The organism is Arenibacter nanhaiticus (genome assembly GCF_900141935.1).
Lineage (GTDB): Bacteria > Bacteroidota > Bacteroidia > Flavobacteriales > Flavobacteriaceae > Arenibacter > Arenibacter nanhaiticus.
The window spans coordinates 1-47248 of record NZ_FQYX01000030.1; the positions used below are offsets into that span (position 1 = coordinate 1).

Sequence of the window (47248 nt, forward strand, 5' to 3'; positions counted from 1 at the left end):
CAAATACTCCTATGCCATAAAGAGCTGGAGGGACAACTGGGAAGAGCTCACGGTATTCTTTGAGTTCCCGATAGAGATCAGGAAAATAATCTATACTACGAACCTTATCGAGAACCTGAACGGGAAAATTAGAAAGTATACCAAGAACAAACTTTCCTTCCCTACGGATGATGCGGTGATGAAATCCGTATATTTGGCTGTGAGGGAAGCGACCAAAAAGTGGTCCATGCCAGTAAGGAACTGGGGAATCATCCTAAATCAGTTCCTGACGATCTATGAAAAAAGGGTCAGACTTTAGATAAAAGTCCAACCCCTGTTATTTTAAACTTACACAGTTTACGGGATAGTGTCATTTGAATTGTTAGTCTCATCCTTTACTTTACTTCTGTGCGTTAATTCCTTTATTGATTAATTCTTTCACAACACCAAACATCATTGCTGAAAAGTTCTCTTTGAATTCCTTGTTATCAGAATAAAGCTTGTATAGGTCAAAGTTGGTAGTGATGTGTTTAAGCAGTTCTTCACCAACAATTTTATCGTTGGTAATTTGTAATATCTAAGACTTCATGTTTTGGCCGTACCGACCACACGAAGTTCTTAGTTATTGTATGCTGGCTTATTTCCATATTTCGTTAAAAGCGTTCATTACTTTTTCTTTCAACTTACTTGGAATGTCTTTGCCTTGGTCAAAGTCTAGTTTCACTTCTCCTTTTTGATTATGAGTTTGCATTGTAAAGTAACCACTTGTATCAAATTCTCCATCATATTCAGTGTGAATTTGGTCAATCGCTTTATTAAACTTGTCAAGTTTATCCGAATAGTCTTTTCCGTATAAAAACTCGCTTATGCTATCCATTTAACCGTTTTATAAATTAAAATACTTATTAAAATCAGAAATATAATTCCGGAAGTTATGCCCTTGTCTTTCCTTGAACAAAACCGAACCCTTACAAATTCAACGGTTAGTAAGAAATAGCACATTTTGCTCCGATAACATTGCTACAAATCGAACCGATAATTTTCATCCTTCCCCAAAAACAACTCTTTGCTTTTTTGACCTTTCTCACGAGGGCTTAGGGGTTTACTTGGTCTTTTTAAATGACATGTTTTCTTTACAAGAAAGATGACTGTTTTTTAATCACCACGTTTGTGTTTATGGGTTTTTAAACCTGGATGTTTCGGTTTAGTTTCTGGTGTTACACGTCTTCTTTTATCATTAGTTCCATCCTCTTTTTTAGGTTTTGGACCTGGTTTAATCGCTTGAATCGTATTCATGTTTTTATATTAAAAGATTTTATTTAGTATTTTCTTTTGAACATATTATTTTTCAAGTCATAAATGGTTATGAATTCTTCGTTTTTACCAAAACACAACAAATTTCATTAATGTCTTCTCCTACAAATATATAAAGATAACTATGTATTATGTCTTTTAAAATCCGATAGTTACAAACATTATTTGTTGATAAACGCGGTTTTTTATTACAAGAAAAATCATTAGGCCTATTTATAAGTTATTTGTTTAATAGGATCACTATAAGTGCTGATTGGTAGTATCTTATTCTTATGAAGCACCTTGAGGGATCTTAAATGTTTGTAGTATTATAGATGTATATTTTACCTTCTGTATTTATAATTATAGTTTAGATTTCATCTTTATTTCTATTTAAAGACCTTATTTGACCTTTCTCACACCTCTAGGCCCTATGCTTAACAAATTCAGCGTTAAGCTATGGAATGGCACAATTTACTCCTTTAACATTGCCAAAAAACGAACCGATATTTTTCATTTCCCCTATAAATACTTTTTTGCTTTTTTGACCTTTCTCACCAAACCATGCTAGGCACACAGCCCCTTACCTTACAGAAGTAAATTCCGACACATAAAGCAGGACAAACAACAAAAAAAACCTACTTTAGTAAGTTAAAAAATATAGGGGTTCCCGAACCCCATAAAAAAACTTGTTCCCTAAAAACAACCCTCAGTGGCCAAAAACAAACACCAACACATCCGTTACAACACCTTGGACAAATGCTTTTCCAATTTCTTTATCGCCTATTCCTTTGAGGACCTGCTCCATGAGGTCAATAAAGCCATCGCCGAGTTCGATCCTACCTCCGGGGGCATCAACCAACGGCAATTGCGCAAGGACATCGCCTGGTTTAAACATGCCGATGGGTATAATGCCCCGTTAAAGGCCTATAGGGGCCCCAACGGCTATTACTACCGATATGAAGATAAGGGCTTTTCCATTAACAAAAGTCCGTTGAGCGAAACCGAAATGGTACAGTTGAACAATGCCCTTTCCATTTTAAAACGCTTCGAGGGCAGTCCCGAATTCGAATGGATCAATGAAACCACCACCATCCTAAACGATAAACTGGGACTTCAGGACCCCGACCAGAAGGTATTGGTATTAGAGGCCAATGTAGATTATACCGGCTATGAGCATATGGCGCCCATTTTTAATGCCATCATTCACAAAAAAGTGCTACGCATTAGCTACAGCCCCTTTGATGAGCAGAAACCCATCAACACCTTTAATTTCCACCCTTACCTCTTAAAACAGTACAACAACCGTTGGTTTGCCTTTGGCAAGAATGAAGCCGCCGACCACATGCAGTGGAATGTACCCCTGGACCGTATTGCGGCCCTGGAGATCCAAAAAGAAGTGCCCTACTCCAAGGACACTACCGATTGGAAAGCTTTTTTTAAAGATTTTGTAGGGGTCACCAAGGAAGAAGGACCCGTAGAAAAGATAAAGCTGCGCTTTAAGCAGCACCGCCTACAGTACTTCACCACCAAGCCTATACATACCGAATGGGACGAGGTCACCGAGGACGGCACCACCTATATAACCCTGGACGTGCTCATCAATAAAGAGCTGATTCAGCAATTGCTGTCCTATGGCCAAGACGTAGCCGTTATAGAACCCGCATCCTTAAAACAACAAATGAAAAAACACGCAGAAGCCATGGCCGACTATTACAAAAACTAAGAGTGCACTAACAGTGCACCCTTCGCTTTTACTTTTATAGCGTAATTATAAAACGGATAAAGAAATGCGACTAGTGCCCATTGCAGACGAGGTGAATTTTACCCCTGAGGAAGTACTCGATTTTTTGGTAGATACCATTAAATTGCCCATGAATGAAAACGATACCCTGGCCCTAATAAAAATCAGTGGGCTTAGCTTTTTTGATCTGTATAGGCTAGCTTTGGCGGTGAATGAACAGTTCTCTTTTTTAAAGGCCAGTTTCCCTAAAGACACGCTGACCATAGACTTTGCCCTGATTTTTATGGGGACTATTTTAATGCTGGAGGAAGAAGACTGGGAATTTAATGAAAACGATCGGGCCATTGCCAAAGCACTAAAGACAAAATTGGGCATGGCAAAAGCCATTGGCACCTATAAGAACGATTTAGAAACACAATAGATAATATGATTACCGGAGAATTAAAATCACAAATAGACCAGATCTGGAATACCTTCTGGACAGGTGGTATCAGCAATACCATTACCATTGTAGAGCAGCTTACCTACCTTATTTTTATCAAGGATTTGGACGAGACCGAAACCCGTAACGAGCGCAAGGCCCAACGTGGTTTCGCCCATACCCCCATTTTTGGGGAAGACCAGCAGGATTTTAGGTGGAAAAACCTAAAGGAAATGGACGTAAACGCCCGCCACAATATTTTTAGCAATACCGTAGACGGAGTTTTTCCCTTCATACGCTCCCTGGGGAGCGAAAAAAGCTTGTTCAGCACCTATATGAAAGGGGCCACCTTTGGGATTTCCAAACCGGCGGTATTGGACCAGGTGATGGAAAAACTGGAGCGCATCGATATGAGCAACCAGGATACCAAGGGAGATATCTATGAGTATTTGCTGTCCAAACTCGAAGGCGGTGGCACCGCGGGGCAGTTCAGGACCCCGCGCCATATCATCAAGCTGATGGTAGAGCTGATGCAACCTAGCTTGGAAGATACTATTTGCGACCCTTCTGTGGGGACGGCCGGTTTCTTGGTCGCCGCCAAGGAGTATATCGACAAACACAATGGGGTGACCGAACTGGACAAACACAGCGGTCACATTAACAAAACCATGTTCAACGGGACCGAGTTTGATGCTACCATGTTGCGTATTGCTTCTATGAACCTGTACCTGCACGGAGTGGAAGAACCCAATATCATGGATGTAGATGCCGTGAGCAAGGACAATACCGTTTCGGATGCCTATTCCTTGGTATTGGCCAACCCGCCATTTAAAGGGACCATTGACAAGGACAGTATTGCCCCCGGACTAAAGAATGTGACCGATACCTCTAAAACAGAGCTGTTGTTTTTGGCCCTGATGCTGCGCCAGCTAAAGACCGGTGGCCGTGCTGCGGTCATTGTACCGGACGGGGTGTTGTTCGGTAGCGGCAAGGCCCATAAGAGCATCCGCCAGGAGATCGTGGCCAATAACAAGCTGGAGGCGGTGATCTCCATGCCCTCGGGGGTGTTCAAGCCTTATGCCGGGGTAAGTACCGCCATTATTATTTTTACCAAAACAGGTTCCGGAGGAACGGATAAGGTGTGGTTCTACGATATGTTGGCCGATGGAAAAAGTTTGGACGACAAGAGAAACCTGTTGGTAGACCAAGAGCTTTTTGAGGCCTTTAGTTTTGGCGAAGGTGCCGATGCCCTTACCGAAGCGGAGCAGAAAGCCTTGCACGACAATTTCAACCTTCCCGATATTATAAAACGCTACCCTAACCGTGCCCAGGACCAAGGTGCCCGTACCGAGCAAAGCTTTTTGGTGCCGTTTGAGGAAATTAAGGAAAACGACTGGGACCTGAGCATTAACCGCTATAAGGAAATAGTATACGAGGAAGTGGAATACGATGCACCCAATATTATAGTTGAAAGAATTAATAAACTTTCTGAAGAAAGAATGAATTTATTGTCTCAAATCAAAAATTAAAGCAATGAATTTATTTGTGCCAATAACTGAAGTGTGTGATTTCCAGGGAGGAACGCAACCCCCAAAGAGTGAATGGAGATCTAAACCATTAGATGGATACATAAGAATGTTACAGATTAGGGATTTTACTCAACCTGAAAAAAATAATGTGGAATACATTCAACATAAAAAAAACACTAAAACGTGCAATAAAGAAGATGTTTTAATAGGCAGATACGGAGCCTCGATTGGAAAAATATGTACAGGATTAGAAGGGGCATATAATGTTGCCCTCGTCAAGACAATACCAAATTTAGATAAACTAAATAGGAAATTTTTAATGCACATTTTGAAAAGTGATAATTTTCAACATTTTGTTTTGAATATTGGTTCAAGGGCAGCCCAAGCAGGGTTTAATAAAGATGATTTAACAAATTTCAAAATCCCCCTCCCCCCCCTTGCCACCCAACAAAAGATCGCTCAAATTTTGGATGATGCGGCGGCCCTGCGCGATAAAACCGCCCAACTCCTCAAAGAATACGACGCCCTGGCACAAAGTATCTTCTTGGAGATGTTTGGGGATCCGGTGACCAATCCGAAAGAATGGGTTGTGAAGAAGCTTGACAAATTAACCAATTTAATTACAGATGGTAAACACGGGAATTGTAGCGATGAAGAAAATTCTGGCTACTTTTTTATAAGTGCCAAGGATGTTAGAAATAATAAAATTAATTACACTAATACAAGACAGATTCCCAAAATTGAATTCGAAGAAGTGGATAGAAGAACTAATTTGCAAGCGGGCGATTTAGTAATGATTAATACAGGAGCTACAATTGGTAGAATGGCTATAGCTCAAGATATTCCTGAAACAAGAATGACAACATTCCAAAAAAGTGTTGCTGTAATAAAGACGAAAAAGGAGATCTTAATGCCTCTTTTTCTACAATACGTTTTTGAATTAAGATTGGAAAGTTTTGTAAACAAAGGCTCTGGCTCTGCTATTAAGAATCTACTTCTTTCTGAAATGAGAAGATTTAAAATTATTGTACCCCCAATCGAACTCCAAAACCAATTCGCCGAAAAAATAGCCTTGATAGAACAGCAAAAGGTATTGGCCAAACAGGAATTGAAAGAAAGCGAGGATCTCTTTAATTGTCTGTTGCAAAAGGCTTTTAAGGGGGAAATACAATAAACAGTTAGCAATGATCAATGAGTGAACTTCCCTGATTTTCGTTGACCGGTTTTAGAAATTGAGTTCATTCAGTGGCGCCCTTCTTGTTCCTTGTTAAAAAAAGGGACAGGACAAGTATTAATCGGATAAAAAATAAATTTAATATAAAGAATACTAAAATAGGGTCAAGATGGCCGAGAAGAACGTTTAGCACGATTACTATCATTTGGGACATACGCCAGATGAGATGCTTATACCAAAGTCTAAAGATGACACATTTATTTGTGCAACTAAGGACACTATGGCAAGCAGCAAGCTTGTTATATGGTTAAGTAAGATGTTGTTCATTATTTGAGCTGTTATGTTTATGACAGTTAATACAAAGATAGCAATATTTATACCTGAAAAGAGTAGCGACATCGTAACCAGAAGTGGTAAAAATGTCGATAGAGCACTGTTCAATCATAAGCCTGCTACTGACGAATCTTGGCCCTTATTTTAAAACTTATATGGAAGATCATCCTTGGATTAAACTGAAAAAATATCCTCATATAGGTTTCCCTTTAGAACCTAAGGATATTTCGTATTTGGAGAACTATATAACAAACCCTGATGTAATTGCAAAACATAGTTTTCTTCCTTTTTTACACCGTACCATTTTTCAAAGAAAATTTAGAGCAAACACAGAGGGTGTACTCAATAAAAGCAAAAAACGAACGCGTGTTAAAGCAATAAGACCAAAAGCAAGAGAAATATATTTTGCTAGTCATTTCGATGCTCAGATTTATTCCTATTACAGTTATTTGCTTTCAGAAAAATATACACAGTTACTCAAAACTAAAAGTTTCGATAAATCTATAGTAGCCTATCGAAAACTTGGAATTGAAGGCAAGAACAAGTGCAATATAGATTTTGCTTTAGAAGCCTTTAAGTTTATAAAGAGAAATCAAGACAAAGAGCTTACTGTTATAGTCGCAGATGTCACCAATTTTTTTGATAGTTTAGATCACAAAATTCTTAAACAAAAATGGGCATCAGTTTGGGATGGTTCAATAACGTTACCTAAAGATCATTACAGAGTGTACAAGTCTCTAATCAATATGAGATATGTAAATGAGGACTTACTATTTAGAAATTATAAGGACAGGATATGGGTTAAAACATTCATAGAGAACGATCCAAAACAATCCCAAAAGCGACAAAAAAGTATTAAGCACAAACGATATTTAAAAGATAATAACGCCATTGCCTATTGCGATAAAACTGATTTTTTCAAAAACAGTTTAAACTTAATTACAAAATCCACAAGGACAGAAGGAATTCCGCAAGGAACTGCGCTTAGTGCAACATTAGCCAATATCTATATGATAGATTTTGACCAAGAAGTTCAAGATTTTATAGATAGTGATAATATAAAAGGATTTTATCAGAGGTATAGTGACGATTTAATTATAATCATCCCGAGGGAATTTCAAGAAGAAGCCATAAAACGGCTACGTTCATTGGTATACAATAAAGTAAAACTAGAAATACAATCTAAAAAAACAAAAGTCTACCAGTTTCAGGAAGTCAACGGTACATTTAAAGGTTTTGAAGTTGATGAATTAACAGGAGAAAAAACTAACAAAACCTTGGAATACTTAGGTTTTGAATATAATGGACAAAGAGCAATTTTAAAAACGTCTGGCTATTCAAAATTTTATAGAGCAATGAAACGATCCTTCAAACGATCGACATCCCTAGCCATTAACGCCAAAAGCACTGATGATAAAATCCATAAAAGCGCGTTATATAAAAGGTTTACTTATAAAGGAGCAAAACGACGAAAGTTATATACATCAGATCCTCAGAATCCTAATAAGTTCAAAGAAAGATTTCGCTATGATTGGGGTAACTATCTAAGCTATGTAAGCAAGGCCAATGATGCTTTCAGGCAATTCAATCAAGGAGATCAAATCAAAAGACAGTCCAGAAACGCTTGGTCAAATTTTCATGTTTTAATGGTTAAATCTCTTAATAAAATTGAATTAAAAAAGAAGTTATTTTCTTCGTTCAAGAAGATAAGCTAAAATAAACTTTAGGATCTATCGATCATGACAAAGACAAAATGGGTACAATTCTTTGTTTTAAAGACTAGTGTTTTATCCTGAGTAGGCGACGATGGGGCAAGTACAACTCTTGTTATCTGGGAGCAGCATCTTTAAAAACGGTTCCTTCTCTGCGTTGCTATGGTCATGGGACTACAGCCTACGGCCATAATAGTAGGAAATAATCTACTTATACTTTTAAAATTACTGTATATTTAACCATTCATTTAACCTTCTAGTATGAGCACTAACTTTCAGTTTATTAAGGCGGAGTGGCCTATTTTTTTCGATAGGGCCCAAAAAGCGGAACAATTGGTCATTACCGATCCAAGGGCCTCTCTTTTTTATGCCCGTATGGCGCTGGAAGTGGCCGTGAACTGGATGTATACCAATGATGAAGAATTAGAATTGCCCTACGATACCGGCTTGCACAACCTTTTGTTACAGCAGGAGTTCAAGCAGCAGTTTAAGAACGCTGCCCTATATGACGACCTGCACCTTATTAAAAGAAGAGGGAATTTAGCGGCACATAATAGGACGGTTACCGATGTAGATGCCCATATTACCATTGAACAGCTCTATTATTTTGCCAAATGGTTTGGAAGAACCTATTCTCAAGAAGCCCTAACAATCCCTGGGATCTTTGATTTTGAAGTAATTCCCAAAAAAGGGGACAATGCCCTTTCGAAAAAGAAAATACAAGATTTAGAAAATAAACTGAATACGGACTTGTCCAAATTTCAGGAGGAGCTACAAAGGAAAGAGAAGGAAAGATTGGCCTTGGCGGCCGAAAACGAACTGCAGAGAAAACAGCTGGAAATCCAGCAGGCCCAAATTGAGGCCAATAAGATTGTCGCCAATACCCAGGACCAGGTACAGCACCCCAGGAATGAGGCGGAGACCCGAAAACAGTTTATAGATCTGGCCCTGCGCGAGGCCGGGTGGGATTTAACAGGGGTAAACGTCAAGGAGTTTAAGGTGCAGCATATGCCCGTGTCTACCAATCCCTCGGGCATTGGTTATGTGGACTATGTGCTGTGGGACGATGACGGACTGCCCTTGGCCCTGGTAGAGGCCAAAAGGTCTATGGAAAACGCTACCAAGGGCGAGAACCAGGCCCAGTTGTATGCCGATAGCTTGGAAAAAATGTACGGGCGGCGTCCGGTGATGTACTACACCAATGGCTTTGAGACCTTCCTTTGGGACGATCGCTTCTATAAGCAGGCAAGGCCGGTACACGGCTTTTATACCAAGGCCGAGTTACAGACTGTGATGTTCCGCCGTCAGCACAGAAAGGATATCCGTACCGCCCCCATAGATACCGATATTGCGGGGCGTACCTACCAGATGCGGGCCATAAAAAGTATAGCCGAACATTTTTCGGGCACCGATAAACAAACCGGGAACTTAATAGGCACCCATAGGGGCGCCTTATTGGTTTTGGCCACGGGGACCGGAAAAACCAGGACCAGTATCGCCCTGGCAAAAATGATGCTGGAATGCAATTGGGTAAAAAGGGTGCTGTTTTTGGCAGACCGCAAAAGTTTGGTGAGCCAGGCGAAATCTAATTTCGTAAAATTCTTGCCGGAGCACTCCAGTGTAAACCTGATCAAGGAAAAGGACAATCCCGATGCCCGTTTTGCCTTTTCCACCTATCAGACCATGATGGGCCTTATCGATAATTCTAGGGACGAGGAACACCGTTTTTATGGGGTAGGCCATTTTGATTTGATCATCATTGACGAGGCCCACCGTTCCATCTATAAAAAATACCAGGCCATTTTCGATTATTTCGATGCCCTTTACCTTGGGCTAACGGCTACCCCAAAACATAGTATCGATAAAAATACCTATGCCATTTTTGGCCTGGCCGATAAATCGCCCACGGACGCCTATACCTTTGAGGAAGCTGTATTCAACGGCCATTTATCGCCCTACCGTTCTTTGGAAGTACCTACCAAATTCATGAGGGACGGCATCAAGTACGATGAACTGAGCGAAGAGGAAAAAGAAGCCTTTGAGGAGGAGATCCTCGACGGGGAGGAAGCTTCGGGAAATGAATGGATTGAATCCGCCGAACTAAACCAATGGTTGTTCAATAAGGACACCGCCATCAAGACCCTCCGCTTTGTCCTGGAACACGGCATAAAAAAACGCGGTGGGGATGAATTGGGAAAAACCATCGTTTTTGCCCGCAATAAAAAACACGCCCAGTTCCTAAAGGATATGTTCTTGGAACTGGACAAAGAACAGTTTGGCAACGATTATGTAAAGGTAATAACCCATGGGGAACCCAAGGCCGAGGAAATGATCAATAGGTTCTGTGACGAGGAAAAAGAGCGCTTGCCACAGATTGCCATTTCCGTGGATATGATGGATACCGGAATAGATGCCCCTAGCTGCGTAAACCTCGTATTTTACAAACCCGTTAAATCCTACGCCAAATTCTGGCAGATGATAGGCCGTGGTTCTCGTTTGCGCCCCAATTTATTTGGGGAAGGAAAGGACAAGGAGCGTTTTTTGATCTTTGATCTCTGTCAGAATTTCGAGTTCTTTAAGGAGAATCCCGAAGGGATGGAAACCAGTGCCCAAAAAGGGCTCACAGAGCTTGTTTTTGGACTAAAATTGCAACTGGCGGAATACCTGAAATCCGAGCAGTTCACGGAAGATACCGATTTGCAGGACTACCGCACCGCTTTGTTGAACGATTTGCACGAAACCATAGCAACCATGGATACCGATCGTTTTGATGTAAAAATGCAGCTGAAAACGGTTTTGGACTATGGCAATGGGAACAGGGAACTATGGAACCATCTTACCAAAAAGGACGTCAAGACCATCACCGAGGTATTGGCCCCTTTGGTAAAACCGCCCAAGGGCGATAACGATTTGGCGCGCTTTTACGACAAGTTGTTGTACTCCCTAATGGTCAAAAGGCTGGAAACCCCCAATACCCCCGAATTCATTTCCAAACTGAACGTCCCGATAACCAAGGTAGCGACCACTTCCAATAAGCTGTTGAAAAAAACCACTGTTCCCGAGGTAAAAACACAAGAAGCCTTGATAAAACTGCCCTTGGATGAAAAATTCTGGGAGAAGGACGGGATCCGACATTTGGAGAAAATACGGGCCGGCATCCGGGAATTGGTAAAATATATAGATCCGGTAGATCAGAAATATGTCACCACCGATTATACCGATAATTTGCAGCAAGACCAGGTAGTAATAACAGACTATGTTCGGGAGAATCCAGAAACCTACCAGACTCCCTTTGCATCTACCCTGCACCGCTTGGAGAAATTGATCCGCGAGAATAATAACAACCTGACCATCTCCAGGATCCATAAGGGAGAAACTATCACAGAGGAAGAACTAAAGCTCTTGGAAGGGATCCTATTTTCTGACGGGATCCAAAAAGAACAGGTAGAAAAGGAACTGGGCGAACGTTTGAATTTGGTACAGTTTATAGTCTCCCTTATAGGCCTCTCCGCCGAAACGGTGGACAGGGCATTTGCGAATTTTATCAACGAACACCAGTTAAGTGCGGTACAGATCCAGTTTTTGGATACCATCAAGTTGTTCCTGACCAAGAACGGAAGAATAGACCCTACCAAATTATACGATTCCCCCTTTAAAAACTACCATAGCATGGGCATAGACGGCGTATTTAACGCCGAACAGGCCGATACCATCTTTAGCATCATCCAAGACTTCAACAAAACCGAAGTAGGCGCTTAGGTACCACCACTTTTATTGGAACAATAGTAAAAAACCCCACTATGCAGCTAAACTGCATAGTGGGGTTTCATATTTGCAGTGTTCATCTATAATACTGTTCCTATGAAACCATTTTTAAACCCCCGGTCTTTCCATCGTGGAAACGTGCCAAAACCCATCAGGGGCTACCCACAAGCCCATTCAACATCAATTTCTATCCCTTAAAAAGAGGGAAATCGGTACCATTCCCATCCTTTTCTAGGGAACATAAAATATTAAAAAACATTATTAACACTATCAGAATCAGACACCAAATGAAAAAACTATTGCTAGCCATCATTTCTTTAACCGCTACCACAGCTATTGCCCAAAAACAACTCGATGAACTAAGCTTCGAGGACAGCCAGAACGCTTCGGTATTCCAACAGATTAAAAACAACACCAAGATCCTTAAATATACCGCCGCGGACGGCTCCGTACTGGCCGTGGGCGATACTTTGGTGATAGGCTATCCATCGGGCAGCACCACGTCCACTACCGCCGTCGGCGGCGGCTATAGAGTGGGCGCTGCCAAGGCCAGGTCCAAGACCAAAAGCAGTTTCCAGACCATCATCATGGGGAAACCGGCAGGATTTGGCAATGTTATGGCCGCTATGGGCGGGGAGGAACCCAACACTGCGGGGGCCGAAATGCAGGGGGAAATAGTGGTGATCTCCGAAATGTCCGTATTTCATAAAGGCAGCAGGAAGAAACCCTTGAAACTGACCGTTCTTTTGGGAGATCCCAACGGCAGGGCCTTTGGGATCAACAAATACATGTCCGTAACGGACTATGAAAAATCCGTCCTGAGCGGCGAAATAAAGAGCATCAATGCTCCCATGACCCGGGAAGAAGCCATTGCCAAACTAAAGGAATCCAAGGATTTGTTGGACCTGGGCATTATGGCAGAGGACGAATACCAAGCCTTAAAAGAAGAGCTCACCCCTATCATCAAATCAGAATAAGCGCTATAAAAAGACAAAAAAATGAAAAGAATATTGGTATTGATGGTATTGGCCCTGGTAAGCACTACTGCCTTGGCGCAAGATAACTATCGTGACATCGTGTACTTAAAAAACGGCAGTGTGGTCCGTGGGATCATTATAGAGCAGTATCCGAACGTTTCCATAAAAATAGAAACAGCGGACCAGAGCATCTTTGTATTCCGCATGGAAGAGATCGAAAAGCTCGGCAAGGAATTACACCGTCAAAAAGACAGGCGCTTAGGCCCGGCCACGGGGCTGGGATCCGGGCATATCAGAACGGTGGACATAGGCTACCAGAAAAGAATAGGGGATTATGGTATGGACCGTTGGAAATTGAATATCGTAAACAGCTATGCCTTTAACCCTATTGTATCCTTAGGGATAGGCACAGGGCTACGGTATTATAAAGAGTCGGAGGCCGCCCTGATCCCTCTTTTTGCCAATGCCAGAATAAACTTTTTGGATGCCCCTTCCACCCCTTTTATCGCCTTTGATATCGGCTACAGTTTTGATGCCACCTATAGGCTAGAAGGCGTGGGAATGCTACTGAGTCCCACCATAGGGGCCCGTTTTGGCACCTCGCAGGGAACCACTTTCACTATAGGAGTGGGGTATGAGATGCAGAAAATGGATTTTTTCTACCTCTATGATAATGGGGGGTACTACGACCTAGTGACCACCTCCGAAAATTCGGGGGCCGTAAGCATCAGTATAGGGTTATTCTTCTAAATGCGGATATTCTTGCGTCCTTTTAAAAAATAAATAAAGATAAAAACAACCGGATAAAAATTAGAAAAAATGAATATGAGAAAAAGAAAAACCACAGGGATATTGGCCAAGCGAGTTATGGTATTATTTTTTGGCGTTACCGTTACAACAATGGGCCTAACATCTTGTGAATCCCATAAAGCCCCTACCCAGCAAGACATAGTAAGGAAAAACATAGAAGAGCATATAAAACCAAAAATGAATGATCCTGAAAGCTATGAATTTGCGGAGCTCATATTGGCAGACTCAGTACTCTACAAGGACAATATAGAGTATCGCAAGGAATATTTTGAAAGGAACCTGGGGTACGACCAGGAAAATCTTGAACGGCAAGAAAAATATAAAAAGGAGATCCCTAGTATATTTAATCCCGAAGAAGTCGAAGAGCTCAATTCCAAAATAGAAACAAACAAGAAAATACTATCAGAAATCGACAGGTTAGAATCCGAACTGGGAGAATCGGTACATGAGGTAGCCTCATACACCTACATTTTTAGGTTCCGGGCGGTAAATGGATTAGGGGCCAAGATGTTAAATGAATATTTAGTACAAACCAATCCAGCACCGGATCTGGGAATCATAAATATTGCAGAGGACAGGAATGAACTACTACTAAACCCGAATGATTTTCCCGGTTATAAAGCGATGATCCTCGCTACCGATAAATAATGGTTAAAGGCATGCCTATTGAAAAGGGAAACCAGCAATGGGATTGAAATAGAACTGTTGTATAAGGCCCTAGCATGGGAATTAATAGAACCCATGCTAGAGCAATACAAAGACCTAAGAAATAGTATTAATTAAGAATAAGCTTGATAATTCAAGCGCTAAAAGAACAAAAAAATTTAAACCATTTAAAATGAAAAAATATGTAATTCTACTAAGCATTTTACTTTCTTCATGTTACACCTATGAGAGAGTTCCTATAACGATGGAACCTATAGATAGGACCATTATGGTAGAAGGAACAAAAAGCGATTTATTCGTAAAGGCAAATAACTGGATGGTTGAAATTTTCACTAGCCCAAAATCCGTCATTCAATTTTCGGACAAAGAGGCTGGCGTCGTTACGGGCCGTTATCTTTTTAAGGATTTTGGATCCACGGTAGTAATGGGCGAAGTGGTCGATTTCGGACAGATTTATGCTATCATCAAATTAAATGTCAAGGATGGGGCCTCAAAAATCACGATAGACGCAGAAAATTTCATCGAATTACACAGCAAAACAAATGAGAGCTACCGATATACCAAAGAAAAGGCAGTTCAAGAGATACAAGTTCTAATGGATAACTACGAACAATATCTAAAAACTACTGATATTTCTTTTTAAAAAGAAATTATAAAAACGGAGAGCTATATCAAATGTCAGAATAGAGGATTACTATCAAAAATATTATAAATAGCTGTAAAACAGTGTAGTAATATATTATATATATGGGTCATATTTAATACATATAAGATATTATATATACCTATTCCTGGCACAAATCGAACCGAGATATGGAAGAACAATTATTTGCTTTTTTGACCTTTCTCACGGGTGCTTAGGGTTAAACTCTCCTATAAAAATATCAAAAATCGTAATAGTCTTTATAACGATAATGGTATTTGTGCAATATATTTTTAATTGAAAGTAGCGTCTGACAGTCTAGGAATTACTCATAAACAATCAAGGGGTTGTTTATGAGTAATTCGGTGTTTTTTGTACGCATAAACACCTTAGATTTGTAGTATATAAGTGCCTTTTTTGATATATTACTTATATTAACAAGTTACCACACATTTTTAAACAACCAATCGAATGACAAAAAATATTACAAACGGATTTTTAATTTTATTAATTGCTTTAACTTTAAACTCTTGTGGTTCAGCAAAAGTTTACGTAAAACCAAATACCAATTTCAATCGAGATATGTCTTTAACAGTTAGAGGTACAGATAACGATGCCGCTGGGTTAATTGGCGAATTACAATTTGCATTGACATCAAATGGTTTTAATGTAGTGTCTGAAAGTGTAGCTCGTAATGGAATTAACTTATCTCAAAAAGGCGAAATTGAAAATAGTAATTTTGATATTAAATCTCAATTGTATAAAAGTATTGAGCTAAAATCAGTTTATGTATTGATACCAAGGTACAATTGGCATATTTATGCTTTTTCATACCGAATAACTAATTTTCAAGCTGAATTAGTTGATTTATTCTCAGGAGAGGTAGTAATGAATATAAGCTTTCAAGGAGATAGGACGCCAACTGGTGTAACAAACAGAGTTATAGAAGAGTTAAACAAACAACTAAAATAGTTATGGAAAAGGATTTTTTCAAAAGACCAGAATTTCAAAATAGATTAGATAAAGCGAATGAAAAAATATCCTCTTATTTAACTGAAAAAGGATATATATTAAAAGATTTGAAAGCAGAAGAACTTATTCAATGGCACGATATAACACCAGAAGAAAGAAATGTTTATCCAAATGAAAAGTGTCCTACCGAAATAAAAAATATTGTTGCGGAAATTATTCAAGACGAATTCAATATCGGGGAATAAAACGTATGATAACGGTGGTGCTACGCAGCGTATTTTTGTGTTGCACCTGCGCCAAAGCTATGATGTAAGGGACTATCTCATAAAGTGTGTAAATAGAAAAATAACGGGGGCCGGCCCCCGTTATTTTTTTTGTTTAATTTTAATTTTTTGCACTTTATGAAAAAAGAAGATTTATTTGACGATGATTTCCTAAAACAGTTCAAGACCGCGAAACAGTTTTCCTCTTGGCCCAGGCTCGCCACCGAACAACAAGGTATCAGAGGGAAAGCTACTCACTAACCGCCTGCCAAAGGGAAGCAACCTACTGAAAATCGTCCTGCGGCAAGCAGCGAATGCCATAGGCAACCTAAAGGATACCCACCTCTCCTATTTTTCCGAAGGGTCGCCTATAGAAAGGGTAGACATTCCGCGGTCAGTGCCACGGAACGGAAATTAGCGGTAATTATTTGGAATATGGTTACCAAAAAAATAAAGTATCAACCACCTAGACAATATTTGTTCCTTGATCAAAAAAGAAAACTTGGACTGGTGAACCGAATTAAAAAACAAATAGATAAATTTGAATTAAAACCTGAAGATCTAGGATTTACAAATACCTTAGATATCAGCAACTTAATTTGACGTTAGTTGGAATTTTAATCATGGATATATTTAACAAAACTAAAATAAATGAATTATCTTCTTTAATAAACGAGAAAGAAGATGAAATAATTAACTTAAAAAAGGCTGTTGCTGAACTTCAAAAGGAACTCAATATAGAAGAAAAAAAAGTTCTTTCGTTATTGAAAAAGAAAGATGACTTATCTAAAGAATATCAAATCATACAGAGTATTAATTTAGAATTGTCATCAGATTTGCATGCTTTAAAAAAAGATATTGAGATCAGTATTGAAAAGCAAAAGGAAGATATTGATATTTTGACAAGGTCTTATGAAGAGAAATTAATAAATCAAAACGATGATTTTAAGTTAAATCTTCACACAGCAAAACTTACAAAATGTAAAGAGTTGCCTTTGAGAATTGAGGAAGATCTTCAAAAAATTATTTCAGAAAAAGAAATAGGTTTTCCATGGCTTGCAACTGCTATTTCAGAATATTATAAAAATTTAGATAACATATATGCTAGTTATTTAGAAAGAAAGAAAAGGCCTGCATTCAAAGAAGCGGCTAAAATCAAAGAAGTAGCAAAGGAGAAAGCTCTATTCAAAAAAGAATATTTCATAATGAAATATACCATAAAATATTATGAGTCATTGTTTCCTTGGCTTTCTGAATATGTTGGAATTAACTCTGATGAATTAATTGAGGTACTACACTCTGAAAAAACATCAGAAAAAAATGAAGATCCTGTTCTAAATTATATACAAAGAGGTGAATATGCTAAATTGAACGCTACCGAAAGAAATCAAAAAGCATTAGATAGGTATTGGTCGAGCACTAAAACACCATGGCAGATAGGGCGTGATTATGAGAGATATATTGGATATTTATATGAAAAGGAAGGTTATCGAGTTCAATATTTTGGAATAGAAAAAGGGTTAGAAGATCTGGGTAGAGATTTAGTCTGTACCAAAGATAATATAACCGAAGTCATTCAATGTAAATACTGGTCAAAAAACAAAAATATACCTATTAGAGAAAATCACATTAATCAATTATTCGGCACAACTGTCAAACATTACATGGATTTTTCAGTAAATAAGCAGAATAATCTACATTATTTTTTAGAAGATTACTATAAAGGTAAAATTGTCGGAACAATGGTAACATCAACAATATTGTCTGATACCGCTATAGAATTCAGTAAAACTTTAAATATTAAAGTAAAACAGGAAATAGAACTAGATTTTGAATACCCCTGCATAAAATGCAATATAAATCCTACCACTAAAGAAAGGATTTATCATTTACCATTTGATCAACAATACGATAAAACAAAAATAGATTTTAATTCCGGTGAATTTTATGCTAAAACTGTAAGAGAAGCTGAACAAAAAGGATTTAGAAGAGCATATAGATGGATGGGCGAATAAAAACTACCGCCAACAACTAAGAAGTATTCGGCCCTGGCCTATCGGCGGGCCGAATACTTAATTTGTAATTATTACCAGCAGTTTTTAAGCTATTATTATTCCACATCGACTTTTTTCTACGTGCTTATATTCTTGCTCAAAATATTTAAATCGCTTATACCATCTTTTAATATAGTCTTTATGGAAACCTATTTTTTTTAGATGTTCAATGTCATACTCATAAGCTGACCTAGGAGGGGTGGATTTATTAATCTCACTTGTTTTATAACTAATCTTTGTTGTTGCTAATAAACCTAAATAATCGATATTGTTAAAAAACTCAATGAAATTAGTTTTAGAATACTCTGGTTTTGAATAAATAAAATATGCGTTGTCTTTGGTTAATTCATATGTTCGATAGTAAATTCTGTATTTGTCAATCAAATCAGATTCTAAGGCTACTATCGGTTCTTTATCTTTAAACATCTTGGTTATAACAGGCAGGCAACCAACACCAGATCCATAAATAATGGAATCCATTGTTGTCATGTGAAATAGAAAATCTGAGATTAATGGAAATCTTTCAGACATTGTTTTTGTATCGTATTTGGAAGATGATATATAGATTTCAGTAGTATTATATTTTGAGTCCAGATTTATGTTGTTGTGATAACGTTTTTTCTTGTAGACTATCTCAGACTCTTGATTTACTGTCACTCTGCAAATTGGTATAGGCACAATTAAGTTTCTCAGTTCTAAATCTATGATCTCTTGAGAAATTGGAACTCGTTCATTGTCGTTCTTATATTTGGGTAAAATGCAAGGTTTTATATGTCTCTCATTTGAATTATGATATGTAACCTCATGTGTTGCAAGTCCAAAGTCGGAGTAATTAAAAAGATTCTCAGTGTTTTTTTTATTTGCTTCAAAGCGTCTTATTATAAATGATTTATCTAAGAAAGAAAACTTAAGCTCAGCTTTGTCTCCTGTTGATCCAAAAGGTATTATTCGAATACAATCCTTCCCGTTTTTACTTATTGCGATACTTTTATGATCATTTTGCATGTAGCCGAAATTTAAATTGCCTTAAGTTTGATTTTTACCTCAGTTCTTTGTTGTTGTACGTAGTTTTTTAAAAGTTCATTGAAATTCCCAATCCATTTCCATCAGATATAACTTTAAATTCAGGCTTAAACTCATAAAATGAAGTTGAATTCAGCGATGAATTATACAATTCTACTGCTTGTTTTGCTTTTTTATTCGCACTTGATGAAATCGGGATTCCAATTGCAACTAATCCAGCACCAATTCCAGCTAAAGTCCAGTTTGCATCACCGCCTCCAATAGCAGTTCCAATTGGCCAGCCTATAAGTCCGCCACCAGCAAATCCAATAATTGAAGCGAGAGTATTGTTCGATTGTGCTTTTTTTATTAAATCAAATGCTTGTTGATTAGATGTCATTGTTTTGACCAAATCCTTCATAGTCATTTGATTTTCGTTTTGGGAATATTTGTATCCGCCAAATACTTTTTCTATTTCAATTTTTTGAGCATTACAGAAAGTAATTGTCACTAAAGCAAAAATTAGAGTTAAAATTGTTTTTTTCATTTTTTATAGTTGATGTTCGGTTAAATTACGTACAACTCCTTATATCAGTTTAACATATAAACTGTTTATTGGTTTATTACTTTGGATAACAGCAATAATAAGGTAAGTTTATCCATTTATAAACGGCAGTACCAATATTATTATTTAGGTAGGGGAATAACAAATAAAATTTTAAGAAAATACAACAGTTTAGTTATGTGTTGCGTGTGGTGTAGTGTGACTCCAACCTTTGGCACAAAACGAACCGAAATTTTTCTTCTTCCCTGTAAATACTTTTTGCTTTTTTGACCTTTCTTCATTTTACAACTATGTCATATACAGTATATGGCCCCTGTTGACAGCTACCCTTCGATGGGTCTAAATTGAAACCCCTAAAAACATGTTGGACTTCTGAAACCAATACAAAACCACGGCAAGTCTGCCGAAATACGACTTTTGCTCCAGTTGGGCGAACCGTCCTGTCTCTTTTTGGTTTAACATTTACCTTTAGGCACATAGCGTTCGCCCTCCCGGTTTACAAATAATAATATTTAGTATAGGAATTTTCTAATAGTACGTGAATTAATTGTGTAAAAAACACTTAGGACACTTATGTCCATACTTGGCTCAAAGGAGCTCAAAAACAGGTTAAAATGGGTAGAAAACGGCAAGAATGCAGGACGCTGTTATAGGTAATGTGATAAAATCTATTGTCTATCACTTTTTACTATATTTCTACGTCAAACTACTTTGATGTAAATTCGTATTCCTCAAATACATTTGATTATCACTTTATCGAAAATATGATTATCAAATAACTTTGACACTAATAGATACATGTCAAGTGTCTTTGTCTATCAAAAAACAAATATTATTAACGACCTCTCTGCAATTTAATCAAACTATAGTGAGAAATATTCTCACTATATTTCTATATTTGCAAAGAATGAGATATTTTCTCACTAATAATTAGAAATAATGATTATTGAATTTACAGTAGGAAACTTTTTATCCTTTAGGGAGAATAAGACTTTATCCTTAGAAGCTACAAATATTACGGAATACAAAGAATCAACATTCAAATCAGGAAAATTTAAGCTTTTGAAAAGTGCGGTTCTTTATGGCGCAAATTCAAGTGGAAAATCAAATTTCATCAAAGCAATGTCAACAATGAAAAGAATTGTAATGACATCTGTTGAAAAAACATCTGCATCCAAATTTGAAATTATTCCTTTTTTGCTGAATACTAGCACTGAAAATAAACCAACCTTTTTTGAATTAGTATTCTTAATTGATAAAACAAGATATAGATATGGTTTTGAAATAGATAATAGTTCAATCCATGGAGAGTGGTTGTTTAAATTAGAAGATGATAATGAGATTCCTTTATTTATTAGAGAGGTAAACGGAATTGGAGTAACAGATGACTTCAAGGAAGGTCATGGTCTTGAATCAAAAACTCGGGAAAATGCCTTATTCCTTTCCGTTGTTGACCAATTTAATGGAGAAATTGCAGCTAAAATAATTAGTTGGTTTAATGATTTAGGAACTATTTCTGGATTGAGTCATGATAATTACAGAGGGGTTACTTTTTCATTATTAGATAAAAAGGAATCGAAAGAAAGACTTTTGGATTTCTTTAAGGACTTAGATTTAGGATTTGAACAACTAAAATTCAGGAAAGAAAAATTTCAAGAAAGCTTTTTACCTAGTGATTTGCCCACAGAACTTTTGAATGATATTATCAATGATTTGCAAGGGAAAACTATTGCAAGGATAAATACAGTTCACAATAAATATGACGAAAAAGGTAAAAAGGTTGGGTTTAGAGATTTTGATTTACGTGAACAAGAATCATCAGGAACAAATAAAGTATTTGATATTTCAGGACCAATTTTTGATACTTTAATCCGTGGTGGAGTATTGGTTATTGATGAACTAGATGCAAAACTTCACCCATTAATGACTGCTGCAATTACTAATTTGTTTAATTCTCCTGAGTATAATACAAATAATGCACAATTAATTTTTGCAACTCATGATACGAATTTATTATCGTACGGCAGATTTAGGAGAGACCAAATTTATTTTCTGGAGAAAGATAAATTTGAAGCAAGTGATTTGTATTCATTGATTGAATATAAAGAAGAAGGCTCTGATAAAAAAATTAGAAAAGATAGGTCTTTTGAAAAAGACTACATTAATGGAAGATATGGAGCAATTCCATTTATTGGTAACTTTGAAGAACTTTTAAGTAATGGCTAATATTATTAAAATAGACAATGCCGTTCTTAAAAGACGAGCAAGAGAAGAAAAGAAACGTAAAACTGAATTTAAATCGAAACGAAAGTTTTATTTAATTGTTTGCGAAGGTGAAAAGACTGAACCAAATTACTTTGAATCTCTAAAATCTTCATTGCCTAAAGGAGTCTTAGAATTAACTAACATTGACATTGATGGCACTGGAAAAAATACTTTATCAATAGTTGACGAAGCGAAAAAACTAAGAAATAAGTATGAGGAGAAGTATTTGCGAAAAATTGATAAGGTCTGGGCTGTATTTGACAAGGATAGCTTTCCAACAGAAAACTTTAACAATGCAATAAACAAAGGAGAAAACTCAAAACCGAAAATTAATTGTGCTTGGACTAACGAAGCATTTGAACTTTGGTATCTATTGCATTTTAACTTTTATAACACGGGTATTTCACGAGTACAATATCAGAAACTGATTGAAAAAGAAGTTAATAAAGCAGCAAATCGGACTGACTTTAAATATCAGAAAAACTCAAGGGAGATGTTTGTTATTTTAAACAAATTTGGGAATCAAGAGAATGCAATAAAGAACGCAGAAAAACTTGAAAATCTTTATTTTGACCGAAGTTTCTCAAATCATAATCCTTGCACTAAGGTTCATAAATTGATTATTGAGTTGATTGAATTGACAGAAAAGTACGCTGCCCAACAACAGGTATAAGTAATGTCAGGCAAAGTGTCAAATATCAAGGCTTGTAGCCCGCTCAAACTTCTCAGCAGTCTGACAGGAATGTACCACGCAATCTGCCACTACTCATAGTGTGCCGAGACCGTCAGACTGTCTCAAAACTTAACAACTCTGTTAATAACCACTAAAAGCGCCACCAAAACCAAACTTCTTTGCTTATTTGACCTTTCTCAGGCGGGTTTGTATTCTATTTTTTATAAAGTGGTTTAAGGCGGTTTCTCTTACTTATATATTGTCCCATAAAACGTCCGTTTTAAGGGACAATGGGCCAAGGGATAAAATATGCCTGTTAACTGTCCTTTTTACCGTCTTTTTTAGTAGTTTCGTAAAATAACTTTTTATAGGACTAAAATGATTGTTGGATACGCCAGGGTTTCTACCAAGGACCAGAAATTAAAAGTACAGGTCGATTTATTAAAGGAAGCGGGTTGTGAAAGGATCTACTCCGATGTAGCGAGTGGGGTGAGACAGGACCGGTCTGGACTGAACGAAATGATCGGACAGCTTCGCAAAGGCGATACCGTGATCACCTACAAGAACGACCGTATATTCAGGTCTTTAAAGAATATGATCGATTTGATAGACCTTTTCAATGAAAAGGGAGTACATTTTAAAAGCCTTAGCGAACCGGAATTTGACACCACATCTGCCAACGGCAAGTTCTTATTGCAGATTTTTGCGGCCGTGGCCGAATTTGAACGGAACCTTATTCGGGAGAGGACCAAGACGGGACTGGATAGTGCCAGAAAGCGCAACAAACTATTGGGCAGGCCCAAGGGCGCCTCAGAGGCCACCAAGGAAAAGTACCAATTTGCCAAACACCTGTACGAGAACAAAAGCATTCCTATTCAAGAAGCCTGTAAAAAAGCAGGGATAAGCAAAAGCACTTTTTACAGGGTAGAACAGTCTTTAAAAACGCTTGGATAGCGACTTCCGGATAAAGGAGGCATGGTCATACATGCATGTTTTTATAAAGAGTAAGGTGGAACTTCATTTTAATACTAATGAAGTACTAAATTATAAACATATAAGGGCGTATTTATTTCAGGTATTCCCTATGTTTAAATATCCAAAGGAAGTATTAAGGACTACTTTGTAGGAATTCAAAAAATGACAACTACCAAAAATAAAAAGGAGCGGTTATTAGAAAAGAACTATGAGCATTGGAAGAAGATAGATCCAGTAAGGGGATAAAAACCAATCAAATGAAAATCACCATCAGCCATGAGTAAAGAAGATATCAGATGGGAGCAGCGCTTTTCCAATTATATAAAAGCATTTAATAAGTTAGACCAGGCAGTAACTAAAATCAAAGAAGATTTTGAAATTGGCAAGGATGGTAATATTAATGATGATGAATTTTTAGATGAAATCATTAAAGAAGGGTTGATACATCGTTTTGGGTACACGCATGAACTTGCGTGGAACGTAAAGAAAGATTATGCAGCATATCAAGGGAACCCAAATGTTGGAGGTTCCAGAGATGCTGTCAGGGAAGCATTTCAGTTACAATTAATTACCGAGGGAAAGACATGGATGGAAATGATAAAAAGCCGGAACAAGACCTCCCATACTTATAATGAAGAAACAGCTGACGAAATATTTAGAGATATAATTTACGTGTACCATGCAGCGTTCAAGACATTTTATAATACCATGGAAGCAAAGCGAAGTGGAGAGCAAGAAAAACTTTTTGAAGAGGAATAATGTACGGATTGGAACAAGAGGACATAGATAACATGAATTCGGTTTTTGTCAAATGTCCGGAAGTTGAAAAAGCTATACTATATGGCTCAAGGGCTAAAGGCAATTATAAGCCATACTCGGATATAGACATCACTTTAGTCGGCCCGTCTTTAACCTTATCACTGCTATTTGAAATAGAAACAGCTTTGGACGATTTACTGTTGCCTTATAAGATGGATGTTTCCATTTTCCATAAAATAGAAAATAAAGATTTGATCGATCATATTAATAGGATTGGTATTACCCTTTATGATAATAAGGCTGATTTATAAAAATCGCAAGACGAATTAGTAGGATCGCTAGCGCTGAATTTAGAGGAGTTTGCCCGTCCCGAAGCTATGGCTATAAAACAGCCATGTTCTTGCGGGTGGTATCCAGGGTTTCATGATGTTTCGACTTGTTACCACCCTAAGAACCGCACGGCAACCGCTTTCTTGTTTCCGCCCGCTCCAACAACCAAGCCCTTGTCTTTGACATTTTTGGGGATTCTTCGTAAGAGGTACGATCGGTTAATTGTAGTTTTGCGAATTAAGTAATACTTTTTTTGCTTTACCCTATAGTTTTTCTTAGAAAATCAATAACACTTATAAATTGTATAACAATTCTAACAATTTTCCTGAATTTTTAGTATGTATTCGCTAGGACTAAGGTTCTTTAAATTCTTAAAAGCCTTGCTAAACGAACTTCTATTGGCAAAGCCACACTCCTCGGCCAGGGCCTCCATGGTGTTATTTTCTAAAAAACCGTTATCGATTAAATATTTGGCATGCTCCATCCGTAAATTATTCTTATAAGTAGTAAAACTTATACCGTAATATTGGTGTATGAAATACGATAAATGATGGGCTGGCATTTCTAGTTCCCTAGCAAATTTAGTTACAGTGAAATCCTGCTTCAGGTATAATTTCCTTTGGGCAAGGAGCTCCAATTTCTCTTTTATCTCGGTTTCATCCAAGCCAAATTTTAAATCGGCACCTACATCCGTAGTTTCATCTTTAATAAGTGGTATTTTTCTTGATCGGGGATACCCATAAAGGATCATGGGGAAATATATGGGAACCACTCCAATAGCAAAGAGAATTAAATACAGTAAAACCGTAACAATAACGCTTCCGTTTTCCAAGCCAAAAAAGTGGTTAAATATACTGAAATCGATCCATTTTTCAACAGCATGCGCAATCGCCATCAAAGACATCACCATTAGCATCAGCCAAAAAAACATTAACCATTTGTTCAATGTCATCTTCAACTGATCCGTAGCGCCTTCATTTAAGAAAGCCCATAACTTAGGTAATATAACCAACAAGAAAACACATTGCCAAATATGACGGAGCAGATAATGTTGGTACAAAGTCAATAACCAATAATGGGCTTTAAACCTATTTTCAGTATCTGTAATTGCTCCCTGCAAAATGTCCTCGTAAACCTTACTCGGGGCTGCGTAAACAGCCCCCACATCTACTACCCCCAATAAAAAAGGCACAAACAAAAGCAAGTATTCTTTTTTCCATAAAAATTTATCCTCTATAAGGGCTTCGAAATAAAAATAAATCGGAACGATTATGAGATTATATAGAATAAGGGGCCATAAAAAAAACCAAGAGAATTGATTAAGGTGTCCTGCTTCTACAACATAGGTCTGCAAGGTATAAATGGAGATAATAAAGTAAAAACAGCCTAAAAATAAAGTGGCTTTGGTATTCGTAAATTTTTTAAAGAAAAACAAGGAGGTCAAAACAATACCAAAGAGGGAGGTTATTAATAAAATACTATTCAAATTACAATTATTTAAAAAAATTAAAACCCTAGTGTTATTTAAATAATAGGCAATATACTTGAGCTATTTTATGAGCAAAAGAGATATTTAGCCATACATGGAAAAAAACAACTTTGGACTTTTCAGTTCAAATAAGTCCATTAGTGCTTTACTTATTTTTTAGTGCCACAAGAGCGTTTATACATAAAGAAGTTAAAATTCCTACATTATTAGACGAAACTAAATTTTTATTCGGTTAAAAGGAATAAATCTTGATTTATATCAAGTTATTACAACAATTCAAAACGGATAATAGTATTTTACAATTAAAAATTGACAGACATTTTATGAAAGGATGATAGACTCAGTAGGATAATGAGGGGGCTAACTGCTCAAGAAAAAGGCCGATTCTGGGACCAAGCAAACAATTATCGCCACTACCCTCAGAACCGCTCGGCAACCGCTCGGCAACCGCTTTCTTGTTTCCGCCCGCTCCAACAACCAAGCCCTTGTCTTTTGCATTTTTGGAGATCCTTAGTACGAGAACAAAAGCATTCCTATTGAAAAAGCCTGTAAAAAAGCAGGGATTAGCAAAAGCACTTTTTACAGGGTAGAACAGTCTTTAGGAATGTTTGGATAACGACTTACTTGTAATATGTTTTTCGCAATGATATCGTAAAGCAATATGAGTTCAGAAGGATGTGCCGAAAGTACTGAAAATTCTAGATTAGAGTCTAATTCATGCTTCAGGGAATCTCTATGTGATCGCCAACTGTATTTTTCTTTGAGTGCGATTAAGGTATTTTCATTTGGCGGTCGGAATCGAAATGCATATGGTATTCCATTTTTACGGCCATTTCATGGTCTTGATTAAAACTACTATACATAGTCTAAAACTATAAATGTTGTATATTATCCACAAATATGATATGTTTGTTTTTAATATGCAACAAAATAAATCCAAAGAGATCAATCATACTACCAAAGTATCAGAAGGTTTTTGAGCAGTTAGGTGAAAACATAAAGCTTGCGCGAAAACGAAGAAAGCTAACGACTGAGCAAGTTTCTGAACGGGCTGGTATTAATCGCACTACACTTTACAGAATTGAAAAAGGTGCCTCAGCTGTTGCCATAGGTTCTTATTTTAATGTGATAAGGGTGCTTAATTTAGAGGATGATTTTAAAAAGCTTGCCATGGATGATGAATTCGGCAGAAAATTACAAGATCTTGATTTACTATAATAAAAATGGCTGGAGGAAAATTTAAAAGCAATTTATTCAATATTATTTTTTTAGGTTCATCTACTTCAGCTTACGAACAATGGAACACACATGAAAAGTAGTGTGTAAACAAACACGTACTTTTATTTCAGATGTAGCGTTCATAGATATAACATTTATCATTACTTTGGTATTGAACCAGCTATTTTTAAATACTTAGTTATTGGCAAACATTGGTTTATTCATTTAATTTGGTAATTTTATCTAAATTATAGTTATCAAGGAGCTATTGTTTTTAATAAATAGGATCATTACTTTTGCACAAGTTTTCGAATAGTGTAATTTTAGTAATTGGACTTTAATTGAAAGCGCACTTTTATGTTAGAGAAATCAGAAAATAACTTAAATCTATTGGACTTTGGTATTGTTGGAGAGCAACTTACCATTAGTGAACTTTTACATTCTTCTTATGTTAGGGGGCGTGAAGATTTTCAAAAAGAAGTTGAAGTTGATTTCAAGAAGAATATTCAATCAGCGGCTCATTCATCTTCCTTATTAAAATCTAAATTATCAGAAATTGGCGTAGATGTAAAAGGTATGTTCTTGAAAGTTATCAATTTCAATACTTTTAAGTGTCTAGTTATTGTTGATGAAGAAGATTTTTATTCTCGAAACAAGCGCTGGAATTCATATAAAATATCTGAGGATATTAATAGTACGAATAGTAGAATTGATTTGACATTTTCATTTATGTCCAATTCTGAAGAACTAATGGTTGATAATGTTATTTCTGATGGTTTTATTTTTAAATATGGCACAGAAAAAATATAATGCATTTGACCACGCATCTCACAACTTAAAAGCTCACAATTATATAAAGGAATCTGGTGATTTTCCTGATTGGGAAATCACGACAGCTTTTTATTGTTCACTCAAATTTTTTGAGGGAAGTCTTTTTCCTGATACATATTTTCATCCGGGAAAAGAGGATGAAGGAAAAAAAAGAGATTTTCGTTCATATAATGAGTATAAGCAGGTTTTTTCAAGATTTTGTCAAGGCACTCCGCATGACATAATGAAGAAGTTTGTAAAGCATAACACTACTATCGAAATTTGGAATAGTTATAATGACCTGTATGACCTTTGCCATAATTCAAGATATAAAAATTATCAAATTGATCCACGAGATTTAATAATAGCAAGAGAATCTTTAGAGTCCATTAGAACGTATTGCACAGATAATTTAAAGTAATTTCAACGGCTCTGCTCGTATGGTGTTGGAATGGATTTGTATGGACCTTGCAACGGTATTGAACGACTTAAAATTTGAGTTTCCTACTACGTTATACCACTGTGCCAATTTTAGTCTTGCTACATAATCGCTTAATTATAGTTTTACGAATTATGCAATACTTTTTTTGCTTATCCTACAATTTTTCTTGCATTAACAATAATACTTATTAATTGTGTAAGAATTTTAACGGATATTTAAATGCTTTTATAGGTTTAATTGCTTCTTTTGTAGAAAATGAACTTACTTAAGCAGTACTAAAATCATTCAGTTATGAAACTAAATTATTCCATATTGGAATTTCTTTACAGAAACCGAAAAAGGGGATTTTCTAGGATAACGCATATTTGTTTAGATCCCAATAGAGCCACGCAAATAGCAAGAAAAATGAAGGAGGAGGGACTGATAGATTTTAAACAGCGTAGGTTTATGGGAAGCAACGGGGAACTTTCTTTCATTGCACCACCGGCATTGATGATCACACCATTGGGAATAGAGATGATCGAGTCCCAGGATATGGAGTAAAATCACTCCGTAGGAAGCTCGATCGGTAAGTTTACAAAACATGTTATTTTAAACTTACACAGTTAACGGGATAGTGTCGTTGTATGTGAATCCCAACTCTTGGTACAAAACCAACCGAAGGATGAAGGAACAACTTCATGCTTTTTTGCCCCTTTTTCATTTTATAACTATAACATATACAGTATATGGCTTCTGGTGGCTGCTACCCTTCCACTAGGCCTATTTCAAATTCTTACTTAATTTGTACTTGAGTTCTTAGCGTACGTTTTCGCGCCGATGGGCTTCATACCCCTTTTTCTTTCTAATAATTTTTACAATTCGGTTAATTATAATTTCCGATAAATTCCATTCATAACCTTCAAAATCTGTTGTATTAATAAATTGAACGACTACTGCATCAATATCTTTATGGTATTCCGCAAGGCTTTGATAACCAACTACCAAACCTCCATGATTATATTCATAAGGATAGATTTCTTGTTCTTCTTCGTCAAATACCGAACCATCGTTCAGTGCTCGAAGGAATATACCCACATCTTCTGCTGTGGTCAACATTCCGTATTCACGAGCTTTAAAATCTTCCTCATAACCCACATAATATCCACTCATAACATCATCTAAATCGACTTCGGTAATCGAAAAAAAGGTGTTTTTCAGCTCTAAGGGAATCAATATTTTCTCTTTGATATACTTATTGTGGCTATAACCTAAGACATCATCCATAATCCTACGCAGCAGTAAATAATTTGTGTTTGAATATTCATATCCTTTATCAGGTTTAAAACTGGCTGGTAGGTCGAGGGCAAAATCTAAGGCATTTTTGCCATTTTGCTGTTCATTTTCCCAATAAGATGGATTATCAGTGAAATTTGGAATACCAGAACGGTGTTGAATCATCATCTTCAATGTGATTTTTTCAGCATTTTCAATTCTACCTTTGAGCTCTGGGAGGTAGTCAGTGAGCGTTTTATCAAAAGACAAACGCTTTTCCTTTACCAATTTAGTAGCTACTACTGCCGTATAAAGTTTGCTAATGCTGGCAATCTTGAAGAGAGATTTTGGGTCGGCTGGTATTTTTTTTTCTCTGTCTTTCCAACCGCCTGTATAATATGCTGGTGGTTTCCCTGCTTGGTCTACGTAAACAATCATTCCATCAAATCCATATCCGATGGCTTCATCTACTTGTTCTTGAATAGTATCAGGAAGAGGTAAAATCCAAGCTTTTACCAAAATCCACGGAACGAAGTATAATGATATTGCTGTTCCAATAAACAATAAAATGCGTACAATCCACTTTGCTTTTTTATTTTTTATCATATTATTTAGTCTGCGGTTGTCCGATCTATTTCTTCAATTATAAGATGCCCTAGTTCTGTTAATTCTTGATATTGTTCAATCATAGTATCGAATTGCCACGCTGCCAAACTAATAACATTTCGGTAGGCTGGTTTTGCGGTGTACTCAATGAATGCTTGATCATATTCGGACTGGGGTGTAGCTTTGTTTGCTAATGAATCTAATGGCATAAATGCAGAAGCTAAAATAACTGACCTGTCGAATTGAGTATCGAGGTAATTTTCTTGATGAACGGTATACTGATTATAACTCTTTTCGTTTTCTGCAATAATGTCCACTAATCCGTGGTATTTAGCTAAAAGCGAATCGAGTTTTGTATTGTTTATTTTACCATAATAGGCAGAGTTTTTCAATGATTCATAACCACCTGAATTGGGTTTGAAATAGAAATCGGCAAAGGCAGTACCAGCTATCATGAATAAAAAAAGATTTTCATTTTCAGTCTTTTGCAAAATGCTATTTCGCGCTTTTTTACAGAGGTCTGCAATCTGTTTTCTTCCTTTTGATAGTTGTTCTAATTGTTCTATATCTTCTGCTGTATGTGTTTTAATTTTAGTTAAATATTCATTTAACGAATCATTATCCTTAATCGACTGGTTCCAATTATTTATCTGTATCGCAATCAAAATTCCAATGACAACCAGAACGATTTCTCCTAAAGCATACTTCAGGTACTGAGTTTTTTTATTGTCTATAATCAACTTATTTCGAATTTTTCTAAATAATTTCATGGTTGATTCAAATTAGCCACAACGTTCTTGTGTATGATTTCGGTCTGGGAAATCCTTAAGGATTTTTCGGGAAAGGAATCGTTCCGGATTAAAAGTAATGAATTTTCTCTTTTGCAGGAAGTAAGACTGAATTATAGCCACTATTGTAAGCAGTTTATTCTAAGAGCTATTGAATAGGCACGAATTTATAATTTAGATTTAAATGTCTCTTGGCAATAAGAATTCGCTTTTCAAGAGTCTATAAAACAGAAGGGAATTGTCATTTTTCCTTGTAAAATCAACCATTTATGGAACTTAGAATTAATCAAGTTCATGAGTGGTTATATGAAGTTAAATTTTAGGTTTTCATCTCATATTTTCAATAATTAACGGTATAGAAAAAGCCAGTCGTTGTAGTCGTATGGGAATCTAGACCGGAATGATTTGAATCATTCCATAAACCTTATTAACCTTGATAATCCCTATCTACATAACATTTAAAGCCATTTTCACAACGTATAATGGGATGAAACATGTTATTTACCTACTTTAACGATGATATAAACTGCAAATCATCCCTTATGAAATTAAGAAGTGTAATTGTGGACGATTCATCTTTACAGCGGATTGCCGTGGCAAAGTTAATAAATGATCATCCAAACTTATTACTGGTAGCGGAGTACAGCAATGCTCTTGAAGCAAGGAAAGGCATCGAAAGCAATGAGATAGATCTTATTTTCCTAGATATTGAAATGCCGATCATTAATGGTTTCGATCTTTTGGAGTCTATGAGTAGCCGTCCACAGGTAGTCTTGATAACCGGTAAGGCCGATTATGCCCTTAAGGCATTTGATTACGATGTAACGGATTATCTTCACAAACCCCTCTCTTCAGCTCGTTTTAATATCTCGGTTAAGAGAGCAGTAGGTAAATATGAACAGCTAAATAAAGTAAACGAAAATGAGGAGCATATCGTTGTGAAAAGCAACCTGAAAAATCGAAAAGTTTTCCTTGACGACATAAAATGGATCGAAGCCCTTGGCGACTATATTAAATTGGTTACGGATGATGCTAATATCGTTATACTATCTACCATGAAATCCTTTAAACAAAAGTTGCCGGAGGATAAATTCCTTAGAATACATAAATCTTATATCATAAACCTGGATAAGATCGAAAAGTACACTAGTAAGAATGTTGAAGTTTCCGGAAAACAAATACCGTTAAGCCGAAATAAAAAAACAGAATTGATGGAGGCGCTGAATACGCCCTCTTAGAAAATTAAGGAGCATTGCTTCTATTTCTTCAACTCCATATGTAAAATGGGATAAGGTTTTCGGGAAGAATCCAATTCAGAGCGACCTATTATTTCAAATCCGCAATGTTTGTAAAAGCCAACCGCTTGTTCATTCTGTTCATTTACGTCAACTTTAGTAACATTTAGATTGTCAATAGAATAATCCAATAATGATTTACCTATCCTTTTCCCTCTATAATCAGGGTGAATGAATAGCATTTCTAAGTTCTGTTCAGCGGCACCAAGAAAACCGACTATATGGTTCTTATTGTTCCTTATACACCGTAATTCAACTGCATCCAAATATGTGTTTAAGATTAGAGGTTTAAAATATTCAATATCTTCTTCTCTTATAAAATGATGTGTTGCTCTTACCGAAGACTCCCATACATTTACTACTTCTTGGTATTCAGTTTTATTTATTATATCTATTTTCTGCCCCATTTCCTTTATTCCTGCCAACTCCTAACATCAGTTTAATACATACTGTTTACCGGTGTTTTGGATAACCAATATTATTACAATTATAAGGAAAAAAATACGACTTTAGGAAAACAGAACAATCGATAAGTGCTTTAAAAGTAACCTTCCATTACTAAAAGATATTTCCATAGATCCTAAACTTCTACTCCTTCCTTGGCCTTTTCGGTAAGGTCATTTTAATACAGTACGGCTGTATTTCATGAACAGAATTAATTGTAAAATATTATATAAGAGTGTCATAATATGTTATATATGTACATTATATTAAACATATAGGATACATGAAATATATAAAGTATAAAATGGGGTGTTCCCTATGTTGGGTCTATTTCGGCGCCATTCATTTCAAAAGGGTATCGAACCCTTTTGAAATGATCAGGGAGTTGTTGGTCTATTAAGGTCCGCGCTGGCCCAAAGATTCATTTTTCATAGGTATGCTGCAAGGTAATCAAGCCGCCTTTGCCCTGTCCATGTAGTATTTGAAAAAATGGGGTATCCCTCCTTTCGGGGGAACCCACCGCAATTTTTTAAAATCTCCACATGGACTTATCCCCACCGCTGCGCTGCTGTTGATTGTTTTCCGCTGCATAACCTTAAAAATATACTATCATGGAAGACATTAGAATCGCAACCTTCAAAGATTTCGTCGGTGAGTTAACCGCCATTTACCGAAGAACAGCACTGCCCACTATTAAAATAGACACATCCCGTTCGGTCAGGGAGTTCATTTATCCCTTCTTTGAGCAGATTATGGACGATCACGAAGAAGTAAAGATCATACATCTGAACCGAAAAAATCAGGTCGTGAACGTACATCATCTATCCTCGGGAACCGACAGTGGGTGCTTGATCTCGATAAAGGACATTCTGAGACAAGCCATTCTTATCAAGACAAGCTGCCTAGTGCTAGTCCACAATCATCCCTCTGGGAATCTCACCCCCTCGGAAGCCGATAAACATATTTCGAACAAATTGAGCGAAGCCTCCAAATTGTTGGACATTGCCACCCTTGACAGCATTATAATCACCAGGGAGGGATACTTCTCCTTTGCGGACGAAGGGCTTTTATAGCCCTTTTTTTTGCTCGATTATTTTTTTAAATGTACGCTTTTGCGTACATTTGTAATAGCTCAAAGAATCTATGATATTATGGATTACAAATATATACCCCTACGGGATTGGCTTTTGGAACGGGATGCCCTTTCCATCAGAAAGTTGGAGGACAACTGTGGGATACCTAAGGATACCCTACGGCACTTTCTAAACGAGCGCAGGAACTTTCCAGAAAAACATTACCGATCCTTGTTAAAAGAGTTGGTAAAGTATGGCTTCGATCAGGATTGAAACTTTTATTTTAGAATTTTAAAAACGACTATGAGTAAAGATTTCACATTACCGGAATTTATTTTCGGAGAATTCCCGATCAAGGACGACAGCTTTAACGACCAGCGCCAATTTATTGTCCATAGGGGAATATCCCTTATCGAGGTGATAGCGCACGATGAATTTGAAGATGTTGTTTTTGATGGTAAAACGAGAAAGAAATATTCTTATTTTGGGGAGGATTTTACCTTTGCCTACCACACCAATAATACCGAACATTCTAACCATGGTGAACTGGAGGTTCTGGACAGCGCCTGGGAGTGGTACCGGGAATATTTGATATGGGAAGACACTCAAGAATAATAATTAAACAAACTAAAAATTATGGACAAGGTGTATACGGTAGAACTGGAAACGGAGCAAATGGACATTGAATCATTTTGGATGTACCAGGGTTTTGGAAATGATCTGGCCGAAGCGGAAAAATGTGCTGAAATGTTGAGCAGGTTTTTTCCTTATGATGAATATCCTACCAAGGTTTTTCTATATGTGGAAGATGAAATGGAAGATGGCCGTCTTATCAATAAACGAGTTCTAAAGGAATATGAACTGAAAAATGAAGAAGGTACCATTGTAAGGGCTAAATAGGCCGTTAAAGGGGAAAGTGTAATTTAAGGAGGCATCAAAATTCCGGGGACTTCAAAGTGAAAGAAGAAACCTCCGTATCGGTACCTTTTAAAATGCATCCATTCTATTTTGATCCCTATAGCGGCTTGCCCAAGGAAAATAAACACAATCGATCATAAAACACCCATAAATTATGGCACATATCCGTTATAGAGCAATCATCAAAGTCCTTTGTGGAGAATGCCAGGCAAAGGTCAACGAGAATAAAAGGATCGACGTCAAATGCCCGAACTGTTCTTTCAAGAAGTATCAGAACGTCAACAACCTTTTGAGCTTTAACAGTTTTATCACCAAGGCATTTCCCAACTGGATATGGTTCAACATCTATGAGTATAAAAAAGGGGAATTGGGGGCACTTTTGAAAAGCTTTCAAAGGGGAAAGAACGAACCTACGGCAAAGACCCTATAAAAATAAAAAAAACGGAACTACCATTACAGTAATTCCGCTTTTCGATTCAAACTTGCGTTTGCTTCTTTCAAGGTAAAAATACGGATTTTCTTTTAATTTTGTTGCTTTTTTGACTCTTTTTCTAGCGGTAAATATGTAAGTCAAGCTTTTGGTCACGGGTGGAAAAACGAGTATTCCCGATCAGGCCATTTATGATGGCTTGCCTTCCTCTGCCCCTACCCCTATATCCGGAAATATTTTATAAATCCCTATATGTTTTTGTGTAAAAAACATATATAAAGTAGATGTTAATACATTTGAATACAGCGAAGTAATATATTATGTATGTACACTATATTTAACATATTGCATTATGGCCTTATTCTTGGCACAAATCAAGCTAAAGTGTAGATTAAACTTCTTGCTTTTTTGACCTTTCTTCATTTTATAACTATATCATATTTAGTACATGTCCTCTGTTGATAGTTATCAATCCACTGGGCCTATTTCAAATTCTTACTTAATTTAAACATGAGTTCTTAGCGTACGTTTTCGCACCGATGGGCTTCATACCCTTAAAACGGTTAAAGAGGAAAGGTTATGTTAGTCTATGGGAATACTACAAACGTTAAGTTTCATTATCGAACCGCCCAGTACGATACCCGTACGCTGGGAGGTGTGAGAGGCGCAGTCCGTTTCTATTTAGGGGCGGCTCCGTCTAGTTAATTGTGCCCAGTTATTTTAATCGGTAGATGGTTTTATTCTTTTCTCCAATTTTCTCAAATAAGTTTAATCCAACTCCTTTTTTTAAATCTCTACTTGCTGTTGCTGAAGAAATATCTTTAAAAACATCCATATAATCTTTTCTAGTGAATTCAGTTTTATTTAATGTAATGAAATAGTCAAGCCTATCTTTTTCGTTTAATGTCCTGTTATTAAATTTTAGAAGTTCGCTAATCGATAGGTCAATGACACTTAACATGTATTCAATAAAATTTGTTGATTGCCCAGCTTTATCAGATTCTGCTAAAGCTTTATAGTATTTTTCTTGATCGTTACTAATAAGTGTTTCAAAAGGCAAAAACTCAAACACCGGATATTTTTCCATTAGAATTAAGGTTTGCCATAGTCTTCCCATTCTGCCATTTCCATCTAAAAAAGGATGAATAAATTCCATTTCGTAATGAAACACACAGCTTTTAATAAGTTCAATTTCGTCTTCATTTTTTAAGTAGTCAAAAAGCTCTTTCATTAAAAACGGAACATTCTCAAAAGGTGGAGCTAAATGTTCTACTTTCTCCCCTTTTACAATCCCAACACTTTGATTTCTGTATTTTCCAGCATCATTAATGAGATCCTTCATTAAGTGTTTATGTGCCTCTAGAAAAGACTTTTCTTTTTTGGGATCGTATTTTTCTAAATTTTCATAAATCTCAATTGCGTTTAAAACTTCGATAACGTCTTTTTTAGGCCCAATCACCCTTTTGTGTTCTACAAGTGCCGTAATCTGTTCTTCAGTTAAAGTGTTTCCTTCAATTTTTAATGAAGAATGAATTGTTTTGATTCTATTCTGTTTTCTTAATTTCGGGGAAGGTCTGTTTAAAAAGTTAGCATTTACTTCTCCGATTTTTTCAGAAATGGAAGTTATTAATTTTAAAATTTTAGGTGTTATTTCGTAAGGAGGTTTCATTTTGATACTATCATTTGATAGTATCAAAAGTACAATCATTTATCCACAATTAATGTAACAGAACGAAATTTATTAATTCCAACTAACGTCAGTCTGTCTCAAAACCACCCTTTAACGGTTGAAAATAGGATTTTATTCGAAGTTCGGAAAATAAACAAGGAATAGTACACTATTGGTAAGTTAATAACAAATTGAATAGATAGAAAATACAACAATTCGATGCTGCTTGAGGGGGAGGTATATAGAATTTGCTCTTGTATGTTTTTTAAATCCCTATATGTTTTTCACACAAAAACATATATAAAGTAGATGTTAATACATTTGAATACAGCGAAGTAATATATTATGTATGTGCACTATATTTAACATATGGCATTATGGCCTTATTCTTGGCACAGGTCGCACCGAGGTAGCGATGAGCAACTTTTTGTTTTTTGACCTTTCTTCCCTTTATATCTATGGCCACTATAATACATTGCCTTTGGTGACAGCTACCCCTCCAGTGGGGATAAAGGCTCAATTTTAAGATTACCTGATTTTTTGGGATTTTAGAATTAAGTAAGCCTGACTTAATGCAGTTGCGCTTCCTGGCCCACTTTCTTTAAAATCTACCATAATTTTTCCATCATTTTCGTACACCTTGTCAATGGTTATTTCACTACAGCAATAATTATAAAACTCTCCAATGACAAATATTAAATTATTACTGGTAAAATCGAATTTTAGATTTCTCAAACTTTCTGCTTGATCAGGATTTACTCTTTCAATTACTGGGAGAAAATCCATCCATTCATTTTCACTTTCAAAGACTTTAAACTGCTTAGGGATTTTATTTTCGTCAGAATAGCTTAAAGTACTTTGGTCAATTATCTCATATGAAATCTGATTGTCTATTTCTTTTTTACTGCAAGAAATAAGTAAGAATATTGAACATAAAAATGCAATTATATTTTTAGAAGGCATATTGTCTTTATTTATTAATTAGACACAAAAGTTCAAATTCGGTTGCTTTAAAACTTGCATCAAATTGATAAAATGAACTAGTTCACTTTCTGTTTTTTATGCTGGCATCATGAATTTAATCCTTTGTGAATCAGTATTTAGATATTTATTGTTTTTTGCGGTATGTATAATTCAAATTGCTGAATTATAGTGTGGATGTGCTAACTTAGCCTGCACTACGAGTTAAGTACAAAATCTTAAATTTGGACTATGACACAAAAAAGAAAAACCTATGACACAGCCTTTAAACGCCAAGCTGTAGCGTTAAGTAAAGGGAGAAAGAACCTTTCAGAACTAGCTAGAGAGCTTGGTATAAAGCCGTATCTTTTATATAGTTGGCGCAAGGAATTCAAAGAATTTGGCGAGGGTAGTTTTCCAGGTAATGGCAACTTAAAGCTATCCCCAGAGCAAGAAAGAATCCATGAGTTAGAGAAAAAGTTACGTGATGTTGAGTTAGAACATGAGATATTAAAAAAAGCGGTGGCCATTTTCTCCAAGACCGATCGTTGATATATGCATTCATAAAAAACAATGAGGGTATATTTCCGATTGATAAAATGTGCAAAGTCCTAGCTATAGGACTACGGAGCTATTACAGGTGGAAGCGGTCTTCTACTAGTAAAAGAGAGTTGAAAAAAGAGAAGTTTAAAAAGTTGATAACCGAAGTGTATTTCGAGTTTAAACAGCGATATGGCAGTCCTAGGATCACTGTGGAGCTACACAGTAGAGGGTATAAGATATCGCGAATTACTGTAGCTAAATATATGCGAGAGATGGGGCTGCGTAGTAAGCTAGCTAAGAAGTTTAAAGCGACCACAGACTCTAAGCACAACTACCAAGTGGTAGAAAACGTTTTAGATCGTGAGTTTGAGCCAAATAAACCTTCCCAAGCTTGGGTATCCGATATCACTTACATCTCTGTAAAAGAAGGCTTTTTATTTCTGACAACAGTAATTGACCTGTATGATAGAAAACTCATAGGCTGGAGCTTGAGTAAAAGCATGGCTACCAACCTAACAACATTACCTGCTTGGCGAATGGCTATTAAAAACCGTAAGATTGCCGAAGGCCTTATTTTTCATTCTGATCAAGGAATTCAATACGCTAATAGAGCATTTGCCAATACACTGGAATCTTACAAAGTAGTAAGAAGCATGAGTAGAACAGGTAACTGTTGGGATAACTCAGTGGCAGAAAGCTTTTTTAAATCGCTTAAAACGGAACTGATTTACGGGAACACCCTGTTAACTAGAGAGGAGATGGAAAGAGAAATCTTTGAATATATTGAGTTGTGGTATAATAAAAAAAGACGACACTCCTACTTGAACTATATGACCATTGAAGAATTTAATAACAGAAAAATTAATTACGAATATGCTGCTTAACTTATAGGGCAACTTTCGTTTGCATATCCAGTGTAGTAATATATTATATATATAGATTAAATTTAACATGTGTAATGTATTTCATTCTGCTCCTATTCATGGCACAAATCAAGCTGAAGAGTAGATAGAACTTCTTGCTATTTTGACCTTTTTCAATCGCCCTTTTTTCCTGTGAAGCTCTTTTTTCCGAGGACGGTTTAGGGTAGAGGCATTTTTACCTACTCAGTACTTTCCCCATTTAAAAATACCGAATCCGTCAACAAGACCTTTAGCTCTGGATTGTTGGCGGCCCGAACTTATTTATTGGTGTTTCGTTTTTTTATTATTTCGTGTATTCAAATCGATATTCTCCGTTTTTCAAGATCAAACTATCTTTAGTTAGCTTATCAATAACGTAGGTTTCATTATCAATAAAAGATGTGCCATTTCCAATACTTTCAACAGTGAAGGTAATTTGGTTTCCTTGTACTTCCCAGGTTCTGTAGAGAAAGGTTTTCATATTGTCGGAACTAGCGGAGCCATCTTTAAAAAGGGTGAAATGTAATGCAAATTCAGATTGGTCTTTCCAGGGCCCGACAAGAAGTTCTTTATCTATGGTCGAACTATGTTTGTCTTTGTTTTGTATTTCAGATGTGACTTTGCTTTCGGTTGCATTTTTTCCTTCGTTTCTACAAGAACCTAAAGAAAGTATTCCAATTAGAAATAGAACTTGAATTGCCCTTGTTTTGAGTATTAAATTTTTCATTGCTGTGTGACTATATCAATGTTTTTATCTCTAATATATTTTGATTGATTTTAAATCAACGGTTACTAGTTATATCCAAATTCTATGTATTTGTAATTACCGTTTACAACCAAAGCCATATGGTCCTTTCCTTATAAATATTAGATCCAATATTATTACAATTGTAGGGAAATAAAAAAAAATCTTAGAATAGATTCAACATACTTTACATCCAAAGGTCTATTTGGAATGTAATATAGCTTGTAAAAATCTATTTAAAACATTATAATATAACGTAGTAAAATATTATATATATAGACTATATTTAATATGTATAATACACTGCGTTCTGCCCTATTCTTAGTATAAATCGATCTAGATTATTCTTTTGCTTTTTTGGCCTTTCTTCATTTTATAACTATAGCATATACAGTACATGGCCACTGGTGACGGTTGCGCTTCCACTAGGCCCAATAATAAATTTATACCGGAAAATTTGTCCTGTTTTTGGGATATAGCCAACTTAGTATACTTGTTTTTAAGCCCTCCAGAATATAGCTGGACCGTCAAGTGGACACAATAAGAAAGCCCTAAAAAGGGCTTAAATGAATTCGGTTTTCGTGAATTTATGGGCTTGTGCAACGGTTACCGGTTTTGTGGAACGGTTTTATATTTTCTTTTTTTTCGGATTTTTTCTATTGGAAAACAAAGAAACGATCTCAATTGAATTTTGATTAATTCTGTAATAGAGATTATTATGTTTTTCAACTACAGCCTTTCGGATATTCTTTTTTTCAAAAGATGTAGGGAAGATTTCAGGTGACTTTGAAATCAGTTCAATTGTGTGGTCTAATTTAGCTGAAAATGTTCTTAATTCTCTTTCAGTCCAATTATTTTCTAGGTATTCTAAAGTTTCTTTAAGTTCAGATATTGCGTGGTCAGTCCACAGTATTTTATAACCACTTTTCATAAATTCCTTTCACGTTTGAGTGAGAAGTCAAATTTCCGTTATCAGCATCTAAAATTCCTTTTTCAATGGACTCTTTTTCTTTTGCAGAAATTTCATTCCACCAATCGCTTTTTTCTTTTTCTCTTAATTTCATTAATTTATCAATCAGAGACTTATCATTCAATGTAGATAACCATTGAATTAATTCAATTTTCTTATTTTCTAAACTTAAACCCATAATACCAAAGTTACAATTTTAATCTTATGATTCTATTTTTGAACACGATTTTAAACCGTTGTATAACGGTAAGTATAACCGTCAGTTACGGGTTTATGTGCGTTAATTTTCGGTTTAGCACAGATTTTAGCAATTCCGAGTGGATTCGGACGTAGTCCAATCCGCGGTAATTGCGGTTATACATGGTGTGTTTATTCCGTATTGCTTTATTTGGATTATCTATTCTGTTCAATTTTAACTGAGTCAAATTGTGCTCGTTGCAACTCACTTAAATAATCTATTAACTCTTTTTCAGAGGTAAAGATTTTATCAAAAGCACCTTCTATTATCGCATTTAATTTCGAGTCAATAAATGAGGCTCTCATATCAGTATGTAGTCCAATTATATGTTTATTTTGATTATATGCTATTCCTAATTCAAAACAAGCGCCTTCGTCCGGAACTCTGCCATCTAGAACAAATATGAAAATATCACAGCTTAGCACTTGTCTAATATCAAGGTCAAATATGGCTTTATTTCTTTCTGATTGCGTTATTCCGATAAAAGGTGGTTTATCTAATTCGGCACCATCTCTTTGCGGTAAGAAAACCTTAAAATAAATACTTTCAATTTTTGAAGTAAGGTTTTCATTAAAATTTCTTTCTGCCATGCTGAAAAGGGGTCCAGCAAAGTATATTTTATTTCTTGTCATTTGTTCTTTGTTGAATCTTAATAAATGCACCACAACGGTTCTGCAAGTAGGGCCGGCGAGGAAACGTTTCGTTTCCGGACGGGCCCGTAGCCAAAGCTTTTACATTCTGTTCTTAATTTTTTTGTTACAAGCGCCAAAACAAAAGATTAGGCGGACTTTTCAAACACGCCCAAGCTAATGGATTCAACACTTAACGCTCTATTTGTTATAGCAATTGTGTGTGCCCAGCATGGGCATCTTTTATTTACAGCAAAGTAGCTAATTAATCTAGAGGGTGCAAGTCCCTTATAGCTAGGGTAAACCCTTTGACTTCGGTATTTGGACAGGATAAACAGGAATCGGCTACGGGACTGTATATGAGAAACCTGAATGGAAATGCAACAAGCTGATTTTTTGATTGGATAGATATTCTGGAGCATGTAGCCCCTCTTTAGGACTGGACTGTAAATTACTTATTTTAAGAAGTTGAAATATAGTTACGTAAAACATGTAATATATGAATGATGTTTAATATATATAATATATTTTGTTGAAATCCCTGCTCCTAGCACAACACTAAGCGATGTAAGTATCAATATGTTTCTTTTGTTTTTTTGACCTTTCTTCCTTTTATTACTATAGCATATACAGTATATGGCCTTAGGCGACAGCTACCCTTCCTTCCCTTGGGCCTATTTCAAATTATTACTTAATTTGAACTTGAGTTCTTAGCGTACGTTTTCGCACCGATGGGCTTCATACCCCTAAAAAGAATGAGTTGCTCCCTTTATTGCAACAGGCCCTTGGTAGAGCGATGATACCTGAACGGCCACTCTTAAAACATCGTCGATGTCTTTATTGCAACGTCGGGCTTAAGGTGACCGTAGCGGTATTCGACAGCCGTGGCCCGCCAGGAATATGGGCGGACCGGTTGAAAAATAGTACCCCCTGCAAAACGCCCCAAAAAGCGTAAGGGGACCCCCATGGCCAAAATCAAGATAACGGGCATAAAGGATGGTCTTGGACAGAATAAAAGGTATAGAAATACCACAATGGAACCCGGACAGACAAAGGAAAAGGGTTTTTTGGTCACTTTAGAGAACCCGACAGAACTTAGCTATCCATCTATAAAACTCCATTAAACCATAGCAATCCCCATAATAGGGAGCATCCTGACCCGGTTCAGTCAACTAGGCCTTCATGTTTGGCCGTACCGACCACACGAAGACGTATTGTTGTAAGCCGTTTTATTTTCACAATAACTTTAGACACCCTCTAATTGTCTATATTACTTAGTTCGTCTAGGTGTAGACTTTCTGTATCGTACGATAAGAATTGTCATGGAACCAAGTATAAAGCCTGGAATAATTTGAACGAGAGCTCCATAAACAACATGGTTTAGGAGTGTTTGTGCCCAGTTATCAAAGTAGAGACCATAATGAGTTCCAATTTCCCATTTAGTATCAACCCACCAAGCAGCAACAACAGGAAGCCTTGAAGCAGGTGAAAATATAATTAAATTAAACAGCAGCAGGAGGTATGCTTTCTTTTCGGTATATAGTTTAAATCCCCAATAAATGGAAAAGGCTAAGGTTAACCAGAGCAGTCCAATAATAAAAATAGCATATTCAGGTAGACCAGATAGTTCAAGTAGAAAACGAACAGGTGTTAAAAATAGACTAATTACTATAGGGATCTTTGCAAGATGAAATGCTTGTTGAAAATCTCCTTGTTTGTTGCTTAATTCCTTTTTAGACATTCTGTTGTTTCAACCATTTTAGAATTGCTTGAGTGGTTTCTTTTGGTTTTTCTTGTTGAATACAATGACCACAATCTAGACTAATCACTTCTACATTAGGAACGAAATCTGTCAGGCTCTCGGACTTAGGAATCATATCCTGTTCACCATATATCATAAGTGTAGGATGTTGAATGATTGGGTTTACATTTGCCAGTAAATGCCAATTTCTGTCAAGGTTTCTGTACCAATTAATAGCTCCTGCAAATCCTGATGTTTCGAAGGCAGAAATATAAATAGCCAACTCACTTTCATTCATTATTGGTTCGCCAAGTGGTTTTTCTGCTCTTGCAAGATTAATCATTAACATTCCTGGCTCTGGCGGTGCAAGGGGTACGTTCTTTCTGAATAAATTTCGAAGGAAATTAGTTTTGTTTTCATCTAGTATAGCATCTGCGACTCCTTGTTGGCGATTAAAGTGAACAAAATAATTATCTTCTCCGAAAATTTCCTCCATCCATTCAACCCAAGGTTTTTCTCCGCGCACTTGGTAAGGTAGTGCCAAGTTTATTATTTTATTTACTCGCTTTGGATGCAATAATGCAAGGCTCCATACAACATTTGCTCCCCAATCATGACCAACAAAAGTGGCATTTTCGTAACCATAGTAATCGAGTAGTGCAATTAAGTCATCTGTTAAATGTACAATGTCGTACTCCGTTATTTTAGTTGGACGATATGAGTTACCATAACCACGCTGATTTGGAGCAATGACATGATAGCCAGCTTTAACAAGTTCCGGAATCTGAAAACGCCAAGAATACGCAGTCTCTGGAAAGCCGTGGCAGAGTACAATAGGTTTGTCTGTATTTTCAATACCTGCTTCTAATACTTCAAGTTCTAAGCCATTGAAGGAAATCATTTTTGAGTCTGAATATCCAACTGATTGAAGTTCTTTGTAACTTACATTTTTCATTATTTTCAATGTTTAAATGAATTAATGATACAAATGTAAAATTGACCTGTGACAGCCTTATGGCAAGGGGCAAAAAGAATTAATGATATTTGTCAAAATATTCTTGTAAAGTCATATTATGAGGTTCAAATACTTCTGATAGAATTTCCATTTTTTGAATTCTGTCTGAACGAAAAAATCGAAATTCCTTGCGTAAACGACACCAAGCAATCAAATACCAATTTTCAGCACTCAAAAGGGCAAAAGGCTCTATCAACCTTTTAGTAGCAGTCCCTTCTTTATTGACATATTCTATACTCACCAATTTGTAACTGGTAAGTGCATATTGTAAATCTGATAAATAATTACTGTTCCGCTCTTGATTTATCACTTCATCATACTGAGTTCTGTTGGCAAGTATATTTACTTTGTCTTTGATAGAATATTTAAGAATTGATTTTATTTTATCAATCGCTTCCGAATAATCTTTTACTAATGAAGCATCTTTGTTTTTTAATACTAACTGTTCTGTGAGTATTAAAGCATTTGCTTGATTCTCTGTGAACATTACTGGAGGTATTCTAAATCCCTCCATTATAGTGTACCCTTTCCCATCTTCTGTTAAAATTGGGACACCTGCTTTTTCCAATGCTTTTATATCTCGGTAAATAGTCCGTTTACTGACACCAAATTTTTCAGAAAGACTTTTTGCTGTCAATATTCTTTTGGTTTGCAGTTGTGTCACAATTGCAGTCAACCTTGAAATTCTCTTGATGTCGTCTCCTTCCATTTAGGATATGTTGATTTTGTTTTTCCGAATGGCATACAATGGTCCTGCTATGGCAAGTAGGGCTGGCAGGGAAACGTTTCGTTTCCGGCCGCGCCTGTAGCCAAAGCTTTTGCATTTTGTGATTATCTTTTCTTTTTCAATTGCCAAAACAAAAGATTAGGCGGACTTTTCAAACACGCCCAAGCTAATGGATTCAACACTTAACGCTCTATTTGTTATAGCAATTGTGTGTGCCCAGCGGGGGCATCTTTTATTTCCTGCAAAGTAGCTAATTAAACTAGAGGGTGCAAGTCCCTTATGGGCAGGGGAAACCCTTCGACTTCGCTATTAGGACAGGCTAAACAGGAACCGGCTACGGAACTGTATATGAGAAACCTGAATGGAAATGCAACAAGCTGATTTTTTGATTGGATAGATATTCTGGAGCATGTAGCCCCTCTTTAGGGCTGGACTGTAAATTACTTATTTTAATTAGTTGAAATATAGTTACGTAAAACATGTAGTATATGCATGATATATAACATATATAATTTATGGAATTCCATTTCTGTCTGTGGCACAAAACCAACTGAGTTATCGATGAACAACTTTCTTGCTTTTTTGGCTCTTCTTCATTTTAAAACTATATCATATTTAGTACATGTCCTCTGTTGATAGTTATCAATCCACTGGGCCCTATTTCAAATTCTTACTTAATTTAAACATGAGCTCTTAGCGTACGTTTTCGCACCGATGGGCTTCATACTTCATACCCGATGTTAGACCACGTTTTTCTCCTTGTTTCTAATTGGAAGTTGGATGACCATCACCATATTTTATTGAACTTGTGTCTATTTTGATTCCAGGAGAATTTTGTAGAAACTCTAAATAATTCTTTTCGCGCTTTGATTTTATCCATTTAACTAGAATGAAATAGAAAACTATCGTGACGGCATATGGAATTAACTTAGCCCAATTTATTGTAGATTCTTCCCATGTTAAAAATAGACCATCATAGATTCTTGTTAGGAAGTGGTAAAGTATCCATCCCACGAACCACGTCTTGCAAGGCAGATTAACTCTTCTAAGGTCTTCCCTCTGTAGTATGTTTACGCTTTTTTAAGTTTTTTATAATTCTGTGGATAAAGGTCTCGGATGTCCTTATGGTTGATGGTCATGATATTCTCCAAGGTATACTTTAACCATTCATATGGATTTACCTCGTGTTTTTTGCAGGTAGCAAAAAAGGAATAGATACCAGCGGCCCTTTGTGCGGCATCATGGGAGCCTGCAAAGAGGTAGTTTTTTCTTCCCAATGCCAGGGGTCTTATGGCATTTTCCACCAGGTTATTATCGATTTCCAGGATGCCGTCATAAAGATAGGTGCTGAGCTGGTCCCAACGGTTCATGGTATATAGGAAAGCTTTTCCGATGGGACTCTTGGGTAGGACCAGTTGCTGTTTCATCTGCTGGAACA

51 protein-coding genes are annotated in these 47248 nt (G+C 36.5%); 33 read left to right on the plus strand and 18 right to left on the minus strand.

Annotation, left to right across the window (positions count from 1 at the left end):
* The coding region (locus BUA16_RS14870) for a transposase (RefSeq protein ID WP_143150528.1) at positions 1–298 on the plus strand (298 nt) is incomplete at its 5' end.
* A 318-nt stretch (positions 299–616) separates the two neighbouring features.
* On the opposite strand, the gene BUA16_RS14875 is transcribed toward BUA16_RS14870, so the two are convergent.
* On the minus strand, positions 617–856 hold the full coding sequence (locus BUA16_RS14875) for a hypothetical protein (RefSeq protein WP_072765542.1): 240 nt from the start codon (positions 854–856) through the stop codon (positions 617–619).
* Between the two features lie 278 nt (positions 857–1134).
* On the minus strand, positions 1135–1275 hold the full coding sequence (locus BUA16_RS18705; protein ID WP_178338894.1) for a hypothetical protein: 141 nt from the start codon (positions 1273–1275) through the stop codon (positions 1135–1137).
* A 709-nt stretch (positions 1276–1984) separates the two neighbouring features.
* Here BUA16_RS18705 and BUA16_RS14880 point away from each other — a divergent pair.
* The 14 genes from BUA16_RS14880 (at position 1985) to BUA16_RS14940 (ending at position 18296) form a co-directional block, all read left to right on the plus strand.
* Positions 1985–2998 (plus strand): helix-turn-helix transcriptional regulator, encoded by a 1014-nt coding sequence (locus tag BUA16_RS14880; protein ID WP_072765543.1) that lies wholly within the window; start codon positions 1985–1987, stop codon positions 2996–2998.
* A gap of 64 nt (positions 2999–3062) precedes the next feature.
* A complete protein-coding gene (locus BUA16_RS14885) occupies positions 3063–3437 on the plus strand; it encodes a hypothetical protein (protein WP_072765544.1) in 375 nt (124 codons plus the stop codon).
* Between the two features lie 5 nt (positions 3438–3442).
* Positions 3443–4966, plus strand: coding sequence for a type I restriction-modification system subunit M (locus BUA16_RS14890; protein WP_072765545.1), 1524 nt, complete (start codon positions 3443–3445; stop codon positions 4964–4966).
* A gap of 4 nt (positions 4967–4970) precedes the next feature.
* The gene (locus BUA16_RS14895; RefSeq protein ID WP_072765546.1) at positions 4971–6140 is read left to right on the plus strand and encodes a restriction endonuclease subunit S; all 1170 of its coding nucleotides are present in this window, start codon (positions 4971–4973) and stop codon (positions 6138–6140) included.
* Positions 6141–6628: 488 nt separating this feature from the next.
* Positions 6629–8188, plus strand: coding sequence for a reverse transcriptase domain-containing protein (locus BUA16_RS14900; protein ID WP_072765547.1), 1560 nt, complete (start codon positions 6629–6631; stop codon positions 8186–8188).
* Positions 8189–8446: 258 nt separating this feature from the next.
* A complete protein-coding gene (locus BUA16_RS14905) occupies positions 8447–11944 on the plus strand; it encodes a DEAD/DEAH box helicase family protein (protein WP_072765548.1) in 3498 nt (1165 codons plus the stop codon).
* Between the two features lie 293 nt (positions 11945–12237).
* On the plus strand, positions 12238–12927 hold the full coding sequence (locus tag BUA16_RS14910) for a hypothetical protein (protein WP_072765549.1): 690 nt from the start codon (positions 12238–12240) through the stop codon (positions 12925–12927).
* 21 nt (positions 12928–12948) lie between these two features.
* Entirely contained in the window at positions 12949–13677 is a 729-nt protein-coding gene (locus BUA16_RS14915) for a hypothetical protein (RefSeq protein WP_072765550.1), read from the plus strand.
* A 75-nt stretch (positions 13678–13752) separates the two neighbouring features.
* Positions 13753–14385, plus strand: coding sequence for a hypothetical protein (locus BUA16_RS14920; RefSeq protein ID WP_072765551.1), 633 nt, complete (start codon positions 13753–13755; stop codon positions 14383–14385).
* A gap of 190 nt (positions 14386–14575) precedes the next feature.
* A complete protein-coding gene (locus tag BUA16_RS14925; RefSeq protein ID WP_084668518.1) occupies positions 14576–15046 on the plus strand; it encodes a DUF4468 domain-containing protein in 471 nt (156 codons plus the stop codon).
* 471 nt (positions 15047–15517) lie between these two features.
* Positions 15518–16018: a hypothetical protein gene (locus tag BUA16_RS14930; protein WP_072765553.1), complete on the plus strand. Its 501-nt coding sequence runs from the start codon at positions 15518–15520 to the stop codon at positions 16016–16018.
* 2 nt (positions 16019–16020) lie between these two features.
* Complete coding sequence (locus BUA16_RS14935; protein WP_072765554.1) at positions 16021–16263, plus strand: hypothetical protein; 243 nt, start codon at positions 16021–16023, stop codon at positions 16261–16263.
* A gap of 156 nt (positions 16264–16419) precedes the next feature.
* Positions 16420–16542, plus strand: a complete 123-nt coding sequence (locus BUA16_RS19095) for a hypothetical protein (protein ID WP_262482965.1) — start codon at positions 16420–16422, stop codon at positions 16540–16542.
* A 362-nt stretch (positions 16543–16904) separates the two neighbouring features.
* Positions 16905–18296 (plus strand): restriction endonuclease, encoded by a 1392-nt coding sequence (locus tag BUA16_RS14940; protein ID WP_072765555.1) that lies wholly within the window; start codon positions 16905–16907, stop codon positions 18294–18296.
* An 84-nt stretch (positions 18297–18380) separates the two neighbouring features.
* Here BUA16_RS14940 and BUA16_RS14945 read toward each other — a convergent pair whose 3' ends face one another.
* Together BUA16_RS14945 and BUA16_RS14950 are read right to left on the minus strand one after the other, a co-directional pair.
* Positions 18381–19340, minus strand: coding sequence for a hypothetical protein (locus BUA16_RS14945; protein WP_072765556.1), 960 nt, complete (start codon positions 19338–19340; stop codon positions 18381–18383).
* A 67-nt stretch (positions 19341–19407) separates the two neighbouring features.
* Positions 19408–19884 carry a hypothetical protein gene (locus BUA16_RS14950; protein WP_072765557.1) on the minus strand — a complete coding sequence of 159 codons (477 nt, stop codon included), beginning with the start codon at positions 19882–19884 and terminating at the stop codon, positions 19408–19410.
* Positions 19885–20841: 957 nt separating this feature from the next.
* On the opposite strand from BUA16_RS14950, the gene BUA16_RS14955 reads away from it, so the two are divergent.
* The 5 genes from BUA16_RS14955 (at position 20842) to BUA16_RS14980 (ending at position 24885) form a co-directional block, all read left to right on the plus strand.
* Positions 20842–22128, plus strand: a complete 1287-nt coding sequence (locus BUA16_RS14955) for an AAA family ATPase (protein WP_072765558.1) — start codon at positions 20842–20844, stop codon at positions 22126–22128.
* Positions 22121–22840 carry an RloB family protein gene (locus tag BUA16_RS14960; protein ID WP_072765559.1) on the plus strand — a complete coding sequence of 240 codons (720 nt, stop codon included), beginning with the start codon at positions 22121–22123 and terminating at the stop codon, positions 22838–22840. The genes BUA16_RS14955 and BUA16_RS14960 overlap by 8 nt, the downstream gene beginning before the upstream one ends.
* Before the next feature lie 378 nt (positions 22841–23218).
* Entirely contained in the window at positions 23219–23794 is a 576-nt protein-coding gene (locus tag BUA16_RS14965) for a recombinase family protein (protein ID WP_072765560.1), read from the plus strand.
* A 297-nt stretch (positions 23795–24091) separates the two neighbouring features.
* Positions 24092–24574, plus strand: coding sequence for a nucleotidyltransferase substrate binding protein (locus tag BUA16_RS14975; protein ID WP_072765562.1), 483 nt, complete (start codon positions 24092–24094; stop codon positions 24572–24574).
* Positions 24574–24885: a nucleotidyltransferase domain-containing protein gene (locus BUA16_RS14980; protein WP_072765563.1), complete on the plus strand. Its 312-nt coding sequence runs from the start codon at positions 24574–24576 to the stop codon at positions 24883–24885. The genes BUA16_RS14975 and BUA16_RS14980 overlap by 1 nt, the downstream gene beginning before the upstream one ends.
* Before the next feature lie 332 nt (positions 24886–25217).
* Here the strand turns inward: BUA16_RS14980 and BUA16_RS14985 are convergent, their stop codons facing one another.
* Positions 25218–26390: a helix-turn-helix domain-containing protein gene (locus BUA16_RS14985; RefSeq protein WP_072765564.1), complete on the minus strand. Its 1173-nt coding sequence runs from the start codon at positions 26388–26390 to the stop codon at positions 25218–25220.
* Between the two features lie 903 nt (positions 26391–27293).
* On the opposite strand from BUA16_RS14985, the gene BUA16_RS14990 reads away from it, so the two are divergent.
* From BUA16_RS14990 to BUA16_RS15005, 4 genes are all read left to right on the plus strand, one after another.
* Complete coding sequence (locus BUA16_RS14990; protein ID WP_072765565.1) at positions 27294–27611, plus strand: helix-turn-helix domain-containing protein; 318 nt, start codon at positions 27294–27296, stop codon at positions 27609–27611.
* A gap of 357 nt (positions 27612–27968) precedes the next feature.
* Entirely contained in the window at positions 27969–28421 is a 453-nt protein-coding gene (locus tag BUA16_RS14995; protein ID WP_072765566.1) for a hypothetical protein, read from the plus strand.
* Positions 28402–28842, plus strand: a complete 441-nt coding sequence (locus tag BUA16_RS15000) for a hypothetical protein (RefSeq protein ID WP_072765567.1) — start codon at positions 28402–28404, stop codon at positions 28840–28842. Before BUA16_RS14995 ends, BUA16_RS15000 begins: the two co-directional genes overlap by 20 nt.
* Positions 28843–29154: 312 nt before the next feature.
* Positions 29155–29406 carry a hypothetical protein gene (locus BUA16_RS15005; protein ID WP_072765568.1) on the plus strand — a complete coding sequence of 84 codons (252 nt, stop codon included), beginning with the start codon at positions 29155–29157 and terminating at the stop codon, positions 29404–29406.
* A 255-nt stretch (positions 29407–29661) separates the two neighbouring features.
* Here BUA16_RS15005 and BUA16_RS15010 read toward each other — a convergent pair whose 3' ends face one another.
* Positions 29662–30723 (minus strand): serine hydrolase domain-containing protein, encoded by a 1062-nt coding sequence (locus tag BUA16_RS15010; RefSeq protein WP_072765569.1) that lies wholly within the window; start codon positions 30721–30723, stop codon positions 29662–29664.
* A 5-nt stretch (positions 30724–30728) separates the two neighbouring features.
* Complete coding sequence (locus BUA16_RS15015) at positions 30729–31493, minus strand: DUF6090 family protein (RefSeq protein ID WP_072765570.1); 765 nt, start codon at positions 31491–31493, stop codon at positions 30729–30731.
* A gap of 560 nt (positions 31494–32053) precedes the next feature.
* Here BUA16_RS15015 and BUA16_RS15020 point away from each other — a divergent pair.
* Complete coding sequence (locus BUA16_RS15020) at positions 32054–32749, plus strand: LytR/AlgR family response regulator transcription factor (RefSeq protein WP_072765587.1); 696 nt, start codon at positions 32054–32056, stop codon at positions 32747–32749.
* Positions 32750–32769: 20 nt separating this feature from the next.
* Here the strand turns inward: BUA16_RS15020 and BUA16_RS15025 are convergent, their stop codons facing one another.
* A complete protein-coding gene (locus BUA16_RS15025) occupies positions 32770–33231 on the minus strand; it encodes a GNAT family N-acetyltransferase (protein ID WP_317045401.1) in 462 nt (153 codons plus the stop codon).
* A 630-nt stretch (positions 33232–33861) separates the two neighbouring features.
* On the opposite strand from BUA16_RS15025, the gene BUA16_RS15030 reads away from it, so the two are divergent.
* The 5 genes from BUA16_RS15030 to BUA16_RS15050 all read left to right on the plus strand — a co-directional run bounded on the left by BUA16_RS15030 (position 33862) and on the right by BUA16_RS15050 (position 35671).
* Positions 33862–34323, plus strand: a complete 462-nt coding sequence (locus BUA16_RS15030; RefSeq protein ID WP_084668520.1) for a JAB domain-containing protein — start codon at positions 33862–33864, stop codon at positions 34321–34323.
* Between the two features lie 39 nt (positions 34324–34362).
* Complete coding sequence (locus BUA16_RS15035) at positions 34363–34596, plus strand: hypothetical protein (RefSeq protein WP_143150529.1); 234 nt, start codon at positions 34363–34365, stop codon at positions 34594–34596.
* 30 nt (positions 34597–34626) lie between these two features.
* Positions 34627–34938: a hypothetical protein gene (locus BUA16_RS15040; RefSeq protein WP_072765573.1), complete on the plus strand. Its 312-nt coding sequence runs from the start codon at positions 34627–34629 to the stop codon at positions 34936–34938.
* A gap of 21 nt (positions 34939–34959) precedes the next feature.
* A complete protein-coding gene (locus BUA16_RS15045) occupies positions 34960–35223 on the plus strand; it encodes a hypothetical protein (RefSeq protein ID WP_072765574.1) in 264 nt (87 codons plus the stop codon).
* Between the two features lie 172 nt (positions 35224–35395).
* A complete protein-coding gene (locus BUA16_RS15050; protein ID WP_072765575.1) occupies positions 35396–35671 on the plus strand; it encodes a hypothetical protein in 276 nt (91 codons plus the stop codon).
* 715 nt (positions 35672–36386) lie between these two features.
* Here BUA16_RS15050 and BUA16_RS15055 read toward each other — a convergent pair.
* The gene (locus tag BUA16_RS15055) at positions 36387–37340 is read right to left on the minus strand and encodes a Fic family protein (protein ID WP_072765576.1); all 954 of its coding nucleotides are present in this window, start codon (positions 37338–37340) and stop codon (positions 36387–36389) included.
* A 349-nt stretch (positions 37341–37689) separates the two neighbouring features.
* On the opposite strand from BUA16_RS15055, the gene BUA16_RS18710 reads away from it, so the two are divergent.
* The gene (locus BUA16_RS18710) at positions 37690–37866 is read left to right on the plus strand and encodes a hypothetical protein (RefSeq protein ID WP_178338895.1); all 177 of its coding nucleotides are present in this window, start codon (positions 37690–37692) and stop codon (positions 37864–37866) included.
* A gap of 2 nt (positions 37867–37868) precedes the next feature.
* On the opposite strand, the gene BUA16_RS15060 is transcribed toward BUA16_RS18710, so the two are convergent.
* The gene (locus BUA16_RS15060) at positions 37869–38303 is read right to left on the minus strand and encodes a protease complex subunit PrcB family protein (protein WP_072765577.1); all 435 of its coding nucleotides are present in this window, start codon (positions 38301–38303) and stop codon (positions 37869–37871) included.
* A gap of 249 nt (positions 38304–38552) precedes the next feature.
* On the opposite strand from BUA16_RS15060, the gene BUA16_RS18990 reads away from it, so the two are divergent.
* Both BUA16_RS18990 and BUA16_RS15070 read left to right on the plus strand, forming a co-directional pair.
* Positions 38553–38852: an IS3 family transposase gene (locus BUA16_RS18990; RefSeq protein WP_072765578.1), complete on the plus strand. Its 300-nt coding sequence runs from the start codon at positions 38553–38555 to the stop codon at positions 38850–38852.
* Positions 38849–39727, plus strand: coding sequence for an IS3 family transposase (locus BUA16_RS15070; protein WP_072765579.1), 879 nt, complete (start codon positions 38849–38851; stop codon positions 39725–39727). The genes BUA16_RS18990 and BUA16_RS15070 overlap by 4 nt, the downstream gene beginning before the upstream one ends.
* A gap of 322 nt (positions 39728–40049) precedes the next feature.
* Here the strand turns inward: BUA16_RS15070 and BUA16_RS15075 are convergent, their stop codons facing one another.
* From BUA16_RS15075 to BUA16_RS15110, 8 genes are all read right to left on the minus strand, one after another.
* Positions 40050–40472, minus strand: coding sequence for a lipocalin family protein (locus tag BUA16_RS15075; RefSeq protein ID WP_072765580.1), 423 nt, complete (start codon positions 40470–40472; stop codon positions 40050–40052).
* Positions 40473–41118: 646 nt separating this feature from the next.
* On the minus strand, positions 41119–41421 hold the full coding sequence (locus BUA16_RS15080; protein ID WP_072765581.1) for a type II toxin-antitoxin system RelE/ParE family toxin: 303 nt from the start codon (positions 41419–41421) through the stop codon (positions 41119–41121).
* The gene (locus BUA16_RS15085; protein ID WP_072765582.1) at positions 41405–41638 is read right to left on the minus strand and encodes a hypothetical protein; all 234 of its coding nucleotides are present in this window, start codon (positions 41636–41638) and stop codon (positions 41405–41407) included. Before BUA16_RS15085 ends, BUA16_RS15080 begins: the two co-directional genes overlap by 17 nt.
* 215 nt (positions 41639–41853) lie before the next feature.
* Positions 41854–42330 (minus strand): nucleoside 2-deoxyribosyltransferase, encoded by a 477-nt coding sequence (locus BUA16_RS15090; RefSeq protein ID WP_072765583.1) that lies wholly within the window; start codon positions 42328–42330, stop codon positions 41854–41856.
* Between the two features lie 1267 nt (positions 42331–43597).
* Positions 43598–44068 carry a hypothetical protein gene (locus tag BUA16_RS15095; protein ID WP_072765584.1) on the minus strand — a complete coding sequence of 157 codons (471 nt, stop codon included), beginning with the start codon at positions 44066–44068 and terminating at the stop codon, positions 43598–43600.
* Positions 44061–45023 (minus strand): alpha/beta fold hydrolase, encoded by a 963-nt coding sequence (locus tag BUA16_RS15100; protein ID WP_072765585.1) that lies wholly within the window; start codon positions 45021–45023, stop codon positions 44061–44063. The genes BUA16_RS15095 and BUA16_RS15100 overlap by 8 nt, the downstream gene beginning before the upstream one ends.
* Before the next feature lie 79 nt (positions 45024–45102).
* A complete protein-coding gene (locus BUA16_RS15105) occupies positions 45103–45792 on the minus strand; it encodes a helix-turn-helix transcriptional regulator (protein ID WP_072765586.1) in 690 nt (229 codons plus the stop codon).
* A 1088-nt stretch (positions 45793–46880) separates the two neighbouring features.
* Positions 46881–47248 (minus strand): IS66 family transposase (locus tag BUA16_RS15110; RefSeq protein ID WP_143150530.1); only part of this gene is annotated, 368 nt, incomplete at its 5' end.

Bases quoted from the DNA above. Each gene is read 5' to 3' on its own strand.
- BUA16_RS14875 (WP_072765542.1), bottom strand. From the start codon at position 856: ATGGATAGCATAAGCGAGTTTTTATACGGAAAAGACTATTCGGATAAA.
- BUA16_RS18705 (WP_178338894.1), bottom strand. From the start codon at position 1,275: ATGAATACGATTCAAGCGATTAAACCAGGTCCAAAACCTAAAAAAGAG.
- BUA16_RS14885 (WP_072765544.1), top strand. From the start codon at position 3,063: ATGCGACTAGTGCCCATTGCAGACGAGGTGAATTTTACCCCTGAGGAA.
- BUA16_RS14890 (WP_072765545.1), top strand. From the start codon at position 3,443: ATGATTACCGGAGAATTAAAATCACAAATAGACCAGATCTGGAATACC.
- BUA16_RS14895 (WP_072765546.1), top strand. From the start codon at position 4,971: ATGAATTTATTTGTGCCAATAACTGAAGTGTGTGATTTCCAGGGAGGA.
- BUA16_RS14900 (WP_072765547.1), top strand. From the start codon at position 6,629: ATGGAAGATCATCCTTGGATTAAACTGAAAAAATATCCTCATATAGGT.
- BUA16_RS14905 (WP_072765548.1), top strand. From the start codon at position 8,447: ATGAGCACTAACTTTCAGTTTATTAAGGCGGAGTGGCCTATTTTTTTC.
- BUA16_RS14910 (WP_072765549.1), top strand. From the start codon at position 12,238: ATGAAAAAACTATTGCTAGCCATCATTTCTTTAACCGCTACCACAGCT.
- BUA16_RS14915 (WP_072765550.1), top strand. From the start codon at position 12,949: ATGAAAAGAATATTGGTATTGATGGTATTGGCCCTGGTAAGCACTACT.
- BUA16_RS14920 (WP_072765551.1), top strand. From the start codon at position 13,753: ATGAGAAAAAGAAAAACCACAGGGATATTGGCCAAGCGAGTTATGGTA.
- BUA16_RS14925 (WP_084668518.1), top strand. From the start codon at position 14,576: ATGAAAAAATATGTAATTCTACTAAGCATTTTACTTTCTTCATGTTAC.
- BUA16_RS14930 (WP_072765553.1), top strand. From the start codon at position 15,518: ATGACAAAAAATATTACAAACGGATTTTTAATTTTATTAATTGCTTTA.
- BUA16_RS14935 (WP_072765554.1), top strand. From the start codon at position 16,021: ATGGAAAAGGATTTTTTCAAAAGACCAGAATTTCAAAATAGATTAGAT.
- BUA16_RS19095 (WP_262482965.1), top strand. From the start codon at position 16,420: ATGAAAAAAGAAGATTTATTTGACGATGATTTCCTAAAACAGTTCAAG.
- BUA16_RS14940 (WP_072765555.1), top strand. From the start codon at position 16,905: ATGGATATATTTAACAAAACTAAAATAAATGAATTATCTTCTTTAATA.
- BUA16_RS14945 (WP_072765556.1), bottom strand. From the start codon at position 19,340: ATGCAAAATGATCATAAAAGTATCGCAATAAGTAAAAACGGGAAGGAT.
- BUA16_RS14950 (WP_072765557.1), bottom strand. From the start codon at position 19,884: ATGAAAAAAACAATTTTAACTCTAATTTTTGCTTTAGTGACAATTACT.
- BUA16_RS14955 (WP_072765558.1), top strand. From the start codon at position 20,842: ATGATTATTGAATTTACAGTAGGAAACTTTTTATCCTTTAGGGAGAAT.
- BUA16_RS14960 (WP_072765559.1), top strand. From the start codon at position 22,121: ATGGCTAATATTATTAAAATAGACAATGCCGTTCTTAAAAGACGAGCA.
- BUA16_RS14965 (WP_072765560.1), top strand. From the start codon at position 23,219: ATGATTGTTGGATACGCCAGGGTTTCTACCAAGGACCAGAAATTAAAA.
- BUA16_RS14975 (WP_072765562.1), top strand. From the start codon at position 24,092: ATGAGTAAAGAAGATATCAGATGGGAGCAGCGCTTTTCCAATTATATA.
- BUA16_RS14980 (WP_072765563.1), top strand. From the start codon at position 24,574: ATGTACGGATTGGAACAAGAGGACATAGATAACATGAATTCGGTTTTT.
- BUA16_RS14990 (WP_072765565.1), top strand. From the start codon at position 27,294: ATGATATGTTTGTTTTTAATATGCAACAAAATAAATCCAAAGAGATCA.
- BUA16_RS14995 (WP_072765566.1), top strand. From the start codon at position 27,969: ATGTTAGAGAAATCAGAAAATAACTTAAATCTATTGGACTTTGGTATT.
- BUA16_RS15000 (WP_072765567.1), top strand. From the start codon at position 28,402: ATGGCACAGAAAAAATATAATGCATTTGACCACGCATCTCACAACTTA.
- BUA16_RS15005 (WP_072765568.1), top strand. From the start codon at position 29,155: ATGAAACTAAATTATTCCATATTGGAATTTCTTTACAGAAACCGAAAA.
- BUA16_RS15010 (WP_072765569.1), bottom strand. From the start codon at position 30,723: ATGATAAAAAATAAAAAAGCAAAGTGGATTGTACGCATTTTATTGTTT.
- BUA16_RS15015 (WP_072765570.1), bottom strand. From the start codon at position 31,493: ATGAAATTATTTAGAAAAATTCGAAATAAGTTGATTATAGACAATAAA.
- BUA16_RS15020 (WP_072765587.1), top strand. From the start codon at position 32,054: ATGAAATTAAGAAGTGTAATTGTGGACGATTCATCTTTACAGCGGATT.
- BUA16_RS15030 (WP_084668520.1), top strand. From the start codon at position 33,862: ATGGAAGACATTAGAATCGCAACCTTCAAAGATTTCGTCGGTGAGTTA.
- BUA16_RS15040 (WP_072765573.1), top strand. From the start codon at position 34,627: ATGAGTAAAGATTTCACATTACCGGAATTTATTTTCGGAGAATTCCCG.
- BUA16_RS15045 (WP_072765574.1), top strand. From the start codon at position 34,960: ATGGACAAGGTGTATACGGTAGAACTGGAAACGGAGCAAATGGACATT.
- BUA16_RS15050 (WP_072765575.1), top strand. From the start codon at position 35,396: ATGGCACATATCCGTTATAGAGCAATCATCAAAGTCCTTTGTGGAGAA.
- BUA16_RS15055 (WP_072765576.1), bottom strand. From the start codon at position 37,340: ATGAAACCTCCTTACGAAATAACACCTAAAATTTTAAAATTAATAACT.
- BUA16_RS18710 (WP_178338895.1), top strand. From the start codon at position 37,690: ATGTGCACTATATTTAACATATGGCATTATGGCCTTATTCTTGGCACA.
- BUA16_RS15060 (WP_072765577.1), bottom strand. From the start codon at position 38,303: ATGCCTTCTAAAAATATAATTGCATTTTTATGTTCAATATTCTTACTT.
- BUA16_RS18990 (WP_072765578.1), top strand. From the start codon at position 38,553: ATGACACAAAAAAGAAAAACCTATGACACAGCCTTTAAACGCCAAGCT.
- BUA16_RS15075 (WP_072765580.1), bottom strand. From the start codon at position 40,472: ATGAAAAATTTAATACTCAAAACAAGGGCAATTCAAGTTCTATTTCTA.
- BUA16_RS15080 (WP_072765581.1), bottom strand. From the start codon at position 41,421: ATGAAAAGTGGTTATAAAATACTGTGGACTGACCACGCAATATCTGAA.
- BUA16_RS15085 (WP_072765582.1), bottom strand. From the start codon at position 41,638: ATGGGTTTAAGTTTAGAAAATAAGAAAATTGAATTAATTCAATGGTTA.
- BUA16_RS15090 (WP_072765583.1), bottom strand. From the start codon at position 42,330: ATGACAAGAAATAAAATATACTTTGCTGGACCCCTTTTCAGCATGGCA.
- BUA16_RS15095 (WP_072765584.1), bottom strand. From the start codon at position 44,068: ATGTCTAAAAAGGAATTAAGCAACAAACAAGGAGATTTTCAACAAGCA.
- BUA16_RS15100 (WP_072765585.1), bottom strand. From the start codon at position 45,023: ATGAAAAATGTAAGTTACAAAGAACTTCAATCAGTTGGATATTCAGAC.
- BUA16_RS15105 (WP_072765586.1), bottom strand. From the start codon at position 45,792: ATGGAAGGAGACGACATCAAGAGAATTTCAAGGTTGACTGCAATTGTG.